Source organism: Agrobacterium sp. 22-223-1 (genome assembly GCF_053522385.1).
The window spans coordinates 1,456,827-1,514,497 of record NZ_JBNWCN010000001.1; the positions used below are offsets into that span (position 1 = coordinate 1,456,827).

Genomic DNA, 57,671 nt, shown 5'->3' on the forward strand with positions numbered 1-57,671 from the left:
TTTCGATACTGGCGGTACCTTTACCGATTTCGCGCTTCTGGACGACAGCGGCGAACTTCACCTCCATAAAGTCCTGAGCACGCCGAAAAATCCGGCCGAAGCCGTTGTTCAGGGCGTGTCGGAGCTGCTCGAAAAGCATGCGGACGCGATTGCGATCGAGAACCTGCAGGTGCTTGGCGCAACCACCGTCGTCACCAATGCCGTGCTGGAGCGCAAGGGCGTTGAAACCGGCTTCGTCACCACCGACGGTTTTCAGGACATGCTGCGCATCCGCAACGAGGGGCGTTACGATCTCTATGATCTGAACATCAAATATCCCGATCCGCTGGTCACCCGCGCCAACAGTTTTGGCGCCGAAGAACGCATCGCCGCCGACGGCGAGGTAATGACGGAACTCAAGGAAGATACCGTTCGCGAGATTGCCGGACGGCTGAAGGAAAAAGGCATCCGCTCGGTGGCGGTCTGCCTGCTGCACGCTTACAAATATCCGCAGCATGAGCAGCGCGTCGCCGCCCTTCTGCGCGAGGAAGACCCGGATATCTTCGTGTCGCTGTCTTCCGAGGTCTGCCCGGAAATGCGCGAATTCGACCGCGCCTCGACAACGGTGGTCAACGCCTATACCCGCCCGCAAATGTCCGGCCACGTCGCCCATCTGCAGCGGGAATTTGCTGAGAAGGGCATCGACCGGCAGGTGCTGTGGATGACCTCTTCGGGCGGTCTTGTGCCGAGCCGTCGCGCCGCCGAACTTCCCGTTCGCCTGATCGAATCCGGCCCAGCCGCAGGTGCTGTCGCCGCCGCCGAATTCGGCCGCACGGCGGGCGAAGCAAGCGTTCTTTCCTTCGACATGGGCGGCACCACCGCCAAGCTCTGCCTCATTCCCGATGGCGAACCGAATGTCGGCACCGATCTCGAAGTCGCGCATTACCAGCGCTTCCGCAAGGGATCCGGTTTTCCTCTGAAAATTCAGTCGATCCAGATGATCGAGATTGGCGCCGGCGGCGGTTCCATCGCCGCGAAGAACCCGCTCGGTCTTCTCGATGTCGGCCCGCATTCCGCTGGCGCCATGCCGGGTCCGGCGGCCTATCAGCGCGGCGGAACCGAACCGACGGTGACCGACGCCGATATTCTGCTCGGTTACATGGGAACGGAATCCTTCGTCGGCGGCTCGTTCAAGGTGTCGAAGGACGCCGCCCACGGGGCGATGTCCAAACTGGCCACTTCTCTCGATGTGTCTGTCGAGCGCTGCGCCTGGGGCATCCATGATCTCGTCAATGAATCCATGAGCAAGGCCGCTGCCATGCATGCGACCGATCTCGGCGTCGATCCACGCTCTTTACCGATGGTGGCCTTCGGCGGAGCAGGCCCAGTGCACGCCTACGGCATCGCCCGCAAGCTCGGCATTTCGCGCATCATCTGCCCGACCGGCGCGGGCGTCAGCTCCGCCATCGGCCTGCTGATCGCGCCGGTCGCCGTCGATCTCTCCGCAAGCCATCCGATGGCGCTCGACGCCTGGGATATCGATGCGATGAACCGCCTGCTCGATGATCTTTCCGCCCAGGGCGCGGAAGTCGTTGCGGCCGCCGGCGTTCCGAAGGAGACGATCACCAATCGCTATACCGTGGATATGCGCCATGTGGGGCAGGGACACGAGATTACGGTGGTACTGCCCGACCGCAGCCTGCCGAAAGACCTTTTCCTTGAAGAGTTGCGCGGCAGTTTCTTCAAGCTCTATCGCGAATTGTTTGGCCGCACGGTGGCCGCACCGCTGGAAGTCATCACCTGGCGTCTGCGCGCCAGCGGCGAGAAGGATCAGGTCACCCGGCCGCATGAAACCGTCGTCGCCGAAGCCCGCAAAGGCAGCCGGCAGGTCTATTTTCAGGAGGCGGGCGGCTATGTCGAGACCTCGGTTTACGACCATTACAAGCTGCCGGTCGGCCACGAGGTGAAGGGGCCTGCCATTGTGGAACAGCGTGAATCGACGGCCGTTGTCGGGCCGAGCGGCGTCTTCCATGTCGATGCCCACGGCAATCTCGTGATCAACATTCTCTAAGGGGGCAGTCAGATGTCGAAACCCGCAACCGATTTCAACGATCCGATCAACCTTCAGGTCATGTGGAACCGCCTGATCTTCATCGCGGATCAGGCCGATAACGTGCTCGGCAAGACGGCGTTTTCGCCGATCGTGCGTGAGAACCATGATTACGTTACGGTACTTCTCGACAGTAAGGGCAGGGCGCTGGCGCAATGCACCTGGTCGATCCCGGTTTTCATCACCTCGCTGCCCGCGGCGGCACAGAAATATTTCCTGCCGAAGTTTCCAGTCGAGATGCTGGAAGAGGGCGACGTTCTCGCGACCAACGATCCGGAAATCGGAACCGGCCATCTGCCTGACGTGACGATGATCACGCCGATCTTCAAGAATGGCAAGGTCGTCGCCTATGCGGGATCCATCGCCCATCTTCCCGATATCGGCGGCGCGCCGCTGCATTCGGAAGCCAGCGACATTTTCGCGGAAGGTATCCGTTTTCCCATCGTCAAGCTGCTCAAGGCCGGCGTTCCGAACGAGGATGTGTTCGATATCATCGCAGCCTCCGTCCGCCTTCCCACGGAAGTGCGCGGCGATCTGGAATCGATGATCGCCGCCAACAATGTCATGGGCCGCGAACTGGTCAAATTCCTCGATGAATACGGGCTTGACGATGTCGATGGGCTGGCGGACGCCATCCACACCCGGTCGGAGGCGCAGACGCGCAAGGCGATCCGCGAATGGCCGAACGGCACCTATTCCGCCGAAGTCCTGCTCGACGGCTACGATGTCGACGTCAAACTCAAAGCCTCGGTGATCGTCAGGGACGATTCCATTCATGTGGATTATACCGGCACCTCGGATCAGGTCCTGCACTCGATCAACTGCCGCACGAACTATCGTTACGCCCATTCGGTCTACGCGTTGAAATGCCTGCTCGATGCCGAAACGCCCAATAATGAGGGCTGCATCGTCCCAATCACCGACGAGGCGCCGCTCGGCTGCATTCTCAATCCGCAGAAATGGACGGCGGGCAATTCGCGCAATCTCATCGGTCACGTCATTCCTTCGCTCATCTTCAAGGCGCTGGAAGGCATCGTGCCGGAAAAGGTTCTGGGCGATAGCGGCGGCGCGCCGATCTGGGCGGCCAATTGCGTCGGCCAGCGTAACGATGGCACGCAATATGGTTCCGTGCAGAATTTCCATGGCGGGCAGGGCGCACGCGCCGAATTCGACGGGCTGGATACGCTGAGCTTCCCCTCCAACTGCAAGGTCACGGCCATCGAAATGTTCGAGGTCGCCGTTCCGGTGCTGACGGAACGCAAGGAGCTGATCGCCGATTCCGGTGGTGCCGGCAAACATCGCGGCGGCCTTGGCCAGCGCGTCGTTCTGCGCAATCTAGGCAAGAACCCGATGAACATCTATCTGGCATCGGAACGCGTCCGCCACCCCTGCTTCGGCGTGGTGGAAGGCCAGTGCGGGTCCGCCGGCAAGGTAATGAAGCAGGGCAAGTCGCATTTCCCCAAGGGCAAGGTCGTTCTTCAGACCGGCGAACGTCTGGAAGTTCAGACACCCGGCGGTGGCGGCTGGGGCAGGGCCAGCGAGCGTTCGCGCGCGCTGATCGAACAGGATATTTCCGAAGGTCTGGTCACCGCCAAGGCGGCGAAAGAAATCTTCGGCTATTCTGGCGCCATTGCCGCCGCAGCCGAATAGGAGATGAGAATGGGACTGCTGAACGGAAAAATTGCGCTGGTAACCGGCGCCGGTTCAGGCATCGGCCGCGAAACCGCAATTTTGCTGGCGAAAGAAGGGGCGACGGTCGTTCTGACCGGACGCCGCCTCGATCCGCTGCGCGAGGTCGTGGAACTGATCGAGAAAAAGAAGGGCAAGGCCATCGCTCGCACGCTCGATATCGCTTCGCGTGAGGCGATCTTCGACACGGTGAAGTCGATCGGTGAGGTCGTCGGTCCCGTCGATATTCTGGTCAACAATGCCGGTTCCGCCAGCAAGGTGCTCAACGCCCGCTTCATCGGCGAGGAGGAGTGGAATGCCACCATCAATGTCAATCTGACGGCCGTGTTCAACCTGACACAGGCGGTGCTGCCGGAAATGATCGCAAAGGGTGAGGGCACCATCATCACCGTCTCCTCGCTCGCCGCCCTCAATCCCAATCTTCTGGGCGGCGTGGCCTATGGTGCGGCCAAGGCGGGCGTGAAGAACTTCATGACCTTCCTGCACAATACCTATCGCAACCAGGGTATCCGCGCGACGACCATCCTGCCGGGCGAGACCGATACGCCGATCATGAACAACCGCGCGCGCCCGCCCCTGAAGGAAGAACGAGCGGTGATGATGGACCCGCATGACGTCGCCCGCGCCATCGCACTTTGCGCAACGCTGGGCAAAAGTGCTGTCATTCCGGAACTGCACATCTGCCCGACCCATATGCGTGACACGTCGAAGGATATCGATGTCGCACGCTGGGTAGGGGCGCCGGACGACACGCCGGATATGCCGAAAAAGAACTAGGGAGAGATTTCCATGAATGGAGCAAAGCTGCGCGCCCGTCTTGCGGCGGGTGAGGCTATCAGCATGTTCACCCCGCACCATACGTCGTCGGGCCTTTCCGCCCGGTTGGTGGAACTGGGCGCGGACGCAGTCTTCCTCGATTGCGAGCACGGCACATGGAGCTTCGAGGATGTGCGCGCGACCGGGCAGGTGGTGCGCTCCGTTGGTGGCGCTGCCATCGTACGCCCGCATTCGCACGAGCGGCCGCTCATCATCCGCTACCTGAATGCCGGCGCGGACGGGATCATGGTGCCCATGGTCGGCAATGCTGACGAGGCCCGCGCGATTGTCGATGCGGTGCGTTACGCCTTGCCGTCCGATCATGAAAAGCGGCTTGTTATCGCCATGATCGAGACCGTCGATGCGATCGATACTCTGGATGAGACGCTGACGGTCGAGGGGATAGACGTCTTCTTCATCGGCCCCGGCGATCTTTCGCAGGATATGGGCTATCCGCCCGCGCCGCCATTCGGCGAGCCGCGCCCGGATGTGGTATTGGAGAAGGTCGCCATTGCTGTCGACAAGATACGCGCAGCCGGAAAGATCGCGGGAACGCTCGCGACGCTAGATGAAATGCCGCACTGGCGGGAGCGTGGCGTGCAATTCTTCTACGTCCATTCCGATCCGTTCCTGCGCCGCGGTCTCGCTGCGGTGAAGGAGGCGCTCGCCTGAGGCGGAGCAGGGGTTCTTCGGTTTAACGATGCCGCAAGCGAGGGCCTGAACCTTCAGGCCCTCGCCATGCCGCTAGAAATCCGCCGTGACGGGTCTCCACAAATGCTCCGGATCGAAGCCGTCGCAGCGCGCGATCACAATCCGGGTGCCGTTTTTAACGCGCCGCCGCCAAAGATCGGAACGGTCGGACTGCGCCCGAAGCGAACCGTCATCCTGAAGCTTCTGCAGAATCGACCGCGAAAGCCCGAGTTCAGACGCCAGCAGACGATCAAGGCGTATGCCGGCCTGAAACGGAACCATGAGATCGATCTCCGCCATGGCCCAGTCGGGAGGTTCATCCAGTATCTGTTTCGCGATATCGAATTCGGGAAACTCGTCGACGCGCTGCGATTTACGTCTCAAGGCTTCGAGGTTGAATGTCTCCGCCCTTATCCATTGCGGATCGTTGGACTGCAGCGCTTCGAGAACGGCAGGGCTGAAGTCCCGGACATTCTGGCGCTCGAAAATCGGCCTGTTCCAGCTCTTGTCGCAGATTATGCATCTATAGATAAGCCAGGCATCCAGCTTGCGGCCATTGGCGTTAAGCCGGATCTTGCCGCTGGCCTGAAATGCCCTCAGGCCGCCGCATCCGCTGCACGCAAGCCAGGGCTGGGGCGCCGTTCGTGGCGTAACGGTCCATTGGACCCGAAGTAAATTGCACATAGTCTCTTGGTCTTCCATTCGGAAGTCCACCAAGATGGTGCAGGAGAAAACCCTTACGGGAACGGCATGGCGGTGTTCTTGGGTGGTGAAGAGCTGAGACAGCGGCGCTGCGCAGGGCACATTGTAACAATGCCAGACCGGTCTCTTGCCACCACCCGATGAACATGATCATACGCCGACAGCCTGTGGCTATCCGGCAATACGGGTGAAACTGGATTGAGACCGGTATTTACTTAGGCAAAGTCTACCTCGATGCGCCAATGCTCTTCGGCGGCGACAATAACAAATGATCGCTCCGAAACAGAGTCATCCAGCGCGGCGAAGAGACCGAAAGCCGTTGCGATGCGACTTTTATGCAACGTCAAGTGCCCCGCCCATTCTTCCCGGTTCAGATGACGTTGCGGACAGGCTCTATCGTCATAAAAATAATGGAAACAATACTTAAATAACGGCTTGTGCGTTTATTTCCCGGAAGCGGAGGTTTTATGCCTGCTATCTGCGGCTGTCGGAAACGGAAGCATACGTCGGAGAGTCGCGTCCTTGCGGATGAAATGGTGCCATAACGCCGCCGCCACATGAAGAAAGACGATGGCTGCGGCAAGGTAGGCGAGGGTGGCGTGAACCTCGCTCCAGAAGGCCTCCGCCTTGTCGGAAATCACCAGAGGCAATCCCGGCACGACCACGAGGTCGAAGACGTAACTGGGGATTTGCAGAGGAGAGGTCGACGCAACCGCCCAGCCGGCGAGAGGAACGGCGAGCGTAAGGAACAGCAACGCGGCGTGAGCGGCCCGCGCGGCGAACCTCGATGCCAGCCCTTCACCTTCTAAAGCCTGCGGCTTTCTGCTGAAAACCGACCACAGGAAACGCGGCACGGCGAGGGCCAGCACCAGAAATCCTATCGACTTGTGATATTGGAACAGGTCGAACTGAAGAACCGGGTCGATATTGTCGCGGCTCATCAGATATCCCAGCGCAAGCTGCATCAGGAAAAGCACCGCGATTGTCCAGTGGAACGAGATCGCCACCAATCCATAGGATATGGGCGTATTACGCCACGGCCGTTCCCGCGTTGATACCCTATCGGAATGATCCTCGAAATATCTCATCGGCTAGCTCAATTGTTGATAGGTATCTTTCGCGATTGCGTCCATGCGGTCGGAAGGCAGGTTGCCGACCAACGCACAGCGGATGGTTTCGTCGTCCCAGGAGATGGCCTCCAGTGAACCGATGCTGGAGCGGCGCATCGCGGTATCGCTCGAGTCGACCGCAGCCACGATATAAAGAGTGACGCGCTGCCCGCTTTTATCCTCATACATCAGCTGGGCGGCGGCGCCCTCCGAGCTGGGGAGCACCCGGCCGCCGACAAGGGACAGACCGTGGCGGGTGAGGTCGGGAATATTCAGTTTGCGGTCCAGCCGTTTCGAAAGCCATTTCGGCAGGCTGGAAGCGTTCTCCGCATCGGCCCGAATTTCCACCGGATGCAGAACCTCGCTCGCAAACAGCTTATGTGCCTGCGTCGCATCCGCCACGATGGAGTGTGCCGGCTCCGCGACCTGAGAGACCAGCCCGCGCCCGAACCAGCCGCCTGCCAAGCCAATGGCCAGAATGAGGATGGATGCCGCCGCCATGTTACGCCAATCGGCGCGCTGCGACCGCAGACGCCGCTCGATGCGGTAAACATCAAGACGCTCGGGCAGGGCGTCGGTATCAAGCGGGCCGTAGAGAGCCGTCAGCGTCGCATTCTGCTGCTGCCACATCGCAACCTTGCTTGCGTCGGCCGGATTGGAGGCGAGGTGGGCACGAACGGCGTCACGCCGTGGGTCTTCGAGCTGCCCGTCGACATAAGAGATCAGATCGGCTTCGGTTATCTGCGATTCGCTGCCGGTCATTTTATCACCTTGAGATTTGGCTGGTCTTCCTGGGTCATCCGGGCGAGAGCCGTTCGGGCCCGCCCCAGACGGGACATCAGCGTGCCCAGCGGAATTTCAAGAACATTTGCCGCTTCCGCATAACTGAGGCCTTCGACGACGACGAGGAGCAGGGCCTCGCGATGTTCGCCGGACAGTTTTTCAATGGCGCGGGCCATTTCGGCAAGCGCAATCCGGCCCGTCTGCGCCGCCGGCACAAACAGCTGTTCCGCAACATCGTCGATCGGGATTTGCGAGGGCCGGCGATTGCGGCCGCGCAGATTGTTACGGTAGACGTTGACAAGCACCCGGTACAACCACGGACGCAACGGTCCCTGCGGTTTCCACAGCGCCTTTTTACGGATCGCTCTTTCCAGACAGTCCTGGACGAGATCGTCAGCCGTGTCACGGTCATGCGTGAGCGCATTCGCGTAGCGGCGAAGCGCTGGTATGCAACTCGTCATCTCGTCCAGAAAATCCGGCATGGATACTATTCCTTGGCAATGTGCCAGACGCCGCCAACGCCATCGCCCGTGACATCGCCGGGCTTCCTGTCCATCTGCCAGCGATAGAGCGGCTTTCCGTCATGCGACCATTGCATCGTACCATCTTTGCGGGAGATTGGTTTATAGTCGCCATCCGCCTTGTCGGTTTTCGAGGCGGCGAGGGGCGGCCATTTCTTTGCGCAGCCGTCGTAGCAGAACGATGCGCCATTGGTATCATTGTCGAATGTATAGAGGGTCATGCCCTTGGCGTCGGTCAGGATCGTGCCTTTGGCCGTTGCCTTTTCAACCACGGCGCCACCGGCATATGGTTCGGCGAGGGCGGCCGTGGCGGCAAGCGCTACAACGCCGGCCAGAATGAAATGATGTGCACGCATGACGATAATCCTTTGAAGGGTAACGGATTGGACGATATGCCCGATATTAGACAAACACCCGCCCGCGGCATTTAATCCCACCGGGCTCGACTTTTTGCTGCCCCAGCGCCTTTATCTGACGCCCTTCAAATCGATGTCGAATGCAACCGTATTCGAATAGAGCGGCACTCCGACACCCATGCCATAGGGCAGGCGTGCGACATTGCCGGTGACGTGGAAGGTGACGGATCCCTTCTGTTGTTCAACGAATGTCGCGTGAAACGTTTCGGGTCTGGATATGCCTCTGGCTGTCAATATGCCTTCAACCACGGCGCTGCGCGGTCCGTCCTGCGTAACGCGGCTGGAGCGAAACACGATCTGCGGATAAACGGCGATATTAAAAACCGCGCTGGATCGCAGGAAATTTTCCACCCGTTCTTGCCCGGTCTGGACGCTGGAAGGGTTGAGACTGATTTCCACGTAAGACCTGGCCGGCTGGTCCGGGTCGATGTCGAAGCGGCCGGAAATATCAGGAATTGTGCCCTTGATCCCGGGACCGGCAACCTGCGCAATCGAAAAGCGGATGTGAGAGGCAGGATCGATACGATAGCGTCCGGCCGCCGACGAGAATGGACTGGCAGAGACCGGCGAGCAAACCAATGTCAGGAAAAGGAGAGTGATGGAGTGGAAATATTTCACGGCGCAAGCTCCTTGATGAGTAGTCGCACTCAGGAGAACACCACAGGAAGAGGTTTAATCCGCACCACGCCGGCGGATCTTCAAAATCCCGTCCATAGGGGAAGACCGCCTTTGACGGTGCCGGAAAAACACCCGTCAGGGAGGTGGCTTCAATCCACATACAATAATCGCATAAGATAGATTATGGAACTTATTTGATGGTGCAGTTCCGGATTTGTGCGGCTATTGCTGGTTACATACGTCGCCGCACGATCAAGCCATGGCAGGTTCAACGCCTCGAAAGCCCGTGATATCTTCTCCCGCCGAAATCGAACTGATCATATGGTTCCGGGATTGAAAAGCACGAAGCGTTGAACAGAACTCACCCTGTCAGATTGATTTTAGCGAAACACGTTTCTCAAGTTCATCTTCCAACTCTTTGCGTTCGCTATATCTATCTGTGAGATAGCTGGAAGCGTCACGCGTCAGCAGCGTGAATTTCACCAGTTCCTCGCAGACATCCACGACCCGGTCATAATAGGATGACGGCTTCATCCGGCCTTCTGCGTCGAATTCCTGATACGCCCTTGCCACCGAGGATTGGTTGGGAATGGTGATCATCCGCATCCATCGGCCGAGAATTCGCATCTGGTTCACGGCGTTGAAGGACTGGCTGCCGCCGGACACTTCCATGACGGCGAGCGTCTTGCCCTGTGTCGGCCGTACAGAACCGATTGCAAGAGGAATCCAGTCGATCTGCGACTTCATGATGCCGGTCATTGCGCCATGACGTTCTGGGCTTACCCAGACCTGTCCTTCCGACCATTCTGAAAGTTCACGCAATTCCTGCACCTTGGCATGGCTGGTCGGCGCTTCATCGGGCAAAGGCAGGCCATTCGGATCGAATATACGAACCTCGCAACCGAGCCGTTCGAGCAGCCGCCCAGCCTCGAATGCCAGCAGACGGCTATAGGACACCTCGCGCAGCGAGCCATAAAGGATCAGGATGCGTGGTTTATGGGTCGAAAACGCCGGACGTAGAGCCTCCGGGTCAATGCTGTGCAGGTGATGCGCCTGCAACGCGGGAAACCTGTCAGACAATGCGCTTTCCTTCATTATCGAGGACCTGCTCGCCATCCTCCTTGAAGAACGGCCCTTTGAAAGTGTCCGGCAGAATATCCAGTACGACCTCTGAAGGACGGGCGAGCCTGGTGCCGAGCGGTGTTACGACAAAGGGACGATTGATCAGGATCGGCCTTTCCATCATCGCATCGAGCAACTGGTCGTCAGTCAGGTCCGGATTGTCGAGACCGAGCTGGGCATAGGGAGTCCCCTTCTCGCGCATGGCTTCGCGCACCGTCAGGCCCCCATCCGCAATCATTCTTGAAAGCTTTTCGCGTGTCGGCGGTTCCCGCAGATATTCGATCACGGTCGGCTCGATCCCTGCCGCGCGGATCAGCGCCAGCGTGTTGCGCGACGTCCCGCAGGACGGGTTGTGATAGATGGTGGCGTCCATGGTTACTGCCTTTCGGTCATTATCGTTCGGGAAACGGCGGGGGCAGCCTCATACCAGCCCTTCGAGCGGTTCACGATCCAGACGACCGAAAGCATGACCGGAACTTCGATGAGGACGCCGACAACGGTTGCCAGCGCAGCACCTGACTGAAAGCCGAACAGGCTGATGGCGGCCGCGACCGCGAGTTCGAAGAAGTTGCTGGCGCCGATGAGTGCGGAAGGCCCGGCGACGCAATGGCGCTCACCCGTCATGCGGTTCAGGAGGTAGGCGAGCCCCGAATTCAGATAGACCTGGATGAGGATTGGAATGGCGAGCAGGCCGATGATGGCCGGCTGGGCGATGATTTGCTCGCCCTGAAAGGCGAAGAGAAGAATGAGTGTCGCGAGCAGCGCCGCCAGAGAAACCGGCTGCAGCTTTGCGAGAACGCAATCCAGCATCCGTGAGGTTCCGTCAGTCATGAGCCGATGCCTGATCAGCTGCGCAAGGATGACCGGAACGGCAATATAGAGCGCAACAGAGAGAACAAGCGTATCCCAGGGTACGGTAATGGCGGAAAGGCCAAGCAGCAGGCCGACCACGGGAGCAAAGGCCACGACCATGATCGCATCGTTGAGCGCGACCTGCGACAGCGTAAACAGCGGTTCACCGCGTGTAAGGTTGCTCCAGACGAAGACCATGGCGGTGCATGGAGCCGCGGCAAGGATGATCAACCCGGCGACATAGGAATCGATCTCACCAGCCGGAAGATAAGGCCGGAACAGCCAGCCGATGAAAAACCAGCCGAGCAGCGCCATCGAGAACGGCTTGACGGCCCAGTTGATGAACAAGGTCACGCCAATGCCGCGCCAGAACATGCCGACCTGCGAAAGAGAGCGGAAATCGATCTTGAGCAGCATCGGAATGATCATCAGCCAGATCAGGATCGCGACCGGAATATTCACTTTGGCGATCTCGGCCGCAGCGATGAGCTGAAAGACGCCGGGCATCAAATGGCCGAGCGCGACACCGGCGACGATGCACAGAAACACCCAGACGGTCAGATATCGTTCGAACACGGACATCAGGCCGACTTTCCTTCAGGATTGGTGGTTCCATCCAATGCCCCGATCTGTCGAAGCTGTGTTTCCAGCGCCATTCGGTCGATGGATTGCAGAGGCAGGCTGACGAAAGCCGCGATCCTGTTCTTGAGGAAACGCGCGGCCTGCGCGAAGGCGCGCTGAACCTCGATCTCCGAGCCAACCGCAGCGGCGGGATCCTCTATCCCCCAATGGGCCGTCATAGGATGGCCGATCCAGACCGGACAGGCTTCGCCGGCGGCGCTGTCGCATACCGTGAAGATGAAATCCATCCGTGGCGCATCCGGCCCGGCAAACACGTCCCAGCTTTTCGAGGTGAAGCCGCTGGTGGGATACCCCAGCACCGCCAGTTCCTTCAGTGCGTGAGGATTTACCTCTCCCTTCGGCCGGCTGCCGGCCGAATAGGCATTGAACCTCCCCTCACCTTCCTTGGCGAGAATGGATTCGGCAAGAATGGAGCGAGCGGAATTGCCCGTGCACAGAAAGAGCACGTTATAGATCTTGTCGGTCATGGTTTCGGTCCGTGGTTAGATCGGTGGTCTGGCAAGCCCCGCGATCGAAGCAGAAGAGATGGTGGATACCAGCCCGGCGGCGTTCATGACGGCTTCGCCTGCGGGCTGCAGCAGGGTGTCAGCTCGGCAATCAAAGGCGCGCAAAGCTCGGTCGAACCACCGCAGCAATCCTTCAGCAGAAACAGGGTCAGCAGGCGCAACCCGTCAAGATCGGCGCGATAGATGATAGACCGGCTCTGCCGCTCACTCTTGACCAGACCGGCCCGGGAAAGCGTGGCGAGATGCGCCGACATCGTGTTCTGGGGAACGTCGACAAGACGCGCAAGCTCACCGGCTGGAATGCCATCCGGCTCGTGGCGCACGAGAAGCCGGAAGGTCTCCAGGCGGGTAGATTGGGCGAGCGCGCCAAGCGCGGTTATTGCACTACTATTATCCATATATCCAGAATAATGGATATATTGAATATGTCAAGTGACGGACATCGTCATGGTCGACAGGCCAGACGAAGAAACTCCCCTCGCCCTGCCCCTGAAAGCGCTTGAACCAGCTTCGCGTCGTAAAGCCGCGACAACGACCGTCCTTGAGACCGCAGTCCGGTTTTCCGGGACTATTCGGTACGGGCCTATGCCCCAGCCGTTGCCGGCGTCGGACATCGTCCGGTTTCATCCGCTGCATTGGAATATTGCCGTGCCGCCAGGAAGCGGCCGATGATGAGATGCATCATATCGGCCTCTTTCAGGGGCCGGAAATCGGGATCGACCGCCAGACGCGAGAAAACACCGTCTATCAATGCGGCGATCCAGGTGGCGGTGCGCTCGGCGTCGAGATTGGCGTCGATCTGTCCCCGCTCCATTCCCTTGCGCACGAGATCGGCGAGGCCCGCGCGAATTTCCTGGTCGGCGGTGCGTACAATCGCATGAATGGCTGGATTGCGAATGGCTTCGGAAGCGATTTCCAGCACCAGCCGGGCATAGGTCGGATCGGTCGCAAGCTCCAGCGAGGCGTCGACGAAACCCAAAATCGCACCGAACTGATCGTCCGCCGCGCCGAGTTCGGCGAAATAGTCAGCGGTTTCCCGTCGCTCTTCGGCAACGATCGTTTCGATGATCGCTTCCTTGCTGGCGAAATAATGGAAGAGATTGCCGGAGCTCATGCCGACCGCCGCGCAAATCTGCGCCGTGGTGGTCTGGTGAAAGCCGTTTTGCGCGAAGCAGGTAATGGCGGCCTCGAGAATCTGCTGCCGCTTGGCTTCATGCTTGGCTGGATCCAGCTTGCGGGCCATGATTGCTCCCATAAATTAATTGAGCACTTAGTCCATTAATTATATCATGATTGCCTGTCAATCCGCCTTACCCGTAAAAGGCGAATTGGGAGCGGAGAAGCACCCGCCCGAACCGGATTTTCGGCTGCCAGGCGTATACTGCGGCACAGGAGCGGGTTTGATTGCGTCTTGAAGGAACAGGGGGGCGCACTCATGGCGGCGATTTCGCCAGCGCGCGTGCGGCCGGGCTGAGGAAAACCCAGAACACCAGCAGGCAGAGCGTGGCGCTGAGCCCCCACAAGAACCAGACGGCGCCAGCGGCTTCCAGACCGAAACCGGCGATCAGCACGGCAAGCGGCGTCGCCATCATCGCAATCGCCGCCGTGGTTCCAAGCACGCTGCCGCGGATCGCGGCCGGCGCGCGTTTCAGAAACGTCGCATTGGCGAGCGGGCCGAGCGCCCCGGTGGAAAGGCCGATCAGGGCGGCCGCGATGAGCAGCGAGGGACCGCTCTGAAGGAAAGCGATGAGGCCGATGGAAAACGTCGCGCCAGATATGCCGGCGAGCAGCACGGCCCGGCCGTTCCACGAGTGGCCGCGAATGGCGAAAACCACCGCCGACAAAGCCGCCCCTGCCCCGGAGACCGAGAGAAACAGCCCGAGATCGAGGACATCCGCCCCGCTCGCCTTGAACAGCACCGGCAGGACAACGGCGTTGAGCGCCCCGAAAACTGCCAGCATCACCATGGCGACGATAAGCAGAAGACGCAGAAGCGGCTCCGTCAGCAGAAAGCGCAGACCCGCAAATGTCGCATCGCCGCTATCCGCACCGGCGGATTTGCGCCGATGACGCGGCAAACAGATCGCGCCGATCATGGCGGCGAGCAGCGAACAGGTCGCCGTGATCATCAAGGCATATTCCATCCCGAAAGCGGCAATGGCGATGCCCGCGACCGGCGGGCCGAAAATCATCGCCGCATTTTCAAGCAATTCATCTATCGAGGTGACCCGCTCGATCGGCATTCGCGCGATGCGGGCAAGTTCCGGCACCCTTGTATCATGGGCGATCATGCCCGGACCATCGAGCAGCGCCCCGACCACGATCAGGCCGAGCAGAAGGCCAATATCCATCTGCCCCGCCATCATGAGCAAGGGAATGGCCGCGACACTCAGGGCGCTGGCAAGATCGGCGGTAACCGCAACGATGCGCGAACCGAAACGGTCGACGATGGGGCCGCCGCAAAAAGCACCGATAACCAGCGGTATCATGCCCGCCGCCGCTGCTATCCCCGTCCAGGCGGCATTGCCGGTCAGGGACAGCACGATCCACGGCAGCGTAACGGCCGCCACCGCATTGCCGAAAAGCGACAGGCCTCCGGCAAGGATGACGCCATACAGCGGCGCACGGCGATGTGGAAGACCGAGCCCGCGAAACCCGGCCCCCGAAACCGTTTCGAGTTGGCCGCAGGACGTCGCAAGAGGTATCGTCTCAACCGTGCTGCTGTCTGAAGGCATCGCACTCTCCAAGTTTCATCGGCTCCCGGCGCTGCCGGTAAGGATGAAGGCAGTAAAATATCTGGCCACTCGGGCTTCGGGACCGGACAGGTGCGAACATGTCCCACCTTGCCTTCCCCGACTGGCTCTTTCCGACTTGGTATTTTATTAATTAAGTAGTCAGTCTATTTATTGCGGCGAATGTTTTTTTGTCAAGCGGGCGCTGAGAAAAATGACATGACGGCGAAAAATGCCGTGCGGGATCACATGTTCAGTGCCGCCGGGGTGTTGGGCCAGAAGCTGACTTTGGTGGATTTGTTGTGCATCACATACGCGACAAATTGGCTCCCCGGGCCGGAGTCGCTCCTCCGCCCTCGTTCCTGTGTCGGTCGCAGAAATCCGGCCGACGCGCGTCTGCGCGGAGAAAAGACCGTTCCCGGCCAAGGATTAAAACCAGGAAAGCAAGATTATAAAAATATAATTATATCAATATATAAAACAGACAATCTAATGTAGTTTCAAAGCTCACCAGACGCCTCCCGGCGTCTCAAATCCAGTTCTTCGCTATAGCGCCTCAGCGTATGGCTTTCGGTAAGCAATCCGACAGGGCGATTTTCGATCTTGTCATTGACGACGACCAGCGCTTCGCTCTCCGCCGCATCGAAGGCTGCCGCCGCCTGGCGGGCATTCATGGTCGGCAGCAACACATCGTTCTTGTATTGCAGATAGGTTTCGAGGCTGATCTTGCCGGGGTCGCGATCCATCGGGTCGGCGTAAATTTCCGGCACGAGGACGATACCGGCATAACGCCCGTCATCATGGGTCATGATTACCCGTTGCGTCGAACCGAGCGGGAACTTCTCCTTGAAGGCCGGAAGGCCCATGCTGACATTGGCCTTGCGGATATCGGCGCGCATCATCCTGCCGACCGTCAGGTCGCGGATCCAGCCGATATCATGGGCGCTGCGAATGCTCTCGCCCCGCAGGTGAAAACGCCAAGTGGCGAAGGAGTAACCGAAGGTGGTACGCACCACGAGCGAAGTGGTGATGACAGCGGCAAGCACCAGCGCCGTGATCTGGAAGTCGCCAGTCAGTTCCAGCGCCAGAAACGTCATCGTCAGCGGACCGCCGATGATGGCGGCGGCAAAGGCGCTCATGCCGATCACCGCATAGACGATGGGCGCTGTCGACCCATAACCGATATAGGGTGCGCAGAGCGCGAAAATCTTGCCGAGCAGCGAGCCCATGAACAGCGACGCGAAAAACAGGCCGCCACGGAAATTCGAGCCGATGGAAATGGCGCTGGCCGCCGCCTTCAGCAGGAACAGCCCGGCCACCCCGTATATCGTCAGTTCCGCATCGATATTGAGATGCAGCGCGCCATGGCCGCTCGACAGCACCTGCGGTGAAATCAGCGCAAGCCCACCCACCGCCACGCCCCCGATGGCAGGACGCAGCCAGCCCGGAATGGCGCTTTTGCGTGCGGTTTCTTCGATGAAGGACACCGCCTGCATCAGCACGATGCCGATGGCCGCACACACGACGCCGAGAAAGATGGCGGGCACATAATCCGCCGGTGTTACACGGCTGGCATCGACAATATCGATCGAGATACCATGGCCGCCGATAATCCCTATGACCGTCGTCGCCACCAGTGCCGAGACGATGAGCGGCGCAAGCGTCACCACGGTATAGGTGCCGATGATGAGTTCGATGGCGTAGAACGCCCCGGTCAGAGGCGCGTTGAAGGCGGCCGCAATCGCGCCCGCCGCGCCGCAGCCGACAAGGATACGCATGTCCCCTCGCCGCAGCTTCAGCTTGATGCCGATCTTCGAGGCGACGCCGCTGGCGATCTGGGTGTAACCGGCCTCAAGCCCGACGGATGCGCCAAAACCGTTGGAGACGATATTCTGCACGCAGACGATGATGCTGTCCGTCAGCGACAGCCGGCCGCCATGCAGCGCATTCGCCTCGATGGGGTCGACCATGGGTTTCTTGCGGGTCTTCGAAAGGATGAAGATGATCAGCCCGAGCACGATGCCGCCGATGATCGGGCCGGCAAGCACGATCCGTCCGGAAAGATCGCTGCTGCTTAGCCGCTCGACGCCGAAAACCAGCATATGCAACGCCGTGCTCAAGGCGCCGATCAGCGCCACCAGAAGGCCCGCCGCTATGCCGATGAGGACGGCAAGGAGCACCAGTCCCAGCTCGCCGCGCCGGAACATCGCCCGCAGGCGACTGGCGCGCAGATTGTCGAAGAAGCTCGCCATACTGGGTGCACGGAAAGGCTTGGTCGACATGCTGTTCCTTTTCAGGCGGCGTCAGGCTGCTTCGAACTCAATCTCGAAACGCATCTGGTCATAAGCCGGTTCGACATGATCAGGCGTTTCCCGCATCACCGTCTCATAATCGAGCGGAATATGCATGTGGGTCAAGATCGCCCTTTTGGGTGCGAATCTCTTGATCCAGCCAAGCGCCTGTTCCAGCGAAAGATGGCTGGGGTGATAACGGTGCTGCAGCGCGTCGATGACGAGGACATCGAGACCGGCAAGCTTCGGCAGGCTTTCTGCCGGAAAATCGCTGACATCGGTGCAATAGGCAACGTCACCGATGCGGAAGCCCAGCGAATGCACGTCGCCATGCTGCTGCATGTGCACGTTGAATGGGATCGGCCCGCCTGCCCCATCGATGATCAAGGCCGCGTCGATATCGGCGATGATCCGCGGTTCGACGATGGGCGGATAGCTGCTGCCCGGCGGGGTCTCCAGGCAATAGGCGAAACCGTCCTTTATGCGCGCCATGGTAATGGGGTCGGCATAGATCGGAATGCGGTTTTGCTGCAGGGCGAAATAGATGCGCAGGTCGTCGATACCGTGCAGATGGTCGGCATGGGCGTGGGTGTAAAGCACCGCATCGACCGCCTCCACCTTCGCCGCGATCATCTGCTCGCGAAAATCCGGACCGGTATCGATGACAACAGTCGTCCTGCCGCCATCCGGGCCGATCTGCTCCACCATGAAGGCCGTTCGCGTGCGCCGGTTCTTCGGGTTTTCGGGATCGCAGGCGCCCCAGTCGCCGTTGATGCGCGGCACGCCGGGCGACGACGCGCAACCGAGAACCGTGAAGCGACGACGGTAGATTGCCACATCTACACCCTTGTCATCTTGGAAAAGCAGCGGAAGGCGTTTTCGGTGGTGATTTCGGCCATGCGCTCATAAGAAACACCATGCACCTCGGCCAGAACCTCAGCGGTATTGACCACGTAGGACGGCTCGTTGCGCTTTCCCCGCCAGCGCTTCGGCGCAAGATAGGGCGCGTCCGTTTCCACCAGCAGCCGGTCCAGCGGCACGGTGGCGGCGATATCGCGGATGTCCTGCGATTTAGGGAAGGTCAGAATGCCGGAAAAGGAAACATAACCGCCAAGCTCGACACCGGTTTTCGCCAGCTCGGGACCAGCGGAAAAGCAGTGGAGGATGAACGGGAAGGCACCTTTGTCGCTTTCCTGGCGCAAAATCGCGGCCATATCGTCATCGGCGCTGCGGCTGTGGATGACAAGCGGCAGCTTCGTTCGTCTTGCGGCCTCGATGTGGCGAATGAGGCCGGTCTTCTGGTCTTCCGGCTTCTGCGTATCGTAGAAATAATCCAGACCCGCCTCGCCGATCGCCACGATCTTGTCATGGCTTTCCGCCAACCGCACAAGCTCGTCGGCGGAAATATCGAGTTCCTCGTCGGCATTGTTCGGATGCGTGCCGACCGAACAGAAGACCGACGGATATTTTTCCGTGATCTTCAAAAGTTCGGGCAACCGGCGCACCCGGGTCGAGATCGTCACCATCTGACTCACACCCGAAGCATGGGCGCGGGCGATGATATCGTCGCGCTCAGCCTCGAAATCGGGAAAATCCAGATGGCAATGTGTATCGATCAGCATGGGTCTCGCCTTCACGCTTCCGGTGCGACGTAACGCGGGAAGACCGGCTTCGGTGCTTCCAGCGGCGTGCCCGGAACCAGACGGCCTGCCTCGCCGAGTGCTGCAAAATCACGTTTGTCGGCAGGTGCCGCAACGAGATCCAGCAGCTTCTCGCAGGATTCTGGCATGAAGGGCTGCAGGAGAATGCCGATCTGGCGCACCACTTCCGCCGTAACGTAAAGCACGGTGCCCATGCGCTCGGGATCGGTCTTCTTCAGCGCCCACGGCTCCTGCGAGGCGAAATAGCGGTCGGTTTCCGAGACGACGGCGATGATGGCCGCAAGCGCGCGGTGGATGAGCTGCTTGCCCATTTCCTCGCGGCAAATCTCAAGCAGCCCGTCGGCGGAGGCGAGCATCGCCTTATCTTCTTCGGTGAACTCACCGGGCGTCGGGATCTGGCCATCGCAATTCTTGACGATCATCGACAGCGAACGGCTGGCGAGATTGCCGATACCGTTGGCAAGATCGGCATTGATGCGGGTGGCGATGCCCTCTTCGCTATAGCTGCCGTCCTGGCCGAAGGAGACTTCGCGCAGGAAGAAATAACGGACCTGATCGAGACCGAAATGGTTCACCAGATTGGCGGGATCGACGACGTTACCGAGCGACTTCGACATCTTCTCGCCCTTGTTGAGCAGGAAGCCATGCGCATAGACCCGCTTGGGCAACGGCAGCTTCGCGCTCATCAGGAACGCCGGCCAATAGACGGCATGGAAGCGGATGATATCCTTGCCGATGATATGCACGTCGGCGGGCCAATATTTGGCGCGCGGGCCGTTCCTGTCTTCGATGTAACCCGTGGCGGTGAGGTAGTTGGTCAGCGCATCGACCCAGACATACATGACGTGCTTCGGATCGTTCGGAACCTTGATGCCCCAGTCGAAGGTGGTGCGGGAAATCGACAGGTCTTTCAGACCGGATTTGACGAAGGAGATGATTTCGTTGCGGCGTTCTGCCGGGCCGATGAACTCCGGGTTCTCCTCATAGAGCTTCAGCAGCTTGTCCTGATATTCGGAGAGCTTGAAGAAGTAGCTTTCCTCCTCCACCCACTCGACCGGCGTGCCCTGCGGCCCGTAACGAACGCCGTCAGCGCGCACTTCCGTTTCGTCCTCGGCGTAATAGGCTTCGTCGCGCACGGAATACCAACCGGCATAGCTGTCCTTGTAGATGTCGCCGCTATCGGCCATCAGGTTCCAGATATTGCGCGAGGTCTCGTGGTGACGTTCTTCCGTGGTGCGGATGAAATCGTCGTTCGAAGCGTTGAGCAGCTTGCCCATCGCGCGGAACTGGTCGGAATTGCGCTCAGCCAGTTCCTCCGGCGAAATGCCTTCCGCCCGCGCCGTCTGCTGCATCTTCTGGCCGTGTTCGTCGGTGCCGGTCAGGAAGAACACATCCATTCCATCCAGGCGCTGAAAGCGTGCCATGGCGTCCGTCGCAATCAACTCATAGGCATGGCCGATATGCGGCTTGCCGTTAGGATAGGAGATCGCGGTGGTGATGTAGAATGGTGTCTTGTCTGTCATGACGGTCTATCGACTTTACAGGCTGTTTTTTGGATAGACCGCTCTTAAACCATTGTTCGCAGCAGCGAAAGAAAAAGCGTACGTTTTGTACGACCGCTTGCAGACAAAGTGGATTTGGCGAGCGCTTGGCATCCGCACTACCGTCACCCCGGACTGGATCCGGGGTCCAGCGCGATCAAGTCCTTGATCGCAAAAGACTCTCTTCACGGCGCAGACGCGCCGTGGCTGGATGCCGGATCAAGTCCGGCATGACGGAGGAGAATTCATCCACCGTCGAATCGTACATTCCGTACGATCCCTTGCCTTCACACGCCGCGAATATCTTCCAGAATGGAAAGCACCATCTGCTTCTTGTCGAGATTATAGGCCTGCGCCACGGTGATGCGTTCCGAGAGCGCCGAGGAAAGCCGTGCATGTTTCTCCGCCGCCGCGATATCGCCCGCCATCGCTGCCGCCCTTGCGCGTTCCATCAGTTCTTCCGTCACATGCTCCATGAAGAAGCCGAGAACGATGTCACCATCCTTCTGTGCCAGAACCTCGGCGAGCTTATGCATCTGCTTGCGCACGCCTGGCCCTTCGGAAGCCATGACCTCCGCAAAGGCTTCGACAATGTCGGAGCCGCCGTAATTCATCAGCTTCAACGCCTGCGCCACGCTGCCCTTGGAGGCGGCAAGCAGGGCGTCGCGCTTTTCGCCTTCCGGGCTGATGCCGAGATGATCGAGAGATTGCACCATGGCCGCATCGGAAAGCGGCAGGAGCCTCAACGGCATGCAGCGCGAACGGATCGTCGGCAGCAATTTTCCCGGTGCGTGCGAGAGAACGAGGAACATCGCCCGTTTCGGCGGCTCCTCCAGTATTTTGAGGATCGCATTCGCGGCGTTGCGATTGAGATCGTCGGCGGGATCGATGATGACGATACGCCAGTTGCCGGTGCCAGAGGTCTGCGAAAAGAAGTGCCCTGCCCGCCGCACCTCGTCCACGGTGATGGCGGATTTCACGCGGCCGGTCTTTTCATCCACCGGACGGGTCAGATGCAGCAGATTATGCGAGGCGCCTGCGGTAATCTGCCGGCTGACCAGCGATTGCGGATCGGGATCGGCGAGAAAATCCGGCGCCAGCGACGGATCGGGATGGCTGAGCACATGATTGGCGAAACGGAAGGCAAGCGTCGCCTTGCCGATCCCCTCCGGCCCTTCGATCAGAATGGCATGATGGCCCTTGCCGGAGCGATAGGACTGCGCAAGGAAGGCTTCCGCTTCCTCGTGTCCGAAAAGCTTCGTGTTCTGCTGCGGCGCAATCGCACCGTCGAGAACGCCCTGAATCTCACTCATGCGCCGCGCCCGCTGCTGTTTTCAGCTGTTCGAGCAAAGGCTCGACGAAGGACATGACATCCTCCGCCACTTTTTCTTCCGGCTGATCGGCGTTGACGATCCGGCAACGACGCGGCTCGGCGAGCGCAATATCCAGATAGGCTTCCCGCCGCTTCTCGTGGGTCTCGATTTCCTCTTTTTCGAACCGGTCCGGTGCAGCGCCTTCATCCGCGCGCTTCCTGGCGCGGGCGAGCCCCTTTTCGGCGGCAATATCGAAAATCAGCGTCAGTTCCGGCACGACACCGTCAATCGCGATGCGTTGCAACGTCTCGATGAAATCCGGCTCCAGATTGCCGGTCGTGCCCTGATAGACGCGGGACGAATCGAGGAACCGGTCGCAGAGCACGATCTTACCGCGAGCAAGCGCCGGGCGAATGACCTCTTCGACATGGTCGTTGCGCGCCGCCGCAAACAGGATCGCTTCCATGCGCACCCCGAAGGATTCCGCCGCACCCGAGAGCAGAACATGCCGAACGGCCTCCGCACCCGGCGAGCCGCCCGGCTCACGCGTCACGACCACCTCGAAACCACGGCCGCGAAGCGCCTCGGCAAGCGCGCGAATCTGCGTCGACTTGCCGGCGCCTTCGCCACCTTCGAAGCTGATGAACAATCCGGTCTTTTCGGCCAATGTCACGTCCTGCGAGGAATTCACGTAAATGTTGAAATGCCTGTTTACAGCATCGAGCGGAAAAGTGTGAAGCGCTTTTCAGAAAATCCGGTGGCTGAACAAAAGCATAGGAACAAGGCTGCGCGCGGAACAGGCTTTCAGAGCCAGAACAGCAGCAGCTCCTTCAGCGCGCCTGTCGCATTCTGGGTGAGAGACCCCTTGCCGACCGCCGCCTTCGTATAAAGCGGTACTTCCCGCAACAGGCGCTCGCCTGAAAAAATCTTAAGCGTTCCGGCATTTGCCCCGACGTCCAGCGGCGCATTCAGGGGCCAGCGATAGACGATACGGCCGGAAATACGATCCGGATTATTGACCGGCACCAGCACGCTGACATCTTCCTTCGGCGAAAGATCGATATGCGAAACATCGCCGCCATAAACGCTGACAGACCCGACCGCTTCGTCCTTGCTGAAGAGATGGCGTTTTTCAAAGGCGGTCAGGCCCCAGTCCACCACCCGGCGGGCCTCTTCCTGCCGCGTCTTGTCGTCCACGATGCCGGCAAGCGCCAGATAGACCCGGCGGCCTTCCCGCTCGGCCGAAACGACAGCCGCAAAACCGCTGCCTTCCGCAAAACCGAGACCGAGACCGTCGATACCGCTGCCGGGCATCAGGAGCGTATTCTTGTTGCGCTGGAAAATCCGGTTCCATTCGAAATCCGGTTTGGTGAAAAGCCCGTAATGCTCGGAATAGGTATCATGCAGATGTTGCGCAAGACGCACCATGTCCCTCGCGGTCGTCCGGTTGCCGGGGTCGGGAAGCCCGGTCGAATTGGTGAAGGTGCTGCTGCTCATGCCCAGTTCGCCCGCCCGCACCGTCATGCGCTTGGCGAAAGGGGCATCCGAACCCGCCATGCCTTCGGCAACGACGATGCAGCCGTCATTGGCGTTCTGCACGATGATGCCGGTCAAAAGGTCGTTGATGCTGACGGAGGATTTCAGCGCCGCGAACATGGTCGAGGTGCGCGAGGGCGCGCCGCCCGTGCGCCAGGCATATTCCGACACAGGGTAAGCCGTCTCTGCCGTCACCTGCCCCTTTGACAGCGCATCCAGCACCACCTCAACCGTCATCAGCTTGGCAAGCGACGCGGGCGGAAAAGGTTGATTCTCGTTTTGCGAAAGAAGCACCGTGCCTGTTTCGGCATCGATCATATAGGCCTGCTCGGCCTTTGCAATGAAGGGGCCGGTCTGCGATTGCACCGGGCCTGCACTGAAAAACGCAAACGCTGCCGCTGCGACGACCGAACAATAGGAGCGATGAATGGCCTTGCGCATGAAACCGCCCAGTCCTGCCTGCCGTAACCGGCTGCCCGCGATAAAGGCGAGAGGCCGGCCGTATCCTTCAATCCGTCAGCGCGACTTGGCCTGCTGACGCTTCACATGGGCGAGTATCGATTGCTCGTTGAGCGCGCCACGGTCAACGAGCACGCTGTCGAAGGCGCTCGCGGTCCTGGAGACCGTAGCAGATTCTTCGGAATAGGCCGCCGCAAATTTGGAGGAAGGCGCCGGCACGCGCAGATAATTGCCGCCGGGCGCCGCCGGCTCACGCATGAAATTGCCTTCCGGACGCTCCGCCAGGATAGGGCCGATTTCCGGCAGGATCGCGAACTGCTCGAAAGCCGGCGCCGGGCCGTTGACCAGCGGCATGGCCTGAAGCGCCGCATTCTTCTTGGAGCCGACGAGCGCCGTCTGTGCAGAGCCGCCATAATTCGGGTTGGACGCAGGAGCCGGAACGAAATTCGGCGAGGCCGAAGCCACCATCACGCCCGTCGCGATCTGCCCTTCGGGCGCCACACCCGGCGAACGCGAACCCTTCGGAATATAGGATGCCATCAGATAAGGCATGTCATGACCATCGAGCGGTGCGCGACCGGCATATTGTACCCGCACATTGGCCGTGCCGGTGGCCTTCATGTCGAGAAGATCGGCCGTCTTGCTGGAAACGTCGATCAGGCGGCCTTCGTGGAACGGTCCGCGATCGTTGACGCGGACCAGAACCGAAGCGCCATTTTCCATGTTGGTGATGCGCGCGTAGCTCGGCAGGGGAAATGTCGGATGTGCGGCAGAAAGATGTTCTTTGTCGTAAACTTCGCCATTGGCGGTCAGGCGGCCATGGAAGGCGGAACCGTACCAGGAAGCAAGGCCGGTCTTGTTGTAACCCGGCTCTTCCTTCGGGAAATAACGGCGGCCCTTGACGGTATAGGCATTGCCAATCAGCTCGCGCCCGCCGCCCTTGGGAATGGCCTTGCCATCGGCCACACGCGGGCTGGCTTTGACGCCATATTCGGATTCGGAAAAATATTCCTTGCTGCGCTTGGGCTTAGGCTTGGTCTCGGATGTCGTGGAACACGATGCGGTTGCGGCGCAAAGCACGGAAATTGCAAGCCACTTCACGCCCGACCTGGCGTTGATGCCGAGTTTCTTGACCGGAGAATTCAAATCGTCTGCCCCACGCTGCTATTGGCTCGGAGAACCGCACCCTCACTTGCCTCGATTATTTGCCCCTGCCATCGAAGCACCTAACAGTCGCTTAATCTTGTGCATAACGTGGCGAAAATGCGAACGACTTCTGCAAATTCGATAAAATTGTAACGAACGTGGTTAATGATTTCTATCTTTTAAACCCACCCATCGGGCCGAATTTACCCGCCTCAGCATCTCCCACTCACCGCATCGGCAAGGAACAAATGGACGGCAACCGCGTTCTCTCCCCGCAAACAAACGAGCTTCCCGCCGGTTTCGGCTGAAGGAGGAAACATGATCAAGCTTATGAAAACCACAGCTCTGGCGATGGGCATCGCCCTGGTATCCTTCGCCGCGCCGATCCCCGCAGGTGCGCAGGACATGGAACTCAGAATCGGCCCCGACGGCGTTCGCCCCGTCATCCGCGATCGTGACCGGGACGTAGACCGCCGCGGCCCGCCCCGCATGCGTGGCTGCAGCGAACGCGAAGCCCGCGCCGCCGCCCGCGAAGCAGGCCTGCGCGATCCAGAGGTCGTGCGCGTCACCCCCGGTCGTGTCGTCGTCGAAGGCTTCACGCGCCGGGGACCGGATCGCATCACCTTCGCCAATGAACGGGGCTGCCCGGAAATCTGATTGGATCAGCAACATGGAACCCGCCGCAAGGCGGGTTTCTCCTTACGGCGCTGCTAAACTGTTTCCAAACCGAACATCGGTGTCAGGAAAACATCTGGTGTTTGATCGTTTTTTCCAATTTGCGGATTGCGTGTCCACCGCGGTCAATGCCTTGTGGGGGACGTCCGACATGAACAATGTGAAACGCTTAAGTCACCTCGCGGCTCTGCGTCTGACGTAGGCGATCGCAAAATACGCCGAGCCGAGCGAAACAACTCCTGCAAGGAAGCTCGTCAAGGCGAGGTATGCGGGACGGGATTTGAGCCTCGCCATTTGCTTGCCCAAAGTATCGAGAATGAGTGTAACAGGAGAAGGCGACACGGGCCTCCACCCTTCCTCGAGGCGGGCCAGCCTCGCGCCATAAACGAAAAGGCCGAGTTCCGGGGCGCCGGGGTCGAGGTTTTCAGCGGAAAGTCCGATTTCGGTATAGTTGAACGAACCTCCTCTCATGCCCTTGGTCCACTCGTCGCAGCGCCAGCATCCGCCCTCACCCTTGCTTCGCCAGTCTTCGATCCATTCCCAGACGTTACCGCCTTGCTGGCGCGTGCCGTAATAACTTTCCGACGCTGCAAAGGCGTCCACCTCGCTGACAAAATAAGGCATGCTCTCGCCAAGCTGGTCGAGCAGGGTGTAGTTGGCTCCGGCAAGCATTTGCGCCGCCGCGGGCTCGGAGGCGTGTCTGACTTCGTTGGATATTTGAAATATCGACGATGCTCGGCGTTGTAATAAGCCGCCTTGTACCACTCGTCGTCGCTCGGAATAAAAAATCTGGCACCGAGGTTTCGAGAGGGCAAGCGGGCGCTGTCGAATGAAGCCTTTGGGGCGGGAAAGGCACGGGTATCATAGGCGCCGGTCTTTGCGTCTCCCTCCGTCGTGCCAAGCTCCTGCCTACCGGTTGCGGGGCGGCCGTAATGCAGCCAGTTTGCCATACGGGCGAGATCGAACCAGGAAACATAGGTTACCGGCCGTTTCTCCCAACCCGGCTTCGATCGATAGGTGGCTTTGCCGCCTTCGGATATTTTCTCCAGGCCGCCGACAACGCCGGTCTGCATATCGATTTTGAAGAGACCGTAAGCGTCGCCTTCGCGCGCGACCGCATTCAGAAATTCCGCATATTCGCGATTGGACAGCTCGTATTTTCCAATGTCAAAATCATATTCGACGCGACCCCGGCCTGTTCTCGGATCGACCGGATTTCCCTTGTCGGCGACACGGACAAAATCATACTGTTTGAACGGAACCTCGGGAAGATCGACGAAGCCTGGGGGCGATGGGGCAAGCCGTGACGCGACACGAAAACCGATGCTGGAAATGGTCACATCAGGATATTCCGTATCCACATATTCCGATTTGAGCGCCGCAGCAGGCAGCAACAACGATCCCCCCAGCGCCATGCGCTGGCCACCGGTCAGGTCTTCCACCCATTCCAGAACATTGCCTGCCTGTCCCAGCGTTCCGCTCGCAGACCGTGCCGTACCAGAGTCCTTTGCCGGTATCAGATGCGGGAAAGGCGCAGCCCAGCGGCCGTCGAAGTAATTGGCCGACGATGGCCCGATACCGGAGGCCGGCAGTTCATGTCCGGTGACATATCGGCGCTGCCTGTTTTCGGCCGGATCGAAGAAAGCGGCCTGACGCCACTCCGCACAGCTCGGCAACCAATATTGCGCATCCCTGTTTCTCAACCATGTCGCGGTATCATACGCGCCGTTGGAGGCATTCCCTTCCGTCACGCCCAGACCGGCAGGTTTCAACGGCTTGCCGTAATGCATCCAATTTGCATATCTCACGGCGGAGTACCAACTCACAAAGGTAACCGGCAGGTCAGCATATCCGGGCTTTGGCGCGTATCTGAAGTTCCCGCGCTCGCCTTTTCTCGATATCCCTCCCCAGAAATGCGTCTCCATCATCGGTGAATACAGCCCATGGGGATCGTTTATGGCGGCCACCGTATTCAGAAATTCCGCATATTCAAGATTTGTGGTCTCCGACGTCGCCATCGCGAAGTCTCCACCAATCCGACCGCACGATGACGCATCGCCGCCGGCGCGTATCGTCACCATCTCGGCAGCCCGCACGTCTGGCCAGTTACTACCGATTGCCAAACAGAAAATGGCACCGAAGACTGAATATGAAAATATACCCATATATGTATTCATAAATATATCAATACTGATTTATTCAATAATCTAAAGAATAATAAGGTTCAATATTAAAGAATCAGTCCTCACTATGCTCAAAATCCGTCTGAGAAAACGCTATTGATAGTATCAACGCTGTTTGTCACGGTCAGTATCGAGCCGGTCGCATTGCGATTGGGGACTTATGACGCTTTGAGTTGTCGATATTATGAAGATATGGAAGGTTTTTCGAAACATTATGTCGGTGAATGCGCCTTGCGTAAGCAATACCCGGTTTCGGGTTGGCACTTACCCGGTTTTACCGGGACACCAGGGTGTTTTGCGGGAACCGGTGGAAGCCGCATGAACCAGAATCCCCATATTAATCAAGGCCAAATGGGAAGATACAGGGGCATGCGGGAAGCTGTGATGGCAGATGGGGTGGGATTCGAACCCACGGTACGCTCTCACGCACGCCGGTTTTCAAGACCGGTTCCTTAAACCACTCGGACACCCATCCATCGGTGGTGAGGCTTTATAGCGGTTTGAAAAAGGCCGTCAATCCCGCCCGGGCGAGCGGTGTTGCCCTTCTCTTACGGCTGGCAGATCATTGCGTCGGGGGCGTTGCCGGCGGCAGCAGGGATCCGTCGCCTGAAGGTATCGAGGGCACCTGCTGAGCCGTCTCGAATAGCGTCAGGCTTAAAACGATTGCGACAAGCACCAGCAAAAGCGCCACGAAGAGGATTCCCGATTTATCCATGCGTCTGCTCATGTCACGTTATGTTAAAGGCGAATATGTGCAATTCGAGGCAATGCGAAGAATAAAGAGAAAGTCTGTCAAGTTGTCTTACAGATTTTCCGAACTCATCGTTCAAAAATCAGCTGATTGAGCGAAATTTATGCATAGGCGTACTGTTTGGGACGGAAATGGCCTATCGCGTCAGCACTATTGTCACTTATATCAAACCATCGCTCCCGGGCATTGCCCAACTTTCCCCGAGCGATCAACCTGCCCCGCCTCTTTGCGGGGCTTTTTTCTTTTATGGCCCAGAAGACGAAGCGCGGCCAAAAAGGCCAGCAACTCTCTATACCGCCCTCGCCTCAGACGCCGATGCTCGGCCCGCCATTGCCATGCCGGCCGTCACCCCGGAGAATATCCTCAAACAGATTCAGCAGCGCCGGCGGCAAGGTATCGGACAATTCCGCGATGATTTCATTGGCGCGATTATAGGAATAAATGGCTGAAAGCGTCAGCACCAGCAGCACGATCCACGGCCAGATCGGCTTGCGCCTTTGCGGCGCTCCGTTCGGTTGTTGCGGTAAAGTCATGCTGGCACCTTCCCTCAGGCCTTCACGCGCGGCTCGCCTCCGGGCGCATAGGCGGTTTTCTGCAGGAAACGGAATATATTGCCGCACTGGGCGCAGCGGATCATGAAATCCGTCGGATCGCCCGAGGCGCGCTCCGCGCGAAATCCACGCGGCATTTCATCGATGCGAAAATCGACGTCCCGACGGCTCTTGTCATCCGATTCCGACGCTTCGGCAAAACCCTGATGACCACATTTGGAACATTCGAGCTTCCGGGAATATCTGTCGCGCGCTGCCATATGCCGTCCTTTGCTTGGTGGTTATCAGGTAGCAGCGGCAAAACATCATTTCAATGCCGATCGCCTCGGGTTAAAGCTTTGCACGGCTATTTCCCGGACGGAAACCCATCCGGCGGCCGGAACGAATATGGAAGCCCATGAACGACCAGAAACCCCTGCTTTCATCGTCACTCATGCTCCGGGCCGCTCTCATCGCCGGAATTCTTCTCGTCTTTCTCGGCGTCCTCAATGTCGGCATCAAATGGTATGGCGAGCGGATTCTCCAGGCAGGTCATACGACGGCCACCGAAGAGGTGGAGATCGTCATCGGCAACGACCGCCTGAAGCTTGCCAAAAACACCCTGCGGGCGCCTTCCGAGCGCCTCGGCGGAGAACGCGAGCGCGTCGACCTTTATCTGAGCTGGCCCGACCTCAAGGGTTATGAGGAAGCGAATCGCGCCGTCTTCGACGATCCGGCGCAGGCGGCAGGGCTGATCTTTATCCAGCTTTCGCAAAGCACCATGTCCGAGGACATGTCTGGTCGTTTCGGGCCGATCTATTCGCGGCTGACGGAGGGAGAGCCGGTGCCGCTGAAGCACGACCTGCTGCTGCACCGCCTGCGCGCCGATTCCGGTTACGGCAAGGAAGTCATATTGACCGGCGAGCGCGAAGGCGAAAGCGCCTATGTGGTGCGCTGCCTGCTGCCGCAAACGCCGCAGGCGGCCACCGGTAGCGATTGTCAGAGGGATATTCACGCCGGACAGGACCTCAGCCTGTTCTACCGTTTCTCCTCCGCCCTGCTGCCGCAATGGCAAAAGCTGGATACGGATGTGAAAAACTATATCGAGCGCCGCCTCGTAAAAGACGGAAATCGGTGAAACAGCACGGCACAGATTGCGTGCGAAAAGTCGCATTTTATGGAAGGCAGATACCTTTCATAAACCACTTGGTAACGCCATCCCGATAAAGTTTCTTCCCGGAGCATCGGGCGGGGCGTGTCCGAGCGGAACAGAAATATGCGATTGAAGAGTTCAGCAGTGTTGAAAAGTCTATCTGGGGCACATTCGCGCAAAGCGGGTGCGACGTCTTTCGTAAGGTTTATTGCGTTAACCCTTGCTGCGGCGTTCATAACCGCAACATCCGTTCAAACCGCAAAGGCCGATCCGAAATATGCGGGCATCGTCATCGATGCCAAGACCGGCAAGGTCCTCTATGGCGAGGATCCGGACGGGCTGCGTTATCCGGCTTCGCTGACGAAGATGATGACGCTTTATCTGACATTCGAGGCGCTCAATACTGGACGCATCTCGCTCGATTCCAAGGTGCCGGTGTCAGCCAACGCCGCCAAGGAGCCGCCATCCAAGCTCGGCGTGCGCGCCGGCGGCAGCATCACCGTGGAACAGGCTATCCTTGCACTCGTCACCCGGTCTGCAAATGACATGGCAACCGCGCTCGGCGAATATCTCGGCGGCTCGGAAGACCGTTTCGCCAGAATGATGACCGCCAAGGCCCGCGCACTCGGCATGACCCGCACGACCTATCGCAACGCCAACGGCCTGCCCAACACGGCGCAGATGACGACGGCGCGCGACCAGGCCCGTCTCGGCGTCGCGCTCCGCCAGCATTTCCCGCAATATTACGGCTATTTCTCCACCCGCACCTTCAACTTCGGCAAGCAGGTTATCGGCAACCATAACCGCCTCGTCGGAACCGTGAAGGGCGTGGATGGCATCAAGACCGGTTATACCCGTGCAGCCGGCAGCAACCTTGCCACATCGGCGCAGCTGGACGGCCGCTCCATCGTCGCCGTCGTTCTCGGCGGCCGCTCCAGCGCTGCCCGTGACGCCACCATGCGCAAGCTTGTTGCAACCTACCTGCCGCAGGCATCGCGTGGCGGCAACAGCAACCTGATCGCGCAGACCCGCTCAGCGCCGGTCGAAGAGCCCGTCGCCGTGGCCGCTGCTGTTCCTTCCGTGGCAGTTGCAGCAACCGCAGCCGGCCTGCCCAATTCCGGTCCGGTGCCGCAGACCCGTTACGAAGAAGCCCCGGTCACCGCCTTCGCAGGCTCCTCTTCCAATGCAGCCGTCAAGGCCATGGAAGCCGCCACCTGGCAGAAGGGCAAGGATCCAATCAATCAGGCGCCCGCTGCACCGGACCGCAAGTTGATCACCAACTCGACCAAGGTGGACAATATCGTCACCGCCTCCACCACGGCGCCTGTCCTCTCCGCCCCTTCGGTTTCGGCCAGGTCCGAAGCTCCGCAGGGCGGCTGGGTGATCCAGATCGGTGCATCTCCCGATGAGAACTCCGCGCGCGGCCTGTTGCAGAACGCGCAGGAAAAGGGCGGCGCGGCACTGCGCTCCGCAAAACCCTTCACGGTCGCCTTCAGCAAGGACGGCTCCCAGATCTACCGCGCCCGTTTCGGCGGCTTCGATGGCCAGAACGCCGCGGTGAATGCATGCAATGCATTGAAAAAGAAAGGCGTCAGCTGCTGGGCGTCACTCCAGTAACAGACGTTTCCACAGGCGGTGCTTCATGGTCGAAACATCGCCTGTCTCCTCGAAGTTTGTAATGTGTAGCGAGGCTTTCCAAGATGGCAGTCAACGAGAATTATTCGGACATTGCGTCTGGCAACGGGCATGGCAGCCTGTCGGTTCTGCATCCCATTCACGAAGCGGCGATGCGTATCGCCGATCTCGGTCTTAATCGTTCCAAGGCGAAGACACGCGATCTCGTGGCGCTGCTTCTGTCGCATGGCGCTCGCGCCTGGCGCTCCAATCAGCCGGAAGCGAACATCCACCTTCATGTCGCGAGCCGCTCGGGTCGCGCTCCGGTCCATATTCGCATTCGCTGAAAATCAAACAACAGTCGATACGACACAAACAAAAACCCCGCGGAGCCTGAGCGCCGCGGGGTTTTTCTTGATTGGTAACCGAAGATAACGAGGCGGCTTACGCCTCGTTTTCCGGTGCCTCCGGCGTATCCGGCAGATCGTCGGTGGCATCTTCGCCATTGCCGTTCTCTGCTTCGTCGTCGCCTTCCGGCTCGTTGATACGCTCCACGGAAACCACCTTCTCATCCTTGGCGGTCGAGAAGATCGTCACACCCTTGGTGGCGCGGCTGGCGATGCGGATGCCATTGACCGGCACGCGGATGAGCTGACCGCCATCGGAAACCAGCATGATCTGGTCGCCTTCTTCCACGGGGAAGGCTGCGACGAGTTCGCCAATTTCGTTGGTCTTCGAGGTATCGGTGGCGCGGATGCCCTTGCCGCCGCGACCCGAGGTGCGGAAGTCGTAAGAAGAGGAACGCTTGCCGAAGCCCTTCACGGAAACCGTCAGCACGAATTCTTCGCGTGCCTTCAGTTCCTGATAGCGCTCTTCACTGAGCTCGCCCTCTTCCGTCACTTCCTCGCCGACGAGCGCGATATCGTCCTCATCGACGCCTGCGGCACGCCGCTCGGTAGCCGAGCGCTTCAGATAGGCCGCACGCTCCCACGGTTCAGCTTCCACATGGCCCACAATGGTCATGGAGATGATGCGGTCGCCCTCGGCCATGTTGATGCCGCGCACACCGACGGAGTTGCGGCCGGCAAAGACGCGCACATCGTCCACGGGGAAGCGGATGCACTGGCCGAGCGCGGTCGTCAGCAGCACGTCGTCGCGGTCCGTACAGGTTTCGACGGAGAGGATTTCATCGCCCTCCTCGTCCAGCTTCATGGCGATCTTGCCATTGCGGTTGACCTGCACGAAATCGCCGAGCTTGTTGCGGCGAACCGTGCCGCGCGTCGTCGAGAACATCACGTCCAGCGTTTCCCAGGTGGTTTCGTCCTCGGGCAACGGCATGATGGTGGTGATGCGCTCGCCGGGCTCCAGCGGCAGCATGTTGATGAGGGCCTTGCCCTTGGACTGCGGCGTGCCGATCGGCAGGCGCCAGACCTTTTCCTTGTAGACGATGCCACGCGAGGAGAAGAACAGCACCGGCGTGTGGGTATTGGCAACGAAGAGACGGTTGACGAAATCCTCGTCGCGCGTCGCCATGCCGGAACGGCCCTTGCCGCCGCGGCGCTGCGCCCGGTACGTGGTCAGCGGCACGCGCTTGATATAGCCGAGATGCGAAACGGTGACGACCATGTCCTCGCGGGCGATGAGGTCTTCATCGTCCATATCGGGACCGCCCTCGACGATCTCTGAACGGCGCGGCGTGCCGAACTCGTCGCGGATGGCGACAAGCTCGTCCTTGACGATTTGCTGGATGCGCAGGCGCGACGACAGGATTTCGAGGTACTCGGAAATTTCAGCACCGATCTTGTTCAGCTCGTCGCCGATTTCATCACGGCCAAGCGCGGTGAGGCGGGCAAGGCGCAGTTCGAGAATGGCGCGCGCCTGCTCTTCCGAGAGATTATAGGTGCCGTCTTCGTTGATGCGGTGGCGCGGATCGTCGATAAGACGGATCAGGCTTTCCACATCCTGCGCCGGCCAGCGCCGCGTCATCAGCTCTTCGCGGGCCGAGGCGGGATCGGGCGCATGACGGATAACCCGGATGACCTCGTCGATATTGGCAACCGCAATCGCCAGACCAACCAACACATGCGCGCGCTCGCGCGCCTTGCGCAGCAGATATTTCGTACGGCGGCTGACGACATCCTCGCGGAAGGCCACGAAGGCGCGCAGCATGTCGATAAGCGTCATCTGCTCCGGCTTGCCGCCGTTCAGCGCCACCATGTTACAGCCGAAGGAGGTCTGCAGCGGCGTGTAGCGGTAAAGCTGGTTCAGGATGACTTCGGCATTGGCGTCGCGCTTCAATTCGATGACGACGCGATAGCCCTGGCGGTCGGATTCGTCGCGCAGGTCGGAAATGCCCTCGATGCGCTTTTCCTTGACCAGTTCGGCCATCTTTTCGATCATGTTCGCCTTGTTCACCTGATAGGGAACTTCGGTGATGATGATCTGCTCGCGGTCGCCGCGCATCGGTTCGATGGTGGCGCGGCCGCGCATGATGACCGAGCCGCGGCCGGTCTCATAGGCCGAACGGATGCCGGAACGGCCCATGATCAGCGCGCCGGTCGGGAAATCCGGGCCGGGAATGATCTGCATCAGCTCCGGCAGCTCAATCGCCGGATTGTCGATCATCGCGATACAGCCGTCGATGACTTCCGAGAGATTGTGCGGCGGAATATTGGTGGCCATGCCGACCGCGATGCCGCCTGCCCCGTTGACCAGAAGGTTCGGGAACTTCGCCGGAATGACGACCGGCTCCTGCAAGGTGCCGTCATAGTTGTCGCGGAAATCGACCGTTTCCTTGTCGAGATCGTCGAGCAAAGAATGGGCGGCCTTTTCCAGACGGCATTCGGTATAACGTTCTGCCGCCGGCGGATCGCCGTCGATGGAGCCGAAATTGCCCTGCCCGTCGATCAGCGGCAGGCGGAGCGACCAGTCCTGCGCCATACGCGCCAAAGCGTCATAGATCGCCGCATTGCCGTGCGGATGGAATTTACCCATCACGTCCCCGGTAACACGGGCGCATTTGACGTATTTCTTGTTCCAGTCGATGCCGAGTTCGGACATGCCGTAAAGAATACGGCGATGAACCGGCTTCAGGCCGTCTCGCACATCGGGAAGCGCGCGGGACACGATGACGCTCATGGCGTAATCGAGATACGACCGCTGCATTTCCTCCATGATGGAAATCGGTTCAATGCCTGGCGGAAGTTTTCCGCCGCCGGGGGGGCTCTGGTCAGTCAAAACGGATCACATTCTCTGTTAAGAATCGGATGGATTTTTATAGCGGAAACAGCCACGTTAAGCCAATTTCCCGGCGAGTTTTGAACAGGCTTTTGCGTCATTTGCAAGACGAACGCCGCATTTCACGATTTAGCCCGGCAAAAGCGCCGCCGCTCCCTTTCAAAGTGCCGGCGACTTGCGTAGGCTCCGCCCTAAAAACAGATGAGACGGGGAAAGAATGGCCAGCAGCGAAACGCTCATCAACGCGCTTACCACACTTCTGGTCACGCTCGATCCGCCGGGCCTCGCCCCCGTCTTTCTGGCGCTGACCGCCGGCATGACGCGCGACCAGCGCAGCCAGGTCGCGCTGCGCGGCTCCATCATCGCCTTCGGCATTCTCGCCGTCTTCGCACTCTTCGGCCTTGCCATCCTCAATCTTCTCGGCATTTCGCTCGGCGCTTTCCGCATCGCCGGCGGCCTGTTGCTGTTCTGGATTTCCTTCGAGATGATTTTCGAAAAACGCCAGGAGCGCAAGGAAAAGACCTCCGAGATCGCCATCACCAAGGACCACCTTCACAATCTGGCGGTCTTTCCGCTGGCGCTGCCCCTGATCGCCGGGCCGGGCGCCATTTCCGCAACCGTGCTTCTCGCTGGCTCGATGAAAACCACCGTCGAGATGCTGGTGCTCATCCTGATCCTCGCTTTCGCCATGGCCCTCGTTTATGCCGCGCTGATCGTCTCGGAGCGGATGGACCGTTTTCTCGGCAATACCGGCCGCGCGATCCTCACCCGTCTGCTCGGCGTGCTGCTTGCCGCCCTTTCCGTGCAGTTCGTGGTCGACGGCATAAAATCAGCCTTCGCTTTTTGAAAAGCCGACCCTTGGTGGTGCCTGCGCAATAAATTCCCGCCAACCGCTAAAACGCCGGAAAATCCTCCCTTTAAATCCGACCGCCGCTTCGGCTAAAAGACGCATGTTTTTTCGGATTTGAAAGTTATCTTCATGCGTTCCACGCTGCGTCGCCTCATCCCGGATGCCGCACCCGTCAGCAACAGGGAAAGGCTGCGCTCCGCAATCGGCGCCTTTGTCGGCATTCTGCTGACCGGCCTTCTGGGAAGTCTCGCTCTCAGTTTCGATCCCACCCTGCCCGCCATGATCGCCCCGATGGGCGCTTCGGCCGTGCTTCTGTTCGCCGTGCCCTCCAGCCCGCTGGCGCAGCCCTGGTCGATCCTCTGCGGCAACCTCGTTTCGGCCTTCGTGGGCGTGACAGTCGCGCTGTTGGTTCCGGATCTATTCCTTGCCAGCGCGCTCGCCATCAGCCTCGCCATAGCCGCGATGATGGCCTTGCGGTGCCTGCACCCGCCAAGCGGTGCTGTGGCGCTGACCGCCGTTCTCGGCGGCCCTGCCGTGCACAGCCTCGGTTATGGCTTTCTGCTGTGGCCGGTCGCTGGAAATTCGCTGATCCTTCTTGCCCTGACCCTCGCCTATAACAATGCCACCGGCCGCGCCTACCCACACGGTCTGAAGCTTGGAAAGGCCGCCCATGGCACCACGGATCCGACACCCATCCAGAAAATCGGCTTTTCCTCCAACGACCTCGACGAGGTGCTGAAGGAATATGACCAGGTCCTCGATATCGACCGTGATGAACTCGAAACCATTTTACGCAAGACCGAACTGCGCTCCTGGCGTCGCCGTGCGCTGCATCTCGATTGCGCCAGCGTCATGTCGCGCGATGTCGTCGGTGTTGCGCCTGATGACAGTCTGCGCCATGCCCATGCGCTGATGCACAGCCACCATTTCAAGGCATTGCCGGTCACCAACGATAAGGCGGAGATCGTCGGCATCGTCACCCAGACGGATTTTCTGGAAAAGGCGAGCTGGAGAAACGGCCGTCCCTCCATCGGTTTCCTGCAGCGGCTGCGCCTCATCCTCTCCGGCGCAAGCGCCCCCAACGATACCGTCAAGGACATCATGACATCGCCGGTCAGAACCGTACGGCCGGAAACGGCAATCGAGGAGGCCATCATCCGCTTTGCCGAAGAAGGACTGCACTACCTGCCGGTGATCGACGCCAGAGGCAAGATGGTGGGCATCGTGTCGCAATCCGATGTCATGGTCGCGATGCTGGCGGACAAGGTCGCGGCATAATCTGCCGCGACGCCGAAATACCTTCTCCCCGATCGGAAAGCCGGCAAAGCCGGATGCTAGCGCCTCGTCTTCAGAAGACGCTGCCATAGCGTGCCGCCAAAGAACCGGCCGAGCACGACAAAATATGCGATGATAAGCGCAAACGCGATAAAGGCAGGCACACCGTTCAAGGCAAAACCCTGTGGCGTGCGCCCGCCTGCAACCGCCGCCACGAGAAATCCGGCGGCGAAAAACGCCGTCCAGAAATCGAGGAAGAAGGCAAGAACGATGCGCCAGGTCGCCGGCTGTTTCGGTGCGGGCGCATCACTCATGCCTGTCTCCCGTTACGCTTTCCCGAATTCGCCATCCGCTCAGAACGGAATATCGTCATCCATATCGTTGGAGAAGCCGCCGGAAGGCTGGCCGCCGCCACGGGAAGAGCCGCCGCGCGGAGAGGACTGCTGGTCGTAACCGCCGCCATAGCTGGAGCCGCCGCCGCTGCCATAATCGTTGCCGCCACCGAAATCGCCGCCGCTACGGCCACCGCCCTCACCGCGACCATCGAGCATCGTCAGCGTGGAGTTGAAGCCCTGCAAAACGATTTCAGTGGAATAACGGTCATTGCCGGTCTGGTCCTGCCATTTGCGCGTCTGCAGCTGGCCTTCAATATAGAGCTTGGCGCCCTTCTTGACATATTGCTCGACGACCTTGCACAGGCCTTCGTTGAAGACGACGACGGTGTGCCATTCGGTCTTCTCACGGCGCTCGCCGCTGTTACGGTCCCGCCAGGTCTCCGAGGTGGCAATGCGCAGATTGGCGATGGGGCGGCCATCCTGCGTCCGGCGGATTTCGGGATCGGCGCCCACGTTTCCGATCAGAATTACCTTGTTTACGCTACCAGCCATCTCGTCATCCTGTCCGCCGGCCATCATGACCGGCAATTGCATTTCAAAAAATTCGCCACACAATAGCTGCCGCCGCCCGCAAAGGGCACCGCAAGCATGGAACTATCCACAAAGAATAATCTTAAGCTGCAGGAGCAGACATTCGCGCTTGCAATTCGTTCCTTTTTTGTTCTATTAAATCGCAGATTTCGAGTCAAGCATTCCGAAAAGCTGCGACCGATTGGGAATAGACCTCGACACATCCGGCTGCGTCACTACATAAGGACGCGCTGCCATCAAGCCTGTTATTTTTGTCCGAGCCTTGTCATGAGTGAACTGAAGACGATTTCCATCCGTGGCGCCCGTGAGCACAACCTCAAGGGCATCGATCTGGACCTGCCGCGCAACAAGCTGATCGTCATGACCGGCCTTTCCGGTTCGGGCAAGTCCTCGCTTGCCTTCGATACGATCTATGCCGAAGGCCAGCGCCGTTATGTCGAAAGCCTCTCGGCCTATGCGCGCCAGTTCCTGGAAATGATGCAGAAGCCGGATGTCGACCAGATCGACGGCCTGTCGCCGGCGATCTCCATCGAGCAGAAGACCACCTCGCGCAATCCGCGTTCCACGGTCGGCACGGTCACCGAAATCTACGACTATATGCGCCTGCTGTTCGCGCGTGTCGGCGTCCCCTATTCGCCGGCCACGGGCCTGCCGATCGAAAGCCAGACGGTCAGCCAGATGGTCGACCGCATCCTCGCTTTCGAGGAAGGCACACGTCTTTATATTCTCGCGCCGATGGTGCGCGGCCGCAAAGGCGAATATAAAAAGGAACTCGCCGATCTGATGAAGAAGGGCTTCCAGCGCGTCAAGGTGGATGGCCAGTTCTACGAAATCGCCGACGTTCCTGCCCTCGACAAGAAATACAAGCACGATATCGACGTGGTGGTTGACCGTGCGGTGGTGCGCCCGGATATGGCCGCGCGCCTTGCCGACAGTCTCGAGACCTGCCTCAAGCTCGCCGACGGCCTGGCGGTCGCCGAATTCGCCGACAAGCCCCTGCCGCCGGAAGAAACCGCCGCCGGCGGCTCCGCCAACAAGTCGCTCAACGAAACCCATGAACGTGTGCTGTTTTCGGAAAAATTCGCCTGCCCCGTTTCCGGCTTCACCATTCCGGAAATCGAGCCGCGGCTGTTCTCCTTCAACAATCCCTTCGGCGCCTGCCCGAGCTGCGATGGCCTCGGTTCGCAGCAGAAGGTGGATGAAAACCTGATCGTGCCGGAGCCCGCCCGCACCCTGCGCGACGGCGCCATCGCTCCCTGGGCGAAATCCTCCTCGCCCTATTACAATCAGACGCTGGAAGCGCTCGGCAAGGCTTTCGGCTTCAAGCTGTCGAGCAAGTGGTCGGATCTTTCGAAAGAGGCGCAGCACGCCATCCTGCAGGGCACCGATGACAAGATCGAATTCAACTATCAGGACGGCGCCCGCTCCTACAAGACGGTGAAGAATTTCGAAGGCATCGTGCCCAATCTGGAGCGTCGCTGGAAAGAGACCGACAGCGCCTGGGCGCGCGAGGAAATCGAACGCTACATGTCGGCGGCCCCCTGCCCGGCCTGCGCCGGTTATCGCCTGAAGCCGGAAGCGCTCGCCGTCAAGATCAACAGGCTGCATATCGGCGAAGTCACCGAAATGTCGATCCGCACCGCGCGCGACTGGTTCGAGGTGCTTCCGGAAAGCCTCAACGCCAAGCAGAACGAGATCGCAGTCCGCATCCTCAAGGAAATCCGCGAACGCCTGCGTTTCCTCAACGATGTCGGGCTGGATTATCTCAGCCTGTCGCGCAATTCCGGCACGCTTTCCGGCGGTGAAAGCCAGCGCATCCGGCTGGCCTCGCAGATCGGCTCAGGCCTCACCGGCGTTCTCTATGTTCTCGACGAGCCCTCGATCGGCCTGCACCAGCGCGACAATGCCCGCCTGCTCGATACGCTGAAACACCTGCGCGATATCGGCAATACCGTCATCGTGGTCGAACATGACGAGGACGCCATTCTGACGGCGGATTATGTGGTCGATATCGGCCCGGCCGCCGGCATTCATGGCGGTCAGGTGATCGCTGAAGGCTCACCGCAGGAGGTGATGGCCAATCCGAAATCGCTGACCGGCAAATACCTCTCCGGCGAACTCGGCGTCGCCGTGCCGGCGGAGCGCCGCAAGCCCAAGAAGGGCCGTGAGATCAAGGTTTTTGGCGCGCGCGGCAATAACCTGAGGAATGTCACGGCCGCCGTGCCGCTCGGTGTTTTCACGGCCGTAACCGGCGTATCGGGCGGCGGCAAATCCACCTTCCTGATCGAGACGCTCTACAAGTCGGCGGCTCGAAGGGTGATGGGTGCGCGCGAAATCCCGGCCGAACACGACCGCATCGACGGTTTCGAATTCATCGACAAGGTGATCGATATCGACCAGTCGCCGATTGGCCGCACACCGCGTTCCAACCCGGCCACCTATACCGGCGCGTTCACGCCGATCCGCGACTGGTTCGCCGGTCTGCCGGAAGCCAAGGCGCGCGGTTATGCGCCGGGCCGTTTCTCCTTCAACGTCAAGGGCGGCCGCTGCGAGGCCTGCCAGGGCGATGGCGTCATCAAGATCGAGATGCACTTCCTGCCTGACGTCTACGTCACCTGCGATGTCTGCCACGGCAAGCGTTACAATCGCGAGACGCTCGATGTCACCTTCAAGGGCAAGTCCATCGCCGATGTGCTGGATATGACGGTGGAGGAAGGCGTGGAGTTCTTTGCCGCCGTGCCGGCGGTGCGCGACAAGCTGCAATCGCTTTTCGATGTCGGCCTCGGTTATATCAAGGTCGGCCAGCAGGCCAATACGCTCTCCGGCGGCGAGGCGCAGCGCGTCAAGCTCGCCAAGGAACTGTCGAAACGCTCGACGGGCCGCACGCTCTATATTCTCGACGAGCCGACGACCGGCCTGCATTTCCACGACGTCAACAAGCTCCTGGAAATGCTGCATGCGCTGGTCGAACAGGGCAATTCCGTCGTGGTGATCGAGCATAATCTCGAAGTCATCAAGACCGCTGACTGGATCATCGATATCGGGCCTGAAGGCGGCACGGGCGGCGGTGAGGTGGTGGCGACCGGCACACCGGAAGACATCGTCAAGGTCGAACGTTCCTATACCGGTCACTTCCTGAAGGAGCTTCTGGAGCGCCGGCCGGCCGGAAAACGGGAGGCTGCGGAGTAATCCGCAGCTTTCGTCGCAGGGGTTCGATAGGCCGAAGGCCGGAGGAGGAACAGCATATGTCGACATCAGGCACGATCCGCACCGGTATCGGCGGCTGGACCTTCGAGCCGTGGGAAGGCACATTTTATCCGGAAAAACTGCCGAAGAAGCGCCAGCTGGAGCATGCCAGCCGGCAGCTCACGGCCATCGAGGTGAACGGCACCTATTATAGCAGCCAGAAGCCGGAAACTTTTGCCAAATGGGCTTCCGAAGTGCCCGAGGATTTCGTCTTCTCGCTAAAGGCGAGCCGTTTCGTCACCAACCGCAGGGTTCTGGCCGAGGCCGGTGAATCGATGACGAAGTTTCTGACGCAGGGGCTGACGGAACTCGGGTCCCATCTCGGCCCGATCCTCTGGCAATTCGCCCCGACGAAAAAATTCGACGCGGAGGATTTTGGCGCATTTCTGTCCCTGTTACCCGAGAAGCAGGACGGCATCCGTCTTCGCCATGTCGTCGAGGTGCGCAACGAGACATTTCAGGTTCCGGAATTCATCGATCTTCTCGCTAAACACAAGGTCGCCGTCGTCTGCGCCGATCATCATGACTATCCGATGCTGCCGGATGTGACGGCCGATTTCGTCTATTGCCGCCTGCAGAAGGGCGAGGACGATATCAAGACCTGTTATCCGAAAAAAGACATCGACCATTGGGCCGAGCGGGTAAAGACCTATGCAAAGGGCGGCGTGCCGGACGATCTGCCGCTGATAGCGCCGGATCGGAAGGTCGAAAAGACACCGCGCGATGTCTTCGCCTTCTTCATCACCGGCGGCAAGGTCAATGCGCCTGTTGGTGCGCAGGAACTGCAAAAGGCGGTCTGAACTCTTTCAGCCCGCCATGTCTTTCGTCGGGCTGAAATCGATGGCCGCGAAAGCGGCCTCGATAACCTCCGGACCGGCGCCTGGCCGGGTGGCGTCGCTGGAGAGGATTTGCCGGAAACGGCGCGCGCCGGGCATGCCCTGAAACAGACCGACCATGTGGCGGGTGACGTGGTTGAGACGTCCGCCCGCGGCGATATAGTCGGCGGCATAGGCCATCATCGCGTCACGCAGCGCTATCCAGTCCGGCTGGCGAGCCTCTTCGCCATAGATGCGATGGTCGACATCGGCAAGAATGGACGTGTTGTGATAGGCGGCACGGCCGAGCATCGCGCCATCCATATGCTGGAGATGTCCGCTCGCCTGATCGAGATCGGCGATACCGCCATTGATGCCGATAAAGACATCAGGGTTTTCCCGCTTCATGCGATAGACGAGATCATAATCGAGCGGCGGCACTTCGCGGTTTTCCTTTGGCGAAAGCCCCTGCAGCCAGGCTTTTCGCGCATGAACCCAGACTGCGTCCGCGCCTGCCGCAACAACGCGCTTCAGAAAATCCGGCAGAACCGCTTCCGGCTGCTGATCGTCCACCCCGATCCGGCACTTCACCGTAACCGGCACGCTGGCGACAGCCTTCATTGCCGCGACACATTGCGCTACCACCTCAGGCTCGCGCATCAGGCAAGCGCCGAATGTGCCGGACTGCACCCGATCCGACGGACAGCCGACATTGAGGTTGATCTCGTCATATCCGTAATCGCCGGCGATCCGCACCGCCTCGGCAAGCTTGGCCGGATCGGACCCACCAAGCTGCAGCGCGACGGGATGTTCCTCAGGGTGATAACCGAGCAACCTGTCGCGCTGGCCATGGATGATGGCATCGGCGACGATCATTTCGGTATAAAGCAGCGCACGCTTCGACAATTGCCGGTGCAGAAATCTGCAGCGGGTATCGGTCCAGTCGATCATGGGGGCCACGGCGAAGATTTTTTCGCCGTTTGCAAGCGCTTGTCTGTACATGGATTAACCTCTTTGCGCCGGCTTCTACAGCAAAGAACCGTAAAAAGCCAGTTTTGCAGGCAGGGTCATTTTGAACTGGAAATCGCCCCGGAATCGCGGGACAAGAATTGCACCGAAAAAGACGACAGGAAATCGACATGGCCGCCACCGTCATCCCCGCTCCGAAACCCGTTCTCCTGCCTGTTGAAGGCACGGGCGATCTGTTCCCCGTCCGGCGGGTCTATTGCGTCGGCCGCAATTATGCCGATCACGCCATTGAGATGGGCCACGATCCCTCGCGCGAGCCGCCCTTTTATTTCCAGAAAAACCCGGACAATCTGCTGCCCGCCGGTCAGGACTTCCCCTACCCGCCGCTGTCATCGAATGTGCACTACGAAGTCGAATGTGTCGTTGTGCTGAAAAGCGGCGGAGCCGATATCCCGGCGTCCGAGGCACTGGACCATGTCTGGGGTTACGCCGTCGGCATAGACATGACCCGCCGCGACCTTCAGGACGGCCTGAAGAAGATGGGCCGCTCCTGGGAAGGCGCGAAGGCCTTCGAATATTCCGCACCGGTCTCCCCCATCGTCCCGGCAGACAGGATCGGCCACCCCGCTACCGGTGCGATCTGGCTCGCCGTCAATGGCGAACGCAAGCAGACGGGCGATCTGGCCCAGATGATCTGGAAGGTGCCGGAAGTGATTGCCGAGCTTTCCAAGCTGTTCACGCTTGCCGCTGGCGATGTCATCATGACCGGCACACCGGCCGGCGTCGGCCCCATCGTGCGTGGCGACCGCATTGAATGCGGCGTCGAAGGTGTCGGCACGCTAGGCGTGACGGTTGCCTGAAAGCCATCGCCAAGACTAAAGGGAGGACACCACCATGCCGCTTTACCGCCTCGCCGACCGGGTGCCGCAGACCCCTGCGCCCGATCGCTACTGGGTTGCCCCCGACGCCAATGTCATCGGCTCTGTCACGCTCGGCGAGGATGTCGGCATCTGGTTCGGCGCAACGCTGCGCGGCGATAACGAGCCGATCAGCATCGGGCGCGGCACCAATATTCAGGAAGGCGTGATGGTGCATAGCGATCCCGGTTTTCCCGCTGTCATCGGCGAAATGTGCACCATCGGCCACCATGCCATCGTGCATGGCAGCACCATTGGCGACAATTCGCTCATCGGCATGGGTGCGACGATCCTGAACGGCGCGAAGATCGGCCGCAACTGCCTCGTCGGCGCCAATGCGCTGGTGACGGAGGGCAAGGAGTTTCCGGACAATTCCCTGATTGTCGGCTCGCCGGCGCGCGCCATCCGCACGTTGGATGACGAGGCCGTCGCGGGGCTTCGCCGCTCGGCGGAAAAATACATCGAAAACTGGAAGCGCTTTTCGAAAGATCTGGCGATAATCGAGGGGTAGGAAACGGCGGGCATCCACGCCCGCCCTGCCGTGAGACTAAGCCGAGCAGGCGGCGCAGAGGCCGCGAATTTCAATGGTGGTCTTTTCCGCCTTGAACTTGCTGTCCTTCACCCAGCGCTCGAGACGGTGGTCGATTTCATGATCGTGGAATTCCGTCACCTGCCCGCAGGATTCGCAGATGGCGAAAGCCACCGTGCCATGGTGGTGCGAGCAGCACTCCGCCTGCGTATGGGTGCAGGCAACGAAGGCGTTGAGGCTCTCGAGCCGGTGCACGAGACCAAACTCCACCAGCTTTTCCAGCGCCCGGTAAACCTGCAGCGGCGCACGAAACCCCTCATCCCGCAGCTTGTCGAGGATCATATAGGCGCTGAGCGGCTGATGCGCGTTTGAGAGGGCATTCATGACCAGCGACTGGTTCTTGGTGAGGTTCTGCTGGGTCTGCGCATTCATGATTTGCCTCCTTCATCCGCGGCGCGGGAAAAACCCGGCGCCGGCAACAGGCTTATAACGAAGAGGATCACCGCGGCAACCACGATGGATGGGCCGGACGGTGTGTCGTAACTGAGCGAGCCGAACAGGCCGCCGACAACGGCGACTGCGCCGATCAGCGAAGCCACCACCGCCATCACCTCAGGCGTGGCGGAAAAGCGTCTGGCGGTCGCCGCCGGTATGATGAGCAATGACGTGATGAGCATGATACCGACCACCTTCATGGCAATGGCGATCACCAGCGCCATCAATAGCGTGAAGATCAGCTTTGCGCGCTCCGGGTTCAGCCCCTCGGCTTCGGCCAGCTCCGTATTGACGGTGGAGGCAAGCAGCGACCGCCACAGGAACACCATGGAGACGATGACCACCAGCCCGCCTCCCCAAATCAGGGCAATATCGCTGCGGGTAACCGCGAGAATATCGCCGAACAGGAACGAGACGAGATCGATGCGCACCCAACTCATGAAAGCGACGATGACGAGTCCTATCGCCAGCGCCGAATGGGACAAGATGCCAAGCAATGCATCGGCGGAGAGCGCCTGACGCCGTTGCAAAAAGAGCAACAGGATCGAAACCGCCGACGCCACCAGAAAGACGCTGACGATGAGGTTGAGCTGCAACAGCAGCGACAGCGCGACGCCAAGCAGCGCCGAATGGGCCATCGTATCGCCGAAATAGGCCATGCGCCGCCAGACGACGAAACAGCCGAGAGGACCGGCAGTGAGCGCAACGCCAATACCGGCGACCATGGCGCGAACGAAGAAATCGTCAAACATGGCGCTCTCCCTGCCGCTCGCTGGGAGGCGTATGGCCCTCATGCTCATGGCCGCAGCCGCATTCGTCATGGCTGTCGTGGTGGTGGCCGTGGTCATGCATATGATGGTGCCCATCCTCGGGGTGGCAATGATCGGTCACCGAACCATCCGCATGCTGCACCCGACCATCGGGCAAATGGGTATGATCGTGATGGTGGCTATAGACGGCAAGCGCCTTGGCTGCGGCGCCGCCGAACAGCCGCATATATTCCGGGCTCTGGCTAACCGCCTGCGGCGTGCCCCGGCAGCAGACATGGCCGTTCAGGCATATGACGGTGTCGGTTTCGGCCATCACCACATGCAGATCATGCGAGATTAACAAAATTCCACAATTATTTGAATTTCTGATATTTTTTATCAAATCATAGAGCGCGATCTCGCCGGAGAAATCGACACCCTGCACGGGCTCGTCGAGAACCAGCAGATCGGGTTTGCGGGCGATGGCGCGGGCCAGAAGCGCGCGCTGGAACTCGCCGCCGGAAAGGTGCTGCACTTCCGCATTGGCGAGATGCGCAATGCCCGTCGCATTCAGCGCCGCGTCGATTTCACGGGCTGGCAGCGGCCCGGTCAGCGTCATCAGCCGGCGCACCGAAAGCGGCATGGTCCAGTCCACGGAAAGCTTCTGCGGCACATAACCGACCTTCAGACCGGCAATGCGCGAAACCTCGCCCTCGGTCGGCTTCACCACGCCGATCGCCATTTTCGCGCTGGTGGATTTGCCGGAACCGTTCGGCCCGATCAGCGTGACGATCTCGCCTTTGCTGACGGAAAATTCCACGCCACGCACCAGCCAGCGGCCGTTGCGCCGCACGCCGGCATTGGCAAGGGAAACCAGTATCTCTTTGCCCCGATGGGCGGAATGAAGCATGGGATTGTCCGTTCGGCGATGTTGCTTACCGCTATTGCATACGTTATAGAGTTACGCAATAAATGTAATAACATAACTATACTTCTTCAAGTGGAGTGCATTTCATGAAATCGTTCCTGATCCCGCTCATGGCATCGGTGGCAATAGCGGCCGCCGCTTCCGGCGCCACCGCCGCGCCCGATGTCGTGGTCTCGATCAAGCCCGTCCATTCCCTCGTCGCCGCCATCATGCGGGGCGTCGGCGAACCGCAGCTCATCGTCGACGGCGCGGCTTCGCCGCACACCTATAATCTCAGACCGTCCAATGCCCGCAAGCTCGAAAAGGCCGATGTGGTCTTCTGGGTTGGGCCGGGACTGGAAGCATTCCTGGAAAAGCCGCTCGAAGCGCTTGCCAGCAAGGCAACCGTGGTGGAACTGGAAGACGCAAAGGGTCTGGAAAAGCTGCCCTTCCGCGAAGGCGGCCCCTTTGAAGCACATGACCATGGCGATGAAGGCCACGAGGCGCATGACGGCCACGCTGAAGAGGAAGGCGCGCACGATCATGGACACGACCATGCGGAGGGTCACGAGGACCATGACCACGGCGCATACGATACCCATCTCTGGCTCGATCCCGAAAATGCCAAGGCCATGGCGCAGACGATAGAAACCGCGCTGATCGCCGCCGATGCCGGCAATGCCGCGACCTATCAGGCCAACACCAAAAAACTGATCGACGACCTCGATGCGCTCGACGCCGAACTCAAGGAAACGGTCAAGCCGGTGAAGGACAAGCCCTTCATCGTGTTCCACGATGCCTATCAATATTTCGAGCATCGTTACGGCGTGAAGACGGCTGGATCGATCACCGTCAGCCCCGAAACCCTGCCCGGTGCGGACCGCGTCAAGCAGATGCAGGAAAAGGTTCGCCAGCTCGGCGCAACCTGCGTTTTCGCTGAACCGCAATTCGAGCCGAAGCTGATTTCGGTCATCACCGAAGGCACCGCCGCGAAATCGGCGACGCTCGATCCGGAGGCAGCGACGCTGGAACCCGGCCCGGACCTCTATTTCAAGCTGATGCGCGGCATTGCAGGCTCGCTGAAGGATTGCCTGTCCTGATGCGTATTGCCGCCCCTAACGCCCCGGTTCCGTCATTCCGGCTTTGAACCGGAATACGGCCGAGGCGTGAATAATCGGAATAATATATATTTTAAAACAGTTACTTGCGATTGAAATATAAAGTACTGCATAAGGAAACGAGGCGCGACAATCGCTGGGTGGAGACGTCACGCCATCAATCGCAAAGCAGCTCGTTACGGCTTCGGCGCCATCGAAGACCAGACAGGGCTGCTGATGCTCTGCAGGGTTTCCGGCGGCGCGCCGTTAATGCGCGCCAGAAGGGCCTTCGCAAGCTCCCTGCCCGCCAGTTTGATATCCTCATTGACGGTGTGGATCTGCGGTTTGATCCAGTTCAGGAACTCGGCGGACTGTTTCGAGACGATATCGATATCTTCGCCGATTTTCACACCTGCCGCTTCGAAACCCGCCACCAGCGCAATGGTGCTGCTGCCGCTGATCGAAACGATGCCGTCGGGACGGTCATCCGATTGCATCAGCCGCTGGCCGAAATCGCGGATTTTTTCGAGCGGCGTTTCGATGGTGATGGCATCCAGCGGAAATTCGCTAAGGCCGAAATCCCTGATTGCCCTCAAGAACCCCTTGCGGGCGTGATCGTGGAATGAAAACCGCGATGGCGGCACGACGACGGCGATCCTTTTACGCCCGCATTGCGCCAGCCGTTCGACCGCCTCATAGGCATAGGCTTCGTTATCGAAATCATGAAAGGCATGGTCGATGCCCATATCGGACCGCCCATGGGTGACGAAGGGCATGTTGCGCTCGGTCATGAAACGAACGCGCGGATCGTTGGGCTCGATCTTCGAAATAATGACCCCATCCGCCGAACCGGTATCGAGAATATAGCGGATCGGCACCATGGAATCCTTGGCATGGATGTGGGGCGTCACGACCAGATGATATTGTGTCGTGGAAAGAACCTCGGTGATGCCGAAGACCATCTGGCTGGTGAAACCCATCAGTTCTTCATCGACACTCAGCACAAGGGCAATCACATTGGTCTTGCCGGTGCGAAGGCGCACCCCGGCGCGGTTTGGCTGGTAGCCGATCTGCCGGGCGATCAGCCGCACGCGCTCCTTGGTTTCAGCGCCGATATCGGGCGCATCCTTCAGTGCGCGCGATACGGTGGTGATGCCGAGACCCGTCATATAGGCGATTGTCTTCAAGGTCGGACGCTCGCCCGTGGTCGCGGGTATGTCGTCCCTGCCGGATTTGCCAGTATCGTTCATGTCATTTCGCCACGCTTTACCGAACGGTAATCATAGATAGCTTTTGCCCTGTTGCAAAGGCAAAGGTCTGCGGTCAAAGGCCGGTCCTGTCCGGCTATCGGCCAATTCAGCTAAAACGATATAGGTCCGGAAAATATTTCCCGACCGCGTTCTTTTTCTTACGGGGCCAAAAGTCCGGATATCATTGGATAAATTTCCTCATTATATAGATTAAAAAATCCATATAACACGCTAATATAAAATAATAAAAATAGATTAATTTTGGACGAGGCAACGTCATTATCAAGACCCGGCCTTCCCCGGCATTTTTCATGTTACAGATTGTCACTCAAAGGAATGACGGAACGATTGTTTTACGGTAACGTTGCCGAAGGGAGGAAATCGCAAAGCCGGATAAATGTGAGGCAGCCGCTTTGCACGCATCCATTCTCCCCCAGATTCTGACACAAGCCTGCACCATGATGCAGCCCAGTCTTCTTCGAATTCATATTATGCAGGGTCCGATTATGATTTCTTCTTCCTCGCCCGAAACCGTCGTCGATCTGGCCGGGTCCTGGCGCCTGACCTCGGTGGAAGGAGACCACGCCACCCAGCTTTCCGTACCGGGCGATATTCACACCGCGCTCAAAAATGCGGGCATCATTCCCGATCCCTATCACGGCGCCAATGAGAAGGCGGTGCAATGGGTCGCGCAGCAGGACTGGATTCTCGAGCGAACCTTTATCCTCGATGAGGCGGATGCCAGCTGGTATCTCGATATCGATTACCTCGACACCGTCGCCATCGTCTTCGTCAACGACATCCCGGTCCTGAGCGCCGACAATTGTTTCCGCCGTTACCGCCCGGATGTTTCGCGGGCTGTGCGGCCGGGTGAAAACACCATCCGCATCCATTTCCATTCCAACATCGCGGCCGGTGCGGAACGGCAGGCACGGCAGCCTTTCTATATTCCCTATCACCCCGGCAATTCGCCGATTGCCAATGGCAACATGCTGCGCAAGCCGCAATGCCATTTCGGCTGGGACTGGAATATCGCGATTGCGCCGCTCGGCCTTTACGGCAAAATCCTGCTGAAGCGCCTCGATACAGCCCGCATCGAACATATCGTCACCTCGCAGCACCATGTCGAAGGCGGCGTGGAACTGCATGTGGCCGTCACGCTGTTTGCCGAAGGCCCCGCGAGCCTGCCGGTCTATCTGTCGCTGAATGACGAAAGGCTCAGGCTCGATTGCGGCGTCGGAGCCGGTGAAACGGTGGTGCGCCACGTCTTCTTCGTGGAAAATCCGGAGCTCTGGTGGCCAGCCGGCAGTGGCGAACAGACACTCTACGGGCTGACGGTGGAATTGCCCGATGAGACCGTGACCCGCCAGATTGGCTTCAGGACCATCGAGCTTCTGACGGACAAGGATGAAGCAGGCAGCCGCTTTGCCTTCCGCATCAATGGCCGGGAAATCTTCTGCCGCGGCGCCAACTGGATCCCCGCCGATGCGCTCTATTCGCTGACCAGCCGGGAAAAGACCGAAGACCTTCTCTGCTCCGCGGTCGAGGCCAATATGAACATGATCCGCGTCTGGGGCGGCGGGTTCTATGAGGAAGACTGGTTCTACGATCTCTGCGATCGTCTCGGCCTGCTGGTCTGGCAGGATTTCATGTTCGCCTGCAACCTTTACCCCTGCAGCGAGGACTTCCTCGACAATGTCGAACACGAGGTCGACTATCAGGTGAAACGCCTCTCCTCGCATCCGTCCATCGCGCTCTGGTGCGGCGATAACGAGCTGGTGGGTGCGCTGACCTGGTTCGATGAATCCCGCAACAATCGCGACCGTTATCTCGTGGCCTATGACCGCCTCAACCGCACCATCGAACGGGCCCTGAAAAAAGCCGCTCCCGAAGCGCTGTGGTGGCCATCGAGCCCCGCCTCCGGTTATCTCGATTATGGTGATGCCTGGCACGCGGATGGTTCCGGCGACATGCATTACTGGTCCGTCTGGCACGAGAACAAGTCGTTCGACAATTATCGTTCGGTGAAACCGCGCTTCTGCTCCGAATTCGGTTTCCAGTCCTATACATCCATGCCCGTCATCCGCACCTACGCGGAAGACAGGGACATGAACATTGCCTCCCCAGTCATCGAGCTGCACCAGAAGAATGTCGGCGGCAATGAGCGGATTGCGGGCACCATGTTCCGTTACTTCCGCTTCCCGAAGGATTTCGAGAATTTCGTTTATCTCAGTCAGGTCCAGCAGGCGCTGGCGATCCGCACGGCTGTCGATTATTGGCGCTCGCTCAAGCCCCATTGCATGGGCACGCTTTATTGGCAGCTGAACGACACCTGGCCGGTCGCCTCATGGTCGAGTCTCGATTATGGCGGCGGCTGGAAAGCACTGCATTATGCCGCCCGCCGTTTCTTCCAGCCGGTCACGGTCTCGGCCATCCCTTCCGAAGATGGACGCCGGGTGAGCTTCTCCATGGTCAACGACACGGCGGAGGATGTGGAAATCGACATGAACATCGTTGCGCTGACCATGGACGGCAACCGCGTGCCGCTGAAATCCGCCAACGGCACCTGCGCGACCGACAGGGCCGCCATGCTGACCGATATCGACATGGACAGCCTGCCTGACGGCGCCGTCCTTGCCTGGAGCTTCATCGCTTCCAACGGCATGACCGGTGAAGGCCACCATGTGCGCGATAGCTACAAGGCGCTGGAGCTTCAGCCCGCCGGCCTGACATTCACCACCAATATACTGAAAAACGGCCAGTTCGAAATCGATGTCACCGCCACGGGTCTCGCCCTCTTCGTCATGCTGGAGGCAGATCAGCCCGGACGTTATTCCGACAATCTCTTCGATCTTGCCGCCGGCGAAACGCGCCGTATCATCTTCACCCCGAAGGCGGACGGCCCCCAGCCGCATTTCCGCATCTTCGATCTTCATACCTGCCAATCCTCGCCCAATCCCGGCATTGAAACCATGCGGAGAAAGGCATAACCATCCCTCTCGGGAATAACAGGTGAACCCACGCCTGTCTTCATCGGTTCAAAAGGTTGCCGGGTTCTCCGGCAGCCAGTCATCAGCAAGCGGAGGAAGACCCATGGTTTGGCAACCGGCCGAAAACCGATATGCATCCATGAAATATAATCACTGCGGCAAGACCGGCCTGAAGCTGCCGGCGATTTCGCTCGGGCTCTGGCACAATTTCGGCAACGACACGCCGCACCAGACCAAACAGGCCATATGCCGCCGCGCTTTCGATCTCGGCATCACCCATTTCGATCTCGCCAACAATTACGGCCCGCCGCCCGGCAGCGCTGAAACCGCCTTCGGTGAAATCCTGAAGACGGATTTTGCCGGCTATCGCGATGAGATGATCATCTCCTCCAAGGCCGGTTACAACATGTGGCCCGGCCCCTATGGCGAATGGGGCAGCCGCAAATATGTGATCGCCTCCTGCGACCAGAGCCTGAAGCGCATGGGTCTGGATTACGTCGATATTTTCTATTCCCATCGTTTCGACCCCAATACGCCGCTTGAGGAAACCTGCGGCGCGCTGGACCAGATCGTGCGTTCGGGCAAGGCGCTTTATGTCGGCATCTCGTCCTATAATTCGAAGCGCACCCGCGAGGCCGCCGCGATCCTGAAGGACCTCGGCACGCCCTGCATCATCCATCAGCCGAGCTATTCGATGATCAACCGCTGGATCGAGGAAGACGGTCTCGTCGATACGCTGGAAGAACTGGGCATCGGCTCCATCGTCTTCTCCCCGCTGGCGCAGGGCATGTTGACGACGAAATATCTGGGTGGCGTGCCGCAGGGCAGCCGTGCCGCGCAGAGCAAGTCGCTGAACCCCGCTTTCCTCAACGAGCGCAATGTCGAGAACATCCGTGCACTCAACAGCATTGCCGAGCGGCGCGGCCAGACGCTGGCGCAGATGGCGATTGCCTGGGTTCTGCGCGGCGGCCGCATCACCTCGGCGCTCATTGGCGCAAGCCGTGTCGAACAGGTCGAGGATTGCGTGAAGGCGCTCGACAAGCCGGATTTCACGGCCGAGGAACTTGCCGAAATCGACCGTTACGCCAAGGAAGCGGATATCAACCTCTGGGCAAAATCCGCCGAACGCGTCTGACTGAGGAGAGACCGCCCGGTTCCGCCGGGCGGTCTGCACATTGCAAAAGCCGGGCCAAAAATCTCAAAACAAAAGATTAACTCCCACCCCTAACCGTTAACAACCATTACATAAATGTAATTTTAAATTCAGTTTCCGTTCATTCGTTTATTCGTAAGTTCTCCTCATCGAAACCCAAGAGGAAACTTCCATGAAAAAGTTCGTCACCATTCTTCTGGCCGCCACCGTTCTCGCCGCTCCGATGGCTCAGGCCCAAAGCCGCCACGACGATCGCCATCGCGGCGTTACCGTCGAGCGTCAGGTCACCACCAAGAAAGTCATCGTCAAGAAGCACCGCTGGGATCGCGGCCAGCGCCTGTCTGCAGGCGAACGCCGCCACGTCATCGACCGCCGCGATTATCGCCGCTATCGCCTTGCCGAACCGCGCCGCGACCAGCGCTGGGTGCGCGTCGACAACCAGTTCCTGCTCATCAATGCCGTCAGCGGCCTGATCGTCGGCCTCGCCGCCGCCCGATAATCCAGGCATCAATGAAATGAAAAAGGCCCGCTCGCGCGGGCCTTTTATCGTTTGTCGTTTCAGCCGATCAGAAAATGTCGGCGCCGCTGCCCCAAGGGCCATGCGGCTTGTCCACACCGTCGGTGCGTTCGAAACCATGCGCGCCGAAGAAGTCGCGCTGCGCCTGAATGAGGTTGGCGCTGCCGCGGCCACGGCGATAGGCGTCGAAATAGCCGAGCGCCGAAGCCAGCGCCGAAACCGGCAGGCCGGAGAGGACGGCATAGGAAACGACACGACGCAGCGGTGCGTCGGTATCCTTGACGATGCCGGCAAAGGCAGGCGTCACGATGAGGTTGGCCACATGCGGGTCCTTGGTGAAGGCCGAGGTGATCTCATCGAGGAATTCCGAGCGGATGATGCAGCCGGCGCGCCAGATGCGGGCGATCGTCGGCATCGGCAGGTTCCAGTTGAACTCCTTGGAAGCGGCCGACATGATCGCGAAGCCCTGCGCATAAGCGCCGACCTTGGCGGCCAGAAGCGCGCTTTCCAGATCGGCGATGAAAGCCTTTTTGTCAGCCGGTGCAGGCGCAACGGTCGGCAGACCGAAGATCTTCTCGGCAGCCTCGCGCTCATCCTTCTGCGACGACAGGATACGGGCAGCCACGGCCGCCTCGATGGCGGTTGCGGCGACGCCCATGTTCTGTGCTTCGATGACCGACCACTTGCCCGTGCCCTTCTGGCCAGCCTTGTCGAGGATCAGATCGACCATCGGCTTGCCTGTGATCGGATCGGCGGCGCGCAGAACCTTCTCGGTGATTTCGATCAGGTAGGAATTCAGGCGGCCCTTGTTCCATTCGGCGAACACATCGGCGATTTCCACGGCGCTCATGCCAAGGCCGTCACGCAGTATGCCGTAGATTTCGGCGATCATCTGCATGTCGGCATATTCGATGCCGTTATGGATGGTCTTGACGAAGTGGCCGGCGCCGTCATTGCCGAGCCATGCCACGCACGGATCGTTATTGTACTTGGCGGAAATGGAAGTCAGCACCTTCTCGACACGCTTCCAGCTATCCTCGGTGCCGCCGACCATGATCGACGGTCCATGGCGCGCACCTTCTTCACCGCCGGAAACGCCCATGCCGATAAAGGTCAGGCCGCTATCCTTCAGATTGTCGAAACGGCGGATCGTATCGCGGAAATTCGCATTGCCGGCATCGATCATGATGTCGCCATTGGCGAGATGCGGTTTCAGGATTTCCATCTGCTGGTCGACCGGATCGCCGGCCTTGATCATGATGATGATCGGGCGCGGAGGGCGAATGGCGGCGACGAATTCCTCGATGGTTTCGCAGGGGATCAACTGTCCCTGCAAGTCCCCAGCCTCGGCGTAGAATTTTTTCGTCGCTTCAGGGGTTCGGTTGAATACGGCAATCTTGTTGCCCTTTTCCGCGATGTTCAACGCCAGGTTCGAGCCCATGACGCCGAGACCGATCAAACCGATTTCTGCCTGTTCCACGGATGTGCCTCCATCTTGCTTTTTGGTGGTCGTGTTGTGGCACTGTAATGAACAAACGGCAAGGCTAGCCGGGACTGAAACGATTAAATTTTGATGACGCAAATCAGCTTTGCATATTTGCGACAGGTCGAGGCCGGTTCAAAACGCCAAGCCCGCCTCGCCTCTTATGATCGTCGGGGCCGGTCATCGCCATCATCCAGCGCCCGCCAGGCGGCCCCGTCCATATCCTCATATTGGCCCGAGCGCACCGACCAGAGGAAGGCGAAAAGGCCAAGCGCTCCTAAGAACAGAGCGACGGGAATGAGATAGATCAGCATATTCATGCCAGTTGCGCCCCCTCGCCTGCAAATCCGGTCTTCGCTTGGTTCTGAGGACGGACGGTTTCAGCCGTACCGGCAAGACGCAATGCATTGGCCACGACGATCAGGGACGATGTCGACATGGCGATGGCCGCGATCATCGGCGTCGCGTAACCGGCAATCGCAATCGGCACGGCGATGACGTTATAGCCGATGGCAAGCGCGAAGTTCTGCCGGATCAGCCTTCCTGCCCGTTGCGATGTCTCGATTGCGAAAGGCACGGCATCGAGATCTTCCTGCATGAACACGAAATCGGCTGCCTGCCGGCCGATATCGGCGGCGGTGGCGGGCGCCATGGACACATACGCGGCGGCAAGCGCCGGCGCGTCGTTGATACCATCTCCCACCATCAGCACCCTGCGCCCTTCGCCGGCAAGCTCAGCGCAGCGCGCCGCCTTGTCCTTCGGCGACAGATCCGCACGCCAGTTGCCGATCCCCAGCCGCTGCGCCATGGCGCTGACGGCTACTGCCCGGTCACCCGAAACGATTTCCTGCATCAGCCCCCGTACCGACAGGCTGCGCAATGCCGCAACCGCACCTGCGCGCGGATTATCCTCGAAACCGAAGCTCGCCAGATGTCGGCCATCGAGGGACAGCACCACTTCCGACCGCGCATCGCCATTATCGACGCTTGCTTCATCCGGGCATGCGAAACGGCGATTGCCCAGCCGGTAGGTTCCGGCTTCCGTCTCCGCCTCGACGCCGGAGCCCGGAATTTCCCGCACCGCCTCATAGGTCGGCACAGCGCCGCTATAGGCGGCATGCAGGGCTTTCGACAGGGGATGCCGCGAATGGGCGGCAAGCCCCGCCGCAATCGCCATGGTGGCGGGCTTCACATCGCCAGTCTCGACCAACCTCGGTTTGCCGATAGTCAGGGTGCCGGTCTTGTCGAACAGCACGGTATCGATTTCGGCCAGCCGCTCCATCGCCGAGCCTTCCTTGACCATGATGCCGTGCCGGAACAGCCTTCCGGCGGCCACCACCTGCACGACGGGAACGGCAAGGCCAAGCGCGCAGGGGCAGGTGATGATGAGAACCGCAATGGCGATCAGCATCGCCTGTTTCCAGTCACCGCCGAAAATGCCCCAGCCGAGAAACGTCACCAGCGCAAGAAGATGCACCACCGGAGAATAATAACTCGCGGCGCGATCTGCGATGCGCCGGTAACGCGCCCGCCCGCCTTCGGCCGCCTCCATCAGCCCGATCACTTCCGAAAGGAAGGAATCCTTCGCCGACGCCGTCACCCGCGCAGTCAGCGAACCGGTGAGATTGAGCGTACCGGCCTGAAGGCTGTCGCCTGCCGTAACGCGGCGCGGTGCGCTTTCACCGTTGACGATGGACATGTCGAGATCGCTGCTGCCGGAGACGACCACGGCATCCACCGCCACGCGGTCCCCGGCCGCAATCGCAATCGACATTCCCGGCTGGATATCGGCAAGCGGCCGATACTCCCGCGTTCCATTCTCACCGATCACCGTTGCCCCGCGCGGCGAAAGATGGGCAAGCCCGGCAATGGCCGAGCGCGCCTTGTCGCGCATGATATGGTCAAGCGTTCGGCCGATCAGCAGGAAGAACAGCAGCGAGACGGTCGCATCGAACCAGGCATGTTCGCCGTGATGGATCGTCTCCCACAGGGAAACGGCATAAGAGAGCGTGATGGCAAGCGCGATCGGCACATCCATATTGGTGCGGCCGTGTTTCAGCGCGTTCCAGGCAGATTGATAGAAAAAACGCCCGCCATAGATCAATGCCGGCGCGGCAATCATCGCC

At 59.7% G+C, this 57,671-nt stretch carries 54 protein-coding genes and 1 tRNA gene (2 of these 55 cut by a window edge); 18 read left to right on the forward strand and 37 right to left on the reverse strand.

The genetic code is table 11. The features are described 5' to 3' along the window. The 4 genes in view from ACQZ60_RS07245 to ACQZ60_RS07260 are tightly spaced (at most 12 nt apart) and all read left to right on the forward strand, a layout consistent with a single transcriptional unit that may run on beyond the window. Nucleotides 1-2,050: the 3' portion of a hydantoinase/oxoprolinase family protein gene (locus tag ACQZ60_RS07245; protein WP_448734985.1), read on the forward strand. Its footprint begins 14 nt before the window's first position; the window shows 2,050 of its 2,064 coding nt (coding positions 15-2,064); its start codon lies beyond the left edge, outside the window; the stop codon is at nt 2,048-2,050. A 12-nt stretch (nt 2,051-2,062) separates the two neighbouring features. Continuing rightward, entirely contained in the window at nt 2,063-3,739 is a 1,677-nt protein-coding gene (locus tag ACQZ60_RS07250; RefSeq protein WP_448734986.1) for a hydantoinase B/oxoprolinase family protein, read from the forward strand. Nucleotides 3,740-3,748: 9 nt separating this feature from the next. Then, nucleotides 3,749-4,555: an SDR family oxidoreductase gene (locus ACQZ60_RS07255; RefSeq protein WP_448734987.1), complete on the forward strand. Its 807-nt coding sequence runs from the start codon at nt 3,749-3,751 to the stop codon at nt 4,553-4,555. 12 nt (nt 4,556-4,567) lie between these two features. Then, a complete protein-coding gene (locus ACQZ60_RS07260) occupies nt 4,568-5,266 on the forward strand; it encodes an HpcH/HpaI aldolase family protein (RefSeq protein ID WP_448734988.1) in 699 nt (232 codons plus the stop codon). Between the two features lie 72 nt (nt 5,267-5,338). Here the strand turns inward: ACQZ60_RS07260 and ACQZ60_RS07265 are convergent, their stop codons facing one another. From ACQZ60_RS07265 to ACQZ60_RS07365, 21 genes are all read right to left on the reverse strand, one after another. Next, complete coding sequence (locus ACQZ60_RS07265) at nt 5,339-5,968, reverse strand: DUF1062 domain-containing protein (protein ID WP_448734989.1); 630 nt, start codon at nt 5,966-5,968, stop codon at nt 5,339-5,341. 461 nt (nt 5,969-6,429) lie between these two features. Then, nucleotides 6,430-7,074, reverse strand: a complete 645-nt coding sequence (locus ACQZ60_RS07270) for a cytochrome b (RefSeq protein WP_035260502.1) — start codon at nt 7,072-7,074, stop codon at nt 6,430-6,432. Between the two features lie 3 nt (nt 7,075-7,077). Then, nucleotides 7,078-7,857 carry an anti-sigma factor family protein gene (locus tag ACQZ60_RS07275; RefSeq protein WP_035260505.1) on the reverse strand — a complete coding sequence of 260 codons (780 nt, stop codon included), beginning with the start codon at nt 7,855-7,857 and terminating at the stop codon, nt 7,078-7,080. Then, complete coding sequence (locus tag ACQZ60_RS07280; RefSeq protein WP_035260507.1) at nt 7,854-8,360, reverse strand: sigma-70 family RNA polymerase sigma factor; 507 nt, start codon at nt 8,358-8,360, stop codon at nt 7,854-7,856. Before ACQZ60_RS07280 ends, ACQZ60_RS07275 begins: the two co-directional genes overlap by 4 nt. 5 nt (nt 8,361-8,365) lie before the next feature. Next, nucleotides 8,366-8,755 (reverse strand): COG4315 family predicted lipoprotein, encoded by a 390-nt coding sequence (locus ACQZ60_RS07285; RefSeq protein ID WP_035260509.1) that lies wholly within the window; start codon nt 8,753-8,755, stop codon nt 8,366-8,368. Between the two features lie 111 nt (nt 8,756-8,866). Beyond that, entirely contained in the window at nt 8,867-9,433 is a 567-nt protein-coding gene (locus ACQZ60_RS07290) for a YceI family protein (protein WP_035260511.1), read from the reverse strand. 369 nt (nt 9,434-9,802) lie between these two features. Next, complete coding sequence (gene arsH / locus ACQZ60_RS07295) at nt 9,803-10,531, reverse strand: arsenical resistance protein ArsH (RefSeq protein WP_245285011.1); 729 nt, start codon at nt 10,529-10,531, stop codon at nt 9,803-9,805. Further along, nucleotides 10,506-10,928 (reverse strand): arsenate reductase (glutaredoxin), encoded by a 423-nt coding sequence (gene arsC, locus ACQZ60_RS07300; protein WP_035260515.1) that lies wholly within the window; start codon nt 10,926-10,928, stop codon nt 10,506-10,508. Before arsC ends, arsH begins: the two co-directional genes overlap by 26 nt. A gap of 2 nt (nt 10,929-10,930) precedes the next feature. After that, a complete protein-coding gene (gene arsB, locus ACQZ60_RS07305; protein WP_035260518.1) occupies nt 10,931-11,989 on the reverse strand; it encodes an ACR3 family arsenite efflux transporter in 1,059 nt (352 codons plus the stop codon). Then, nucleotides 11,989-12,516, reverse strand: coding sequence for an arsenate reductase ArsC (locus tag ACQZ60_RS07310; protein WP_059762546.1), 528 nt, complete (start codon nt 12,514-12,516; stop codon nt 11,989-11,991). Before ACQZ60_RS07310 ends, arsB begins: the two co-directional genes overlap by 1 nt. 83 nt (nt 12,517-12,599) lie before the next feature. Further along, a complete protein-coding gene (locus ACQZ60_RS07315) occupies nt 12,600-12,953 on the reverse strand; it encodes an ArsR/SmtB family transcription factor (protein ID WP_035259343.1) in 354 nt (117 codons plus the stop codon). 185 nt (nt 12,954-13,138) lie between these two features. Then, complete coding sequence (locus ACQZ60_RS07320) at nt 13,139-13,798, reverse strand: TetR/AcrR family transcriptional regulator (protein ID WP_082707605.1); 660 nt, start codon at nt 13,796-13,798, stop codon at nt 13,139-13,141. A gap of 190 nt (nt 13,799-13,988) precedes the next feature. Then, nucleotides 13,989-15,290: an MFS transporter gene (locus ACQZ60_RS07325; RefSeq protein ID WP_035259983.1), complete on the reverse strand. Its 1,302-nt coding sequence runs from the start codon at nt 15,288-15,290 to the stop codon at nt 13,989-13,991. A gap of 497 nt (nt 15,291-15,787) precedes the next feature. Beyond that, nucleotides 15,788-17,569 (reverse strand): chloride channel protein, encoded by a 1,782-nt coding sequence (locus tag ACQZ60_RS07330; RefSeq protein WP_448734990.1) that lies wholly within the window; start codon nt 17,567-17,569, stop codon nt 15,788-15,790. A 21-nt stretch (nt 17,570-17,590) separates the two neighbouring features. Then, on the reverse strand, nt 17,591-18,415 hold the full coding sequence (locus tag ACQZ60_RS07335) for an MBL fold metallo-hydrolase (RefSeq protein ID WP_059753001.1): 825 nt from the start codon (nt 18,413-18,415) through the stop codon (nt 17,591-17,593). 2 nt (nt 18,416-18,417) lie between these two features. Beyond that, nucleotides 18,418-19,200: a TatD family hydrolase gene (locus ACQZ60_RS07340; protein ID WP_080852041.1), complete on the reverse strand. Its 783-nt coding sequence runs from the start codon at nt 19,198-19,200 to the stop codon at nt 18,418-18,420. Between the two features lie 11 nt (nt 19,201-19,211). After that, entirely contained in the window at nt 19,212-20,762 is a 1,551-nt protein-coding gene (metG, locus tag ACQZ60_RS07345; protein ID WP_269827714.1) for a methionine--tRNA ligase, read from the reverse strand. 305 nt (nt 20,763-21,067) lie between these two features. Beyond that, nucleotides 21,068-22,093 (reverse strand): DNA polymerase III subunit delta', encoded by a 1,026-nt coding sequence (locus tag ACQZ60_RS07350; protein WP_448734991.1) that lies wholly within the window; start codon nt 22,091-22,093, stop codon nt 21,068-21,070. Further along, entirely contained in the window at nt 22,086-22,760 is a 675-nt protein-coding gene (gene tmk, locus ACQZ60_RS07355) for a dTMP kinase (protein ID WP_448734992.1), read from the reverse strand. Before tmk ends, ACQZ60_RS07350 begins: the two co-directional genes overlap by 8 nt. 137 nt (nt 22,761-22,897) lie before the next feature. After that, nucleotides 22,898-24,070: a D-alanyl-D-alanine carboxypeptidase family protein gene (locus ACQZ60_RS07360; protein WP_448734993.1), complete on the reverse strand. Its 1,173-nt coding sequence runs from the start codon at nt 24,068-24,070 to the stop codon at nt 22,898-22,900. A gap of 75 nt (nt 24,071-24,145) precedes the next feature. Further along, nucleotides 24,146-25,234, reverse strand: a complete 1,089-nt coding sequence (locus ACQZ60_RS07365; RefSeq protein ID WP_448734994.1) for a septal ring lytic transglycosylase RlpA family protein — start codon at nt 25,232-25,234, stop codon at nt 24,146-24,148. 318 nt (nt 25,235-25,552) lie between these two features. Here ACQZ60_RS07365 and ACQZ60_RS07370 point away from each other — a divergent pair, with 318 nt between their 5' ends. Further along, on the forward strand, nt 25,553-25,891 hold the full coding sequence (locus tag ACQZ60_RS07370) for a hypothetical protein (RefSeq protein ID WP_003523701.1): 339 nt from the start codon (nt 25,553-25,555) through the stop codon (nt 25,889-25,891). Between the two features lie 485 nt (nt 25,892-26,376). Here ACQZ60_RS07370 and ACQZ60_RS07375 read toward each other — a convergent pair whose 3' ends face one another. The 5 genes from ACQZ60_RS07375 to ACQZ60_RS07395 form a co-directional block, all read right to left on the reverse strand. After that, nucleotides 26,377-28,074, reverse strand: a complete 1,698-nt coding sequence (locus tag ACQZ60_RS07375) for an SUMF1/EgtB/PvdO family nonheme iron enzyme (protein WP_448734995.1) — start codon at nt 28,072-28,074, stop codon at nt 26,377-26,379. A gap of 403 nt (nt 28,075-28,477) precedes the next feature. Beyond that, nucleotides 28,478-28,567 (reverse strand) — tRNA-Ser (locus tag ACQZ60_RS07380). 87 nt (nt 28,568-28,654) lie between these two features. Then, nucleotides 28,655-28,807, reverse strand: coding sequence for a hypothetical protein (locus ACQZ60_RS07385; RefSeq protein ID WP_448734996.1), 153 nt, complete (start codon nt 28,805-28,807; stop codon nt 28,655-28,657). 341 nt (nt 28,808-29,148) lie between these two features. After that, nucleotides 29,149-29,376, reverse strand: coding sequence for a hypothetical protein (locus ACQZ60_RS07390; protein WP_035261278.1), 228 nt, complete (start codon nt 29,374-29,376; stop codon nt 29,149-29,151). Nucleotides 29,377-29,390: 14 nt separating this feature from the next. Beyond that, the gene (locus ACQZ60_RS07395; RefSeq protein WP_003525070.1) at nt 29,391-29,654 is read right to left on the reverse strand and encodes a hypothetical protein; all 264 of its coding nucleotides are present in this window, start codon (nt 29,652-29,654) and stop codon (nt 29,391-29,393) included. 137 nt (nt 29,655-29,791) lie between these two features. Between ACQZ60_RS07395 and ACQZ60_RS07400 the strand changes: the two genes are divergently transcribed. From ACQZ60_RS07400 to ACQZ60_RS07410, 3 genes are all read left to right on the forward strand, one after another. After that, nucleotides 29,792-30,511, forward strand: a complete 720-nt coding sequence (locus ACQZ60_RS07400) for a hypothetical protein (RefSeq protein WP_448734997.1) — start codon at nt 29,792-29,794, stop codon at nt 30,509-30,511. 138 nt (nt 30,512-30,649) lie between these two features. After that, complete coding sequence (locus ACQZ60_RS07405) at nt 30,650-32,143, forward strand: D-alanyl-D-alanine carboxypeptidase family protein (protein ID WP_082710415.1); 1,494 nt, start codon at nt 30,650-30,652, stop codon at nt 32,141-32,143. An 83-nt stretch (nt 32,144-32,226) separates the two neighbouring features. Then, the gene (locus ACQZ60_RS07410; protein ID WP_003502750.1) at nt 32,227-32,487 is read left to right on the forward strand and encodes a hypothetical protein; all 261 of its coding nucleotides are present in this window, start codon (nt 32,227-32,229) and stop codon (nt 32,485-32,487) included. Between the two features lie 97 nt (nt 32,488-32,584). Here ACQZ60_RS07410 and gyrA read toward each other — a convergent pair whose 3' ends face one another. Continuing rightward, nucleotides 32,585-35,377, reverse strand: a complete 2,793-nt coding sequence (gene gyrA / locus ACQZ60_RS07415; protein WP_448734998.1) for a DNA gyrase subunit A — start codon at nt 35,375-35,377, stop codon at nt 32,585-32,587. A gap of 217 nt (nt 35,378-35,594) precedes the next feature. On the opposite strand from gyrA, the gene ACQZ60_RS07420 reads away from it, so the two are divergent. Both ACQZ60_RS07420 and ACQZ60_RS07425 read left to right on the forward strand, forming a co-directional pair. Further along, nucleotides 35,595-36,224, forward strand: a complete 630-nt coding sequence (locus ACQZ60_RS07420) for a MarC family protein (RefSeq protein WP_003525062.1) — start codon at nt 35,595-35,597, stop codon at nt 36,222-36,224. 132 nt (nt 36,225-36,356) lie between these two features. Next, complete coding sequence (locus tag ACQZ60_RS07425) at nt 36,357-37,505, forward strand: HPP family protein (protein ID WP_448734999.1); 1,149 nt, start codon at nt 36,357-36,359, stop codon at nt 37,503-37,505. Between the two features lie 56 nt (nt 37,506-37,561). Here the strand turns inward: ACQZ60_RS07425 and ACQZ60_RS07430 are convergent, their stop codons facing one another. Further along, nucleotides 37,562-37,816: a hypothetical protein gene (locus tag ACQZ60_RS07430; protein ID WP_020809939.1), complete on the reverse strand. Its 255-nt coding sequence runs from the start codon at nt 37,814-37,816 to the stop codon at nt 37,562-37,564. A gap of 39 nt (nt 37,817-37,855) precedes the next feature. Then, a complete protein-coding gene (locus ACQZ60_RS07435) occupies nt 37,856-38,431 on the reverse strand; it encodes a single-stranded DNA-binding protein (protein WP_020809938.1) in 576 nt (191 codons plus the stop codon). 264 nt (nt 38,432-38,695) lie between these two features. Here ACQZ60_RS07435 and uvrA point away from each other — a divergent pair, with 264 nt between their 5' ends. Beyond that, nucleotides 38,696-41,617: an excinuclease ABC subunit UvrA gene (gene uvrA / locus ACQZ60_RS07440; RefSeq protein WP_448735000.1), complete on the forward strand. Its 2,922-nt coding sequence runs from the start codon at nt 38,696-38,698 to the stop codon at nt 41,615-41,617. A 56-nt stretch (nt 41,618-41,673) separates the two neighbouring features. Beyond that, nucleotides 41,674-42,474, forward strand: coding sequence for a DUF72 domain-containing protein (locus ACQZ60_RS07445; protein WP_448735001.1), 801 nt, complete (start codon nt 41,674-41,676; stop codon nt 42,472-42,474). A gap of 6 nt (nt 42,475-42,480) precedes the next feature. Here ACQZ60_RS07445 and dusA read toward each other — a convergent pair whose 3' ends face one another. Next, on the reverse strand, nt 42,481-43,491 hold the full coding sequence (dusA, locus tag ACQZ60_RS07450; protein WP_448735002.1) for a tRNA dihydrouridine(20/20a) synthase DusA: 1,011 nt from the start codon (nt 43,489-43,491) through the stop codon (nt 42,481-42,483). Nucleotides 43,492-43,628: 137 nt separating this feature from the next. Here dusA and ACQZ60_RS07455 point away from each other — a divergent pair, with 137 nt between their 5' ends. Together ACQZ60_RS07455 and ACQZ60_RS07460 are read left to right on the forward strand one after the other, a co-directional pair. After that, nucleotides 43,629-44,318 (forward strand): fumarylacetoacetate hydrolase family protein, encoded by a 690-nt coding sequence (locus ACQZ60_RS07455; RefSeq protein WP_020809934.1) that lies wholly within the window; start codon nt 43,629-43,631, stop codon nt 44,316-44,318. A gap of 34 nt (nt 44,319-44,352) precedes the next feature. Further along, nucleotides 44,353-44,886 carry a gamma carbonic anhydrase family protein gene (locus ACQZ60_RS07460; RefSeq protein ID WP_020809933.1) on the forward strand — a complete coding sequence of 178 codons (534 nt, stop codon included), beginning with the start codon at nt 44,353-44,355 and terminating at the stop codon, nt 44,884-44,886. A gap of 36 nt (nt 44,887-44,922) precedes the next feature. Here the strand turns inward: ACQZ60_RS07460 and zur are convergent, their stop codons facing one another. From zur to znuC, 3 genes are read right to left on the reverse strand one after another with little or no spacing between them, the layout of a single operon-like run. Beyond that, complete coding sequence (gene zur, locus ACQZ60_RS07465; RefSeq protein ID WP_020809932.1) at nt 44,923-45,336, reverse strand: zinc uptake transcriptional repressor Zur; 414 nt, start codon at nt 45,334-45,336, stop codon at nt 44,923-44,925. After that, nucleotides 45,333-46,151: a zinc ABC transporter permease subunit ZnuB gene (gene znuB / locus ACQZ60_RS07470; protein WP_020809931.1), complete on the reverse strand. Its 819-nt coding sequence runs from the start codon at nt 46,149-46,151 to the stop codon at nt 45,333-45,335. The genes zur and znuB overlap by 4 nt, the downstream gene beginning before the upstream one ends. Further along, nucleotides 46,144-47,058, reverse strand: a complete 915-nt coding sequence (gene znuC, locus ACQZ60_RS07475; protein ID WP_035262138.1) for a zinc ABC transporter ATP-binding protein ZnuC — start codon at nt 47,056-47,058, stop codon at nt 46,144-46,146. The genes znuB and znuC overlap by 8 nt, the downstream gene beginning before the upstream one ends. A gap of 104 nt (nt 47,059-47,162) precedes the next feature. On the opposite strand from znuC, the gene znuA reads away from it, so the two are divergent. Beyond that, entirely contained in the window at nt 47,163-48,155 is a 993-nt protein-coding gene (gene znuA / locus ACQZ60_RS07480; RefSeq protein ID WP_035262139.1) for a zinc ABC transporter substrate-binding protein ZnuA, read from the forward strand. 194 nt (nt 48,156-48,349) lie between these two features. On the opposite strand, the gene ACQZ60_RS07485 is transcribed toward znuA, so the two are convergent. Continuing rightward, a complete protein-coding gene (locus ACQZ60_RS07485) occupies nt 48,350-49,402 on the reverse strand; it encodes a LacI family transcriptional regulator (protein ID WP_020811500.1) in 1,053 nt (350 codons plus the stop codon). A 491-nt stretch (nt 49,403-49,893) separates the two neighbouring features. Between ACQZ60_RS07485 and ACQZ60_RS07490 the strand changes: the two genes are divergently transcribed. The 3 genes from ACQZ60_RS07490 to ACQZ60_RS07500 all read left to right on the forward strand — a co-directional run bounded on the left by ACQZ60_RS07490 (nt 49,894) and on the right by ACQZ60_RS07500 (nt 54,044). Continuing rightward, nucleotides 49,894-52,392 carry a beta-mannosidase gene (locus tag ACQZ60_RS07490; RefSeq protein WP_448735003.1) on the forward strand — a complete coding sequence of 833 codons (2,499 nt, stop codon included), beginning with the start codon at nt 49,894-49,896 and terminating at the stop codon, nt 52,390-52,392. A 103-nt stretch (nt 52,393-52,495) separates the two neighbouring features. Beyond that, on the forward strand, nt 52,496-53,527 hold the full coding sequence (mgrA, locus tag ACQZ60_RS07495; protein WP_080852007.1) for an L-glyceraldehyde 3-phosphate reductase: 1,032 nt from the start codon (nt 52,496-52,498) through the stop codon (nt 53,525-53,527). A gap of 190 nt (nt 53,528-53,717) precedes the next feature. Next, nucleotides 53,718-54,044 carry an RcnB family protein gene (locus ACQZ60_RS07500; RefSeq protein ID WP_035223395.1) on the forward strand — a complete coding sequence of 109 codons (327 nt, stop codon included), beginning with the start codon at nt 53,718-53,720 and terminating at the stop codon, nt 54,042-54,044. Between the two features lie 67 nt (nt 54,045-54,111). Here ACQZ60_RS07500 and gndA read toward each other — a convergent pair whose 3' ends face one another. The 3 genes from gndA to ACQZ60_RS07515 form a co-directional block, all read right to left on the reverse strand. Further along, nucleotides 54,112-55,542 (reverse strand): NADP-dependent phosphogluconate dehydrogenase, encoded by a 1,431-nt coding sequence (gndA, locus tag ACQZ60_RS07505; RefSeq protein ID WP_003525022.1) that lies wholly within the window; start codon nt 55,540-55,542, stop codon nt 54,112-54,114. Between the two features lie 164 nt (nt 55,543-55,706). After that, a complete protein-coding gene (gene ccoS, locus ACQZ60_RS07510; RefSeq protein ID WP_003502794.1) occupies nt 55,707-55,865 on the reverse strand; it encodes a cbb3-type cytochrome oxidase assembly protein CcoS in 159 nt (52 codons plus the stop codon). After that, nucleotides 55,862-57,671, reverse strand: the 3' portion of a protein-coding gene (locus ACQZ60_RS07515) for a cation-translocating P-type ATPase (protein WP_448735004.1). 482 nt of this gene lie beyond the right edge of the window; 1,810 of the gene's 2,292 nt are visible here — the last part of the coding sequence; its start codon lies off the right edge, out of view — the gene reads right to left on this strand; its stop codon occupies nt 55,862-55,864. The genes ccoS and ACQZ60_RS07515 overlap by 4 nt, the downstream gene beginning before the upstream one ends.

Coding starts and splice junctions, on each gene's coding strand:
- ACQZ60_RS07250 (WP_448734986.1), top strand. CDS start 2,063: ATGTCGAAACCCGCAACCGATTTCAACGATCCGATCAACCTTCAGGTC.
- ACQZ60_RS07255 (WP_448734987.1), top strand. CDS start 3,749: ATGGGACTGCTGAACGGAAAAATTGCGCTGGTAACCGGCGCCGGTTCA.
- ACQZ60_RS07260 (WP_448734988.1), top strand. CDS start 4,568: ATGAATGGAGCAAAGCTGCGCGCCCGTCTTGCGGCGGGTGAGGCTATC.
- ACQZ60_RS07265 (WP_448734989.1), bottom strand. CDS start 5,968: ATGTGCAATTTACTTCGGGTCCAATGGACCGTTACGCCACGAACGGCG.
- ACQZ60_RS07270 (WP_035260502.1), bottom strand. CDS start 7,074: ATGAGATATTTCGAGGATCATTCCGATAGGGTATCAACGCGGGAACGG.
- ACQZ60_RS07275 (WP_035260505.1), bottom strand. CDS start 7,857: ATGACCGGCAGCGAATCGCAGATAACCGAAGCCGATCTGATCTCTTAT.
- ACQZ60_RS07280 (WP_035260507.1), bottom strand. CDS start 8,360: ATGCCGGATTTTCTGGACGAGATGACGAGTTGCATACCAGCGCTTCGC.
- ACQZ60_RS07285 (WP_035260509.1), bottom strand. CDS start 8,755: ATGCGTGCACATCATTTCATTCTGGCCGGCGTTGTAGCGCTTGCCGCC.
- arsC (WP_035260515.1), bottom strand. CDS start 10,928: ATGGACGCCACCATCTATCACAACCCGTCCTGCGGGACGTCGCGCAAC.
- arsB (WP_035260518.1), bottom strand. CDS start 11,989: ATGTCCGTGTTCGAACGATATCTGACCGTCTGGGTGTTTCTGTGCATC.
- ACQZ60_RS07310 (WP_059762546.1), bottom strand. CDS start 12,516: ATGACCGACAAGATCTATAACGTGCTCTTTCTGTGCACGGGCAATTCC.
- ACQZ60_RS07315 (WP_035259343.1), bottom strand. CDS start 12,953: ATGGATAATAGTAGTGCAATAACCGCGCTTGGCGCGCTCGCCCAATCT.
- ACQZ60_RS07320 (WP_082707605.1), bottom strand. CDS start 13,798: ATGGCCCGCAAGCTGGATCCAGCCAAGCATGAAGCCAAGCGGCAGCAG.
- ACQZ60_RS07325 (WP_035259983.1), bottom strand. CDS start 15,290: ATGCCTTCAGACAGCAGCACGGTTGAGACGATACCTCTTGCGACGTCC.
- ACQZ60_RS07330 (WP_448734990.1), bottom strand. CDS start 17,569: ATGTCGACCAAGCCTTTCCGTGCACCCAGTATGGCGAGCTTCTTCGAC.
- ACQZ60_RS07340 (WP_080852041.1), bottom strand. CDS start 19,200: ATGCTGATCGATACACATTGCCATCTGGATTTTCCCGATTTCGAGGCT.
- metG (WP_269827714.1), bottom strand. CDS start 20,762: ATGACAGACAAGACACCATTCTACATCACCACCGCGATCTCCTATCCT.
- ACQZ60_RS07350 (WP_448734991.1), bottom strand. CDS start 22,093: ATGAGTGAGATTCAGGGCGTTCTCGACGGTGCGATTGCGCCGCAGCAG.
- ACQZ60_RS07360 (WP_448734993.1), bottom strand. CDS start 24,070: ATGCGCAAGGCCATTCATCGCTCCTATTGTTCGGTCGTCGCAGCGGCA.
- ACQZ60_RS07370 (WP_003523701.1), top strand. CDS start 25,553: ATGATCAAGCTTATGAAAACCACAGCTCTGGCGATGGGCATCGCCCTG.
- ACQZ60_RS07375 (WP_448734995.1), bottom strand. CDS start 28,074: ATGGGTATATTTTCATATTCAGTCTTCGGTGCCATTTTCTGTTTGGCA.
- ACQZ60_RS07385 (WP_448734996.1), bottom strand. CDS start 28,807: ATGGATAAATCGGGAATCCTCTTCGTGGCGCTTTTGCTGGTGCTTGTC.
- ACQZ60_RS07390 (WP_035261278.1), bottom strand. CDS start 29,376: ATGACTTTACCGCAACAACCGAACGGAGCGCCGCAAAGGCGCAAGCCG.
- ACQZ60_RS07395 (WP_003525070.1), bottom strand. CDS start 29,654: ATGGCAGCGCGCGACAGATATTCCCGGAAGCTCGAATGTTCCAAATGT.
- ACQZ60_RS07400 (WP_448734997.1), top strand. CDS start 29,792: ATGAACGACCAGAAACCCCTGCTTTCATCGTCACTCATGCTCCGGGCC.
- ACQZ60_RS07405 (WP_082710415.1), top strand. CDS start 30,650: ATGCGATTGAAGAGTTCAGCAGTGTTGAAAAGTCTATCTGGGGCACAT.
- ACQZ60_RS07410 (WP_003502750.1), top strand. CDS start 32,227: ATGGCAGTCAACGAGAATTATTCGGACATTGCGTCTGGCAACGGGCAT.
- ACQZ60_RS07420 (WP_003525062.1), top strand. CDS start 35,595: ATGGCCAGCAGCGAAACGCTCATCAACGCGCTTACCACACTTCTGGTC.
- ACQZ60_RS07425 (WP_448734999.1), top strand. CDS start 36,357: ATGCGTTCCACGCTGCGTCGCCTCATCCCGGATGCCGCACCCGTCAGC.
- ACQZ60_RS07430 (WP_020809939.1), bottom strand. CDS start 37,816: ATGAGTGATGCGCCCGCACCGAAACAGCCGGCGACCTGGCGCATCGTT.
- ACQZ60_RS07435 (WP_020809938.1), bottom strand. CDS start 38,431: ATGCAATTGCCGGTCATGATGGCCGGCGGACAGGATGACGAGATGGCT.
- uvrA (WP_448735000.1), top strand. CDS start 38,696: ATGAGTGAACTGAAGACGATTTCCATCCGTGGCGCCCGTGAGCACAAC.
- ACQZ60_RS07445 (WP_448735001.1), top strand. CDS start 41,674: ATGTCGACATCAGGCACGATCCGCACCGGTATCGGCGGCTGGACCTTC.
- dusA (WP_448735002.1), bottom strand. CDS start 43,491: ATGTACAGACAAGCGCTTGCAAACGGCGAAAAAATCTTCGCCGTGGCC.
- ACQZ60_RS07455 (WP_020809934.1), top strand. CDS start 43,629: ATGGCCGCCACCGTCATCCCCGCTCCGAAACCCGTTCTCCTGCCTGTT.
- ACQZ60_RS07460 (WP_020809933.1), top strand. CDS start 44,353: ATGCCGCTTTACCGCCTCGCCGACCGGGTGCCGCAGACCCCTGCGCCC.
- zur (WP_020809932.1), bottom strand. CDS start 45,336: ATGAATGCGCAGACCCAGCAGAACCTCACCAAGAACCAGTCGCTGGTC.
- znuB (WP_020809931.1), bottom strand. CDS start 46,151: ATGTTTGACGATTTCTTCGTTCGCGCCATGGTCGCCGGTATTGGCGTT.
- znuC (WP_035262138.1), bottom strand. CDS start 47,058: ATGCTTCATTCCGCCCATCGGGGCAAAGAGATACTGGTTTCCCTTGCC.
- znuA (WP_035262139.1), top strand. CDS start 47,163: ATGAAATCGTTCCTGATCCCGCTCATGGCATCGGTGGCAATAGCGGCC.
- ACQZ60_RS07485 (WP_020811500.1), bottom strand. CDS start 49,402: ATGAACGATACTGGCAAATCCGGCAGGGACGACATACCCGCGACCACG.
- ACQZ60_RS07490 (WP_448735003.1), top strand. CDS start 49,894: ATGCAGGGTCCGATTATGATTTCTTCTTCCTCGCCCGAAACCGTCGTC.
- mgrA (WP_080852007.1), top strand. CDS start 52,496: ATGGTTTGGCAACCGGCCGAAAACCGATATGCATCCATGAAATATAAT.
- ACQZ60_RS07500 (WP_035223395.1), top strand. CDS start 53,718: ATGAAAAAGTTCGTCACCATTCTTCTGGCCGCCACCGTTCTCGCCGCT.
- ccoS (WP_003502794.1), bottom strand. CDS start 55,865: ATGAATATGCTGATCTATCTCATTCCCGTCGCTCTGTTCTTAGGAGCG.